The organism is Streptomyces sp. NPDC058307 (assembly GCF_042880295.1).
In the GTDB taxonomy this organism is placed as follows: Bacteria; Actinomycetota; Actinomycetes; order Streptomycetales; family Streptomycetaceae; genus Streptomyces.
The window spans coordinates 1-42,375 of the sequence record NZ_JBHVYZ010000023.1; the positions used below are offsets into that span (position 1 = coordinate 1).

38 protein-coding genes are annotated in these 42,375 nt (G+C 71.4%); 20 read left to right on the top strand and 18 right to left on the bottom strand.

Annotation, left to right across the window (positions count from 1 at the left end):
* Both ACFVYN_RS18310 and ACFVYN_RS18315 read right to left on the bottom strand, forming a co-directional pair.
* A partial coding sequence (locus ACFVYN_RS18310; protein WP_389999619.1) for an AAA family ATPase occupies window positions 1–1,712 on the bottom strand: 1,712 nt, incomplete at its 3' end.
* Window positions 1,713–1,800: 88 nt separating this feature from the next.
* Window positions 1,801–2,370: a cupin domain-containing protein gene (locus ACFVYN_RS18315; protein WP_389999370.1), complete on the bottom strand. Its 570-nt coding sequence runs from the start codon at window positions 2,368–2,370 to the stop codon at window positions 1,801–1,803.
* Between the two features lie 286 nt (window positions 2,371–2,656).
* On the opposite strand from ACFVYN_RS18315, the gene ACFVYN_RS18320 reads away from it, so the two are divergent.
* On the top strand, window positions 2,657–3,601 hold the full coding sequence (locus ACFVYN_RS18320; RefSeq protein WP_389999373.1) for a helix-turn-helix domain-containing protein: 945 nt from the start codon (window positions 2,657–2,659) through the stop codon (window positions 3,599–3,601).
* 414 nt (window positions 3,602–4,015) lie between these two features.
* Here ACFVYN_RS18320 and ACFVYN_RS18325 read toward each other — a convergent pair whose 3' ends face one another.
* The gene (locus tag ACFVYN_RS18325; protein WP_389999376.1) at window positions 4,016–4,453 is read right to left on the bottom strand and encodes a MarR family transcriptional regulator; all 438 of its coding nucleotides are present in this window, start codon (window positions 4,451–4,453) and stop codon (window positions 4,016–4,018) included.
* 134 nt (window positions 4,454–4,587) lie between these two features.
* Here ACFVYN_RS18325 and ACFVYN_RS18330 point away from each other — a divergent pair, with 134 nt between their 5' ends.
* The 12 genes from ACFVYN_RS18330 to ACFVYN_RS18385 all read left to right on the top strand — a co-directional run bounded on the left by ACFVYN_RS18330 (window position 4,588) and on the right by ACFVYN_RS18385 (window position 17,080).
* Window positions 4,588–5,448, top strand: coding sequence for an NAD(P)H-binding protein (locus ACFVYN_RS18330; protein ID WP_389999378.1), 861 nt, complete (start codon window positions 4,588–4,590; stop codon window positions 5,446–5,448).
* Between the two features lie 109 nt (window positions 5,449–5,557).
* Complete coding sequence (locus ACFVYN_RS18335) at window positions 5,558–6,037, top strand: anthrone oxygenase family protein (RefSeq protein ID WP_389999381.1); 480 nt, start codon at window positions 5,558–5,560, stop codon at window positions 6,035–6,037.
* 5 nt (window positions 6,038–6,042) lie between these two features.
* Window positions 6,043–6,912 (top strand): alpha/beta fold hydrolase, encoded by an 870-nt coding sequence (locus ACFVYN_RS18340; protein ID WP_389999383.1) that lies wholly within the window; start codon window positions 6,043–6,045, stop codon window positions 6,910–6,912.
* Between the two features lie 218 nt (window positions 6,913–7,130).
* The gene (locus ACFVYN_RS18345; protein ID WP_389999386.1) at window positions 7,131–8,198 is read left to right on the top strand and encodes a chitinase; all 1,068 of its coding nucleotides are present in this window, start codon (window positions 7,131–7,133) and stop codon (window positions 8,196–8,198) included.
* Between the two features lie 222 nt (window positions 8,199–8,420).
* Window positions 8,421–9,719, top strand: coding sequence for an extracellular solute-binding protein (locus tag ACFVYN_RS18350; RefSeq protein WP_389999389.1), 1,299 nt, complete (start codon window positions 8,421–8,423; stop codon window positions 9,717–9,719).
* Entirely contained in the window at window positions 9,719–10,660 is a 942-nt protein-coding gene (locus ACFVYN_RS18355; RefSeq protein WP_389999391.1) for a carbohydrate ABC transporter permease, read from the top strand. Before ACFVYN_RS18350 ends, ACFVYN_RS18355 begins: the two co-directional genes overlap by 1 nt.
* Window positions 10,657–11,478 carry a carbohydrate ABC transporter permease gene (locus tag ACFVYN_RS18360; protein ID WP_389999394.1) on the top strand — a complete coding sequence of 274 codons (822 nt, stop codon included), beginning with the start codon at window positions 10,657–10,659 and terminating at the stop codon, window positions 11,476–11,478. The genes ACFVYN_RS18355 and ACFVYN_RS18360 overlap by 4 nt, the downstream gene beginning before the upstream one ends.
* Entirely contained in the window at window positions 11,475–12,797 is a 1,323-nt protein-coding gene (locus tag ACFVYN_RS18365) for a carboxylesterase family protein (RefSeq protein ID WP_389999397.1), read from the top strand. Before ACFVYN_RS18360 ends, ACFVYN_RS18365 begins: the two co-directional genes overlap by 4 nt.
* A complete protein-coding gene (locus ACFVYN_RS18370; RefSeq protein WP_389999400.1) occupies window positions 12,791–13,936 on the top strand; it encodes an ROK family protein in 1,146 nt (381 codons plus the stop codon). The genes ACFVYN_RS18365 and ACFVYN_RS18370 overlap by 7 nt, the downstream gene beginning before the upstream one ends.
* Before the next feature lie 30 nt (window positions 13,937–13,966).
* Window positions 13,967–15,478, top strand: coding sequence for a GMC oxidoreductase (locus ACFVYN_RS18375; protein WP_389999402.1), 1,512 nt, complete (start codon window positions 13,967–13,969; stop codon window positions 15,476–15,478).
* Window positions 15,479–15,500: 22 nt separating this feature from the next.
* Window positions 15,501–16,112: a nucleoside deaminase gene (locus tag ACFVYN_RS18380; protein WP_389999405.1), complete on the top strand. Its 612-nt coding sequence runs from the start codon at window positions 15,501–15,503 to the stop codon at window positions 16,110–16,112.
* Entirely contained in the window at window positions 16,109–17,080 is a 972-nt protein-coding gene (locus tag ACFVYN_RS18385; RefSeq protein WP_389999407.1) for a sugar phosphate isomerase/epimerase family protein, read from the top strand. The genes ACFVYN_RS18380 and ACFVYN_RS18385 overlap by 4 nt, the downstream gene beginning before the upstream one ends.
* Here the strand turns inward: ACFVYN_RS18385 and ACFVYN_RS18390 are convergent.
* Window positions 17,027–18,325: an MFS transporter gene (locus ACFVYN_RS18390; protein ID WP_389999622.1), complete on the bottom strand. Its 1,299-nt coding sequence runs from the start codon at window positions 18,323–18,325 to the stop codon at window positions 17,027–17,029. The genes ACFVYN_RS18385 and ACFVYN_RS18390 overlap by 54 nt on opposite strands.
* Window positions 18,326–18,481: 156 nt before the next feature.
* Here ACFVYN_RS18390 and ACFVYN_RS18395 point away from each other — a divergent pair, with 156 nt between their 5' ends.
* Both ACFVYN_RS18395 and ACFVYN_RS18400 read left to right on the top strand, forming a co-directional pair.
* Window positions 18,482–20,536: a phosphocholine-specific phospholipase C gene (locus ACFVYN_RS18395; RefSeq protein ID WP_389999410.1), complete on the top strand. Its 2,055-nt coding sequence runs from the start codon at window positions 18,482–18,484 to the stop codon at window positions 20,534–20,536.
* Between the two features lie 63 nt (window positions 20,537–20,599).
* Window positions 20,600–21,472: a phospholipid scramblase-related protein gene (locus tag ACFVYN_RS18400; RefSeq protein ID WP_389999412.1), complete on the top strand. Its 873-nt coding sequence runs from the start codon at window positions 20,600–20,602 to the stop codon at window positions 21,470–21,472.
* 49 nt (window positions 21,473–21,521) lie between these two features.
* On the opposite strand, the gene ACFVYN_RS18405 is transcribed toward ACFVYN_RS18400, so the two are convergent.
* Both ACFVYN_RS18405 and ACFVYN_RS18410 read right to left on the bottom strand, forming a co-directional pair.
* Window positions 21,522–22,451, bottom strand: coding sequence for a hypothetical protein (locus tag ACFVYN_RS18405; RefSeq protein ID WP_389999414.1), 930 nt, complete (start codon window positions 22,449–22,451; stop codon window positions 21,522–21,524).
* Entirely contained in the window at window positions 22,448–23,260 is an 813-nt protein-coding gene (locus tag ACFVYN_RS18410; RefSeq protein WP_389999417.1) for a phosphatase PAP2 family protein, read from the bottom strand. The genes ACFVYN_RS18405 and ACFVYN_RS18410 overlap by 4 nt, the downstream gene beginning before the upstream one ends.
* A gap of 230 nt (window positions 23,261–23,490) precedes the next feature.
* Between ACFVYN_RS18410 and ACFVYN_RS18415 the strand changes: the two genes are divergently transcribed.
* On the top strand, window positions 23,491–24,105 hold the full coding sequence (locus ACFVYN_RS18415; protein ID WP_389999419.1) for a TetR/AcrR family transcriptional regulator: 615 nt from the start codon (window positions 23,491–23,493) through the stop codon (window positions 24,103–24,105).
* A 150-nt stretch (window positions 24,106–24,255) separates the two neighbouring features.
* Here the strand turns inward: ACFVYN_RS18415 and ACFVYN_RS18420 are convergent, their stop codons facing one another.
* Complete coding sequence (locus ACFVYN_RS18420) at window positions 24,256–25,272, bottom strand: DUF2510 domain-containing protein (protein ID WP_389999421.1); 1,017 nt, start codon at window positions 25,270–25,272, stop codon at window positions 24,256–24,258.
* Between the two features lie 678 nt (window positions 25,273–25,950).
* Between ACFVYN_RS18420 and ACFVYN_RS18425 the strand changes: the two genes are divergently transcribed.
* On the top strand, window positions 25,951–28,620 hold the full coding sequence (locus tag ACFVYN_RS18425; RefSeq protein WP_389999424.1) for an ATP-binding protein: 2,670 nt from the start codon (window positions 25,951–25,953) through the stop codon (window positions 28,618–28,620).
* 18 nt (window positions 28,621–28,638) lie between these two features.
* On the opposite strand, the gene ACFVYN_RS18430 is transcribed toward ACFVYN_RS18425, so the two are convergent.
* Genes ACFVYN_RS18430 through ACFVYN_RS18465 form a run of 8 tightly spaced genes read right to left on the bottom strand, consistent with a single transcriptional unit; the run spans window position 28,639 to window position 35,945 of the window.
* Window positions 28,639–29,418, bottom strand: a complete 780-nt coding sequence (locus ACFVYN_RS18430) for an SDR family NAD(P)-dependent oxidoreductase (protein WP_389999426.1) — start codon at window positions 29,416–29,418, stop codon at window positions 28,639–28,641.
* Window positions 29,419–29,467: 49 nt separating this feature from the next.
* Window positions 29,468–30,589: a 3-oxoadipate enol-lactonase gene (gene pcaD, locus ACFVYN_RS18435; protein WP_389999429.1), complete on the bottom strand. Its 1,122-nt coding sequence runs from the start codon at window positions 30,587–30,589 to the stop codon at window positions 29,468–29,470.
* On the bottom strand, window positions 30,586–31,917 hold the full coding sequence (gene pcaB / locus ACFVYN_RS18440) for a 3-carboxy-cis,cis-muconate cycloisomerase (RefSeq protein WP_389999432.1): 1,332 nt from the start codon (window positions 31,915–31,917) through the stop codon (window positions 30,586–30,588). The genes pcaD and pcaB overlap by 4 nt, the downstream gene beginning before the upstream one ends.
* The gene (gene pcaG / locus ACFVYN_RS18445) at window positions 31,914–32,519 is read right to left on the bottom strand and encodes a protocatechuate 3,4-dioxygenase subunit alpha (RefSeq protein WP_389999435.1); all 606 of its coding nucleotides are present in this window, start codon (window positions 32,517–32,519) and stop codon (window positions 31,914–31,916) included. Before pcaG ends, pcaB begins: the two co-directional genes overlap by 4 nt.
* A 6-nt stretch (window positions 32,520–32,525) precedes the next feature.
* Window positions 32,526–33,299, bottom strand: a complete 774-nt coding sequence (gene pcaH, locus ACFVYN_RS18450) for a protocatechuate 3,4-dioxygenase subunit beta (RefSeq protein ID WP_389999438.1) — start codon at window positions 33,297–33,299, stop codon at window positions 32,526–32,528.
* Window positions 33,300–33,319: 20 nt separating this feature from the next.
* Window positions 33,320–34,522: a thiolase family protein gene (locus tag ACFVYN_RS18455; protein ID WP_389999441.1), complete on the bottom strand. Its 1,203-nt coding sequence runs from the start codon at window positions 34,520–34,522 to the stop codon at window positions 33,320–33,322.
* Window positions 34,519–35,163: a CoA transferase subunit B gene (locus ACFVYN_RS18460; RefSeq protein WP_389999444.1), complete on the bottom strand. Its 645-nt coding sequence runs from the start codon at window positions 35,161–35,163 to the stop codon at window positions 34,519–34,521. Before ACFVYN_RS18460 ends, ACFVYN_RS18455 begins: the two co-directional genes overlap by 4 nt.
* On the bottom strand, window positions 35,163–35,945 hold the full coding sequence (locus ACFVYN_RS18465; protein ID WP_389999447.1) for a CoA transferase subunit A: 783 nt from the start codon (window positions 35,943–35,945) through the stop codon (window positions 35,163–35,165). The genes ACFVYN_RS18460 and ACFVYN_RS18465 overlap by 1 nt, the downstream gene beginning before the upstream one ends.
* Before the next feature lie 169 nt (window positions 35,946–36,114).
* On the opposite strand from ACFVYN_RS18465, the gene ACFVYN_RS18470 reads away from it, so the two are divergent.
* Window positions 36,115–36,579 carry a MarR family winged helix-turn-helix transcriptional regulator gene (locus ACFVYN_RS18470; protein ID WP_389999450.1) on the top strand — a complete coding sequence of 155 codons (465 nt, stop codon included), beginning with the start codon at window positions 36,115–36,117 and terminating at the stop codon, window positions 36,577–36,579.
* A 16-nt stretch (window positions 36,580–36,595) separates the two neighbouring features.
* Here the strand turns inward: ACFVYN_RS18470 and ACFVYN_RS18475 are convergent, their stop codons facing one another.
* Window positions 36,596–37,612 carry a DUF3048 domain-containing protein gene (locus tag ACFVYN_RS18475; protein WP_389999453.1) on the bottom strand — a complete coding sequence of 339 codons (1,017 nt, stop codon included), beginning with the start codon at window positions 37,610–37,612 and terminating at the stop codon, window positions 36,596–36,598.
* 195 nt (window positions 37,613–37,807) lie between these two features.
* Here ACFVYN_RS18475 and ACFVYN_RS18480 point away from each other — a divergent pair, with 195 nt between their 5' ends.
* The gene (locus ACFVYN_RS18480) at window positions 37,808–38,998 is read left to right on the top strand and encodes a zinc-dependent alcohol dehydrogenase (RefSeq protein WP_389999456.1); all 1,191 of its coding nucleotides are present in this window, start codon (window positions 37,808–37,810) and stop codon (window positions 38,996–38,998) included.
* Between the two features lie 9 nt (window positions 38,999–39,007).
* On the opposite strand, the gene ACFVYN_RS18485 is transcribed toward ACFVYN_RS18480, so the two are convergent.
* A complete protein-coding gene (locus ACFVYN_RS18485) occupies window positions 39,008–40,069 on the bottom strand; it encodes an ATP-dependent DNA ligase (protein WP_389999459.1) in 1,062 nt (353 codons plus the stop codon).
* A 65-nt stretch (window positions 40,070–40,134) separates the two neighbouring features.
* Here ACFVYN_RS18485 and ligD point away from each other — a divergent pair, with 65 nt between their 5' ends.
* Window positions 40,135–41,160 (top strand): non-homologous end-joining DNA ligase, encoded by a 1,026-nt coding sequence (gene ligD, locus ACFVYN_RS18490; RefSeq protein WP_389999461.1) that lies wholly within the window; start codon window positions 40,135–40,137, stop codon window positions 41,158–41,160.
* Here ligD and ACFVYN_RS18495 read toward each other — a convergent pair.
* Window positions 41,147–42,375: family 16 glycoside hydrolase (locus ACFVYN_RS18495; RefSeq protein WP_389999464.1), on the bottom strand; the 1,229-nt coding region annotated here is incomplete at its 5' end. The two genes, ligD and ACFVYN_RS18495, sit on opposite strands and share 14 nt — an antisense overlap.

A 42,375-nucleotide genomic window follows, 5' to 3' on the forward strand; every position in this document is an offset into this window, starting at 1 on the left:
CAGGTGCGCAGCGCCTCCAGTACTCCTTCCTCGAACGCGGCGCGCGGCAGCTGGTCGTCCGGGCCATTCGCGGGGGCGGTTGTGGGCCATGTCGCTACCGGCGTGAGCGTGGTGCGCGCCCGGTACCGCGCCCACTGTTCCATTGTCTGCCGTCGCCAGTCCCGGGCGAAGACGTGCTGTCGCAGGCCGCCGACGTCCACGGCCGCGACCTCCGGCATCCCGGCCTCGGCGAGATAGCGCCCCCACCGCTCGGCGTCTTCGAAGACGGTGAAGGTCACCGCGCGTCCGTGGCTCCTCATCTCGTCGGCGATGGTGCGCCGGCTGGTGAGTTCCATCAGGGGCGAGGGCCGCTGTCGCCCGCCGGGTTGCACCGCGAAGCGACGGATGCCCAGGTGCTCGCCCGGTCCCAGGGGCGCGGCCGCCTCCACGAGGTCCCAGACTGCCGCGATCACCGGGTCCTCGGTGCGGTCCTCGGGCAGCGGTGCGTCCAGCCGCAGGATGGCCATGAACGCAACGGGTGCGGAGAAGCCCGCGTAGCGGTGGACGCGGAAGGCCTCCGGCTGGCGGCGCAGCCAGTGCGCGACAGCGGCCGCCGATGCCGGGCCCTCGGTCTCCTCGGCCATGCGCAGCACGGCGGGCACGTCTTCGGGCCTCAGCGGAGTGTCCTCGATGTGGGGATGCTTCCGGTGGTCGTACAGGTTGTCCGGACGGTCGTGGTCGCGGAAGAGGAACATCCACTCCGCGACGCGTAAGAGCGCGTCGTCGGCGGTGGCGCCGCGTACGGCCCGCAGGCCGGCGAGCGAGACGTGGGCGCGGATGTCGTCGTAGCGCTCGGGGTCCCGCCAGCGCAGGTCGGCCTCGAGGGTCGCCCGCACCGCGTCGTGCGGGTGCAGCCCCTCGGGTGTTGCCTCGATGTACGGGAGCTGGCGCAGCCAGGAGAACACCATGTCGGTGTCCTCGTCGCCCAGCACTGCGCGCAGCAGAGACTCTCGGGTGACGTAGGCCTGCGCGACGACTTCCAGGGCGCGCCGGTGGACGGCGCTGGGCAGGTCACCCACCAGTCTCTCGACCAGCGTTGTCAGCACGTCACCGGTGGGCTCCCACAGTGCGCCGGGCGCGGCCGGGGGCAGGGAGGCGGCCAGGGAGAGGGCGAGCGGGCTGCCTCCGGCGAAGGCGACGAAGGCGCCGCGCTGCTCGGCGGGGACACCCCGGACGGCGAGCAGGGCGTCGGACTGGGCGGGATCGAGCGCCCGTACGGGCAGTGCGGTGAACAGTTGCGCCCACCCGGGATCCAGCGACCATTCGGCGTCGGGAGCGGTCCTGCCGGCCACCATCACGATCGCATGATCGGCGAGCCGCGGCAGGAAGCACTCGCGCAGCCACGTCTCGAGGGGCTGGCACTGCTCGAAGGTGTCGATGAGCAGCACCGTGCCGGGTTCGGCACACGCCGGGGCGGCGGCCTCCTCCAGCCGGCGCGGATCGGCTTCGAGGAACCGTCCGTCCACGTGTACCACGCGTCGGCCGGCGAGTTCCGCCTGCCGGGCGGCATACCGCATCAGCGAGGACTTGCCGATGCCGCCGGGGCCGTGCAAGTAGGCGACGAGCGGAGCGTCCGGCGCCCCCGACAGCATCCCATCGAGCACCGCCCGCTCCTGCTCCCTGCCCACCAGCGCACCGGCTCGAGCCGCGGCCAGCCGGTCCCCCAGTCCCACCGCTTGCAATCTGCGCTCCTCGGAGATAGCAGTAACAGTCAGTCTGTCAGCGGTCGCGCCGCCGGAGCGCTCACCGCGATCACACCACTCAGCACGGCCGCACCCGTGACCGGAGCGGTTCCTGGACCGGCCGGGGACTCCGGTCACGTCGAACTCTCGGAGGCAGGCCGTGCCTGCTCGCCGTCCCCGTGGGCTGGAGGAACTCGCTTCGGTAGGTCGAGGCCGGCTCGGCCGCACGGCGGCGACGCTCCATGACCTCGCCCTCGGACAGCTGCGGCGGCGGCGCGTCCTTGCCCGCGACGACATCGCCGATACGCAGGAAGTACTCGTCCTGGCCTGCCGGGGTGCACATGCGCAGCATGCGGGCCGGCGCACCCGAGACGTTGCGGAAGTTGTGCGGCGCGTTGGCCGGAACAGTGACCGTGGCCCCGGCCCCCACGGTGTACTTCTCGCCGCGGAAGGCGAACTGGATCTCGCCCTCGAGGATCCGAGGGCCGGTACTGCCTGATCGACATGCCCGCACCGGCACGACTTCGAGGGTCTGCTCGCCGGTGACCGGCATGGCGTACGTGGTGCCGACCAGTGAGACGTATGTGGTGCCGGGGTCGTCCGGGTCGGCCACGGTCAAGGACCGCGATGGATCGTCATCGGGAATCATCGCGGTCGTCTCCTCGAAGGTCGGTCAGGTGGGGATCAGTGGCCGACGGGACCACGACTTCGCCACCGGGCGGCGCCCCCGCGGCGACGCCGCCCGCACGGCGGCAGTCCGGTCTGCGGCACTCGCGGGCAGAAGATCGTCAACGGTCGGGACGTAGGCAAGAGTAGGAACACGTGTACGTAGAAAGCGTGTACTTTTGCGACACCGGATGGGATCCAGACGACATCTTCATCGGCGCGGAGGGCGGATGAGCAGGAGACTTCGTACACTCGGACCGAGCGGCAGGGTGGGCACGTTCACTGCCGACGCCGACTCCACAGGCCCCGGTCGGCGTACGTGGGAGTCGTTCGTCGACACCTGGAACGCCCGTATGGGAGACCTGTACCCCCTGCCGGAGTTCAGCTCGTCCACGCTCGACGGCTTCCAGGGAGCCATGCGCTCGGTGACGCTGCAGGACACCGCCGTCAACGAACTCTGGGGCTCATCGACCCTGCGTACCCAGGCAGTCGGTACACATGAACACGACCACATCAGGCTGTACGTAGTGCTCCGAGGTGCGATGACCCTGCGGGACCCGCACGACCAGGGCGGTGACGCCCACATCTCGACCGGCACCTACTTCACGCACCACGTCGTGACGGAGAACCACTTCCACACCACGCCCGAGATCGGCACCCGCATCTTCATCTTCCCCGGTGACGCGCTGCGGTCTCTGGTCTCCGGGAAACCACGCGCCGGGCAGGCCACCTCCCCCGCGGCGCAGGTCCTCATGGCACACACCACCATGATCCAGCGGACCGTGAGTGACCTCGGCCCGGCGGCCGCGCACGCTTCCCGCAACGCCCTGCTGGAACTCGCCAAAGGGTTGATCCTCGACCACTTCGACGACCGCGAGCCCACTTTCACCCCGGCACTGGCCCAAGCGGCCAAGGACCTGGCCGATGCCCGGCTCACCGACGCGGAGCTGTCGCCGGCCACGGTCGCCGCACACCTCCACGTCTCCGTGCGCACCCTGCAGCGGGCCTTCGCGGGTCTGGACGAGTCGTTCAGCGCGTACATCCGTCGCCGACGCCTGGAGGAAGCGGCCCAGGCACTCACCGCCCCCGGATCACGCCTCACCGTCTCCGAGGCCGCCGCGCGCTGGCACTTCACCGACAGCAGCCACTTCATCCGCGCATTCAAGAAGCAGTACCAAGCGACACCGGCGCAGTACGCACGCCGACCGACCTGACGACTCGGCCTCCCTCGGCCCCGTTCCGGTTCACCGGCGACCGCGGCCAACCGGCGTCCTGCCGTGTCCTGATCCGCCCCTGTCTCCGACGCCCGTCGAGTCCCTGCGCTCCGCCCTTGCGGCGGCGGGACACGGCCGCGACAGGCTCCAGGGATGGACCGGTGGCGACGTGGTACGGCCATCACGCCGCCATACCGCCCCGGCCCCGGTTGCCCTGCGCAGTTCGGGGAAGCGCAGCGTGAGGTCGAAGCGGTGGACCATGAGCATGAACAGCGCGCGGAGTCCGTGCCGTAGCGGTTGTGCGCTTACGCCCGCTTCCAGCGTCGGCCTGAGCTGCCTCTCCGGCGAGCGCGACTGTCCGCCGGACGCACGTCGAGCGGCCACTCGACGACCCCAATGCCGCGAGGAAGAACATCAGTTGCCGGCGGCCAGTTCCTCGGCCGCCTCCCGCCCGGCGTCGGCTGTACGGCGGAGGAAGTCGGCGAGGCGTTCCAGGTCGGCGTCGTCGTAGTCGGCGCAGATCCGTTCCACCGAGGAGTTCATCCCGGCGAAGAGCTCCAGCAGTTCTGCGTTGCGGTCGCGCAGGGCTCGGACCAGGAAGGCTCGGCGGTCCGCCGGGTCACGGTCGCGGGTCACCCAGCCGGCACGTTCGAGCCGGTCGAGAACCCCGGTCGTCGTTGCCGCGTGCAGCCCGGCTCGTCGGGCCAGCGCGGTCGGGCTCAGCGGACCGTGGGTGTTGATGAGGTCGAGGCAGTCCAGGTCGATGTCTTTGAGTCCGAGGCGCGTGCCGACCCGGCGGTTGAGCAGAGTCAGCTCGGCGCCCAGCTCGCGCAGGCCCTGCTTGATCTCCACCGTGGCTCGCCGTCGGCGGCGGGCAGCATCGCCAGGTGTTACGGGAACCATAATGTACGCCTCTCAAATCAATATGCTACGGTTCTCGTATATTACGGCACTCGAATGAGGGGCCGGGGTGAGGGGGCATCGACATGTTCGTGGTGATCGGAGCGACCGGGAGCGTCGGACGGGAAGCGGTGCGCCTCTTGCTCGGGGGCGGCGAGAAGGTGGTGGCGGTCAGCCGGGATCCAGCCGTCGTTGTGCCCGATGGTGCACAGCTGGTGACCGGGGATCCGTCCAGGCCGGACAGTCTCACGGCAGTGCCGGACGGTGTGGAGGGGGTGCTGCTCAGCCCACGCGCTGTCGGCGGAGCCGCCGCTGAGCTGCTGGCGCTGGCCGCGGCACGGGGCGCGCGGCGGGTGGTCGCCCTGTCGGCCTCGACCGTGGAGCACCCCGCCGGCCACCGGCGGTTCGCCGACGAGTTCAGGGCGGTGGAGGAAGCGGTCAGGCGCTCCGGTCTGCAGTGGACGTTCCTGCGGTGCGCCGACTTCGCCGCCAACGCTCTGGCCTGGGCTCCGCAGATCCGCGCGACCGGCGTCGTGCGGGGCGCCTACGGCGACGCGGCGACCTCGCCGATCCATCAGCGCGACGTGGCGCAGGTGGCCGTACGCGTACTCGCCGACAGTGAGCGCGCCGTGCACGCGGGCCGCGCCTACCTGCTCACCGGCCCGCAGTCACTCGACCAGCGGGACAAGGTCCGTCTCATCGGCGAAGCCATCGGCCGGGACCTGTCCTTCCAGGAACTCGCCCCCGCACAGGTCCGCCAGGCCATGCTCGCCCAGGGCCTGGCCGAGGACATCCCCGACCGGCTTCTCGGATCCCTGGCCGACTACGCGAACAAGCCGGGCCCGTCCACGGACACCGTGGAACAGCTCCTGGGCCGCCCGGCACTCACCTTCGCGGCATGGGCAGCCGAGAACAGTGCCGTCTTCGCGTCCCCGGTCCGCTCATGAGCCCGCGGCGCCGGCGAAACGGAAAGAGCGTGCCGGACAGTCCGGTTGCCAGGACGGCGCGAGGGGCCGGCCTGTTGTTCACGGGCGTCTTCACGGGCTTCTCGTCGCCGTGCTCGTCCTCGAACTGTCCCTGCGGGGCTTCGACTCCCACGTCTACACCCAGGTCCGTCAGGTCGAACTCGATGCGCTGGACAAGCTCGCGGTCCTCACGCTCCTGCCCGCACTGATCGCCACGGCAGTGCTCGTCGCCTTCACGTCCAGGCAGGAAGGACGCACCTCCTGGTGGACGCTGACGGCTCTGACCCTGCTGGTCGGGATCCTCGCCCTGACCCTCGTGACCAATATGCCCATCAACGCCGACCAGCTTGGCTGGAGCGTGCAGGCGCCGCCCGCGGACTGGGCGGCCGTACGTGATCGCTGGCAGATCGCCCACGGCGTCCGGACCGGCGCGGCCGTTCTCGCGTTCGCAGCCCTGATCGCCGACGCGACGAGAACACCGCGCGGCACCCATCGGGAGACACCCGCTTCACCGCCCCGCGAACTCCCGGCCGGACCCGAGGATTCCCCGCACCGACGGACAGGAAGGTGAGCGGCATGAGGGAGATCGAACTGTCCCCGGGAACAATCGAATACGAGGACACCGGCGGCGATGGCCCTACCCTCGTGCTCCTGCACGGATGGATGATGGATGCCTCGCTGTGGGACGGGCCGATCGCCGACCTGTCCGCCGACCACCGGTGCATAGCACCGACCCTGCCGTTCGGCGCGCACCGCCGCCCGATGTCCGCCGACGCCGACCTGTCGCTGCCCGGCATCGCACAGCTGGTCACGGAGTTCCTCGACCGCCTCGATCTCCACGACGTCACACTCGTCGGCAACGACACCGGCGGAGCACTCGTCCAACTCCTCATGTGCGACGGGGCCGCACGTGTGGGACGGGCCGTGCTCGTCTCGTGCGACGCGTTCGACAACTTCCCACCGGGCCTGACAGGCAAGACGCTCGCGCTCGCCGGCAAGCTCCCGCCCCGCATGTTCGCACTGTTCATGCAGCAGATGAGGCTGCGGCCGCTCCGGCGCCTGCCGTTCGCCTTCGGATGGCTGACCCTGCGCGGAGACGCCGCCACAGCCCGGTGGACGAAGCCGGTCATGAAACAGCCCGGGATCAGCCGCGATGCCGTACGAACGCTTCGAGCCGCGGCGGCAGACACCGAAGTCCTGCTCGGCGCGGCCGAACGCCTGCCGAGTTTCGAGCGGCCCGCCCTGGTGGTCTGGGCGAGCGGGGACCGCGTGATGCCACCCGAGCACGGTCGGCGCCTCGCCGAACTCCTGCCTCACTCGCGGCTCGTCGACATCGCAGACAGCCACACCCTCGTCCCCCTGGACCAGCCGACAGAACTCGCACGTCACATCCGGGAGTTCACCCACTCCTCAGACGCACCCCGGGACGGAACCTCAGCCGCGTAAGCCGTCGGCGTAAGCCGGGGCTCTGTGTGTCAACGCCCTGCCTCTGACTGCCTCTGAGCGACCAGGAGAAGGGCGCACCCCTGCCGGGACGGGCTCGGCAAGCTAACTGTAAAGAACCTTGACAGTTGTGTGGTCTAGTCCAATTATGGGCACGGTTCCTCTTCCCGCGGTTCGGCCATTCCGCTGTCCCCGCATGCCCTTTCCCCCTGGGAGCGTCAGTGAGACGACCTGGTCACCTTCGTGCGTTGCTGTCCTGCCTGAGCGTCAGCGCGCTGTCCGCAGGGCTCGTCGGACTCGGGGGAGGAGGCGCGCTCGCCGCGCCGCCCTCGCCTTCCCCGTCGTCCTCACCCGCGGCTTTCGGCAAGCCCCTGCCGGCCCGTGTGGCCGCGCCCTACTTCGAGTCGTGGACCGGCCAGAGCCCGGCCGCCCTCGCCGCAGCCTCCGGCAACAAGTACCTCACGCTGGCCTTCCTCCAGACGGCCACGGCGGGTTCGTGCACCGCCTACTGGAACGGCGCGACGGACCAGCCGATCTCCAAGGCGACCTTCGGCCGTGACATCGCGCGCATCCAGGCGCGCGGCGGCGACGTCATCCCCTCCTTCGGCGGCTGGTCCGCGGACACCACCGGCACCGAACTGGCCGACAGCTGCACCAGCGTCGACGCCATCGCCGGGGTGTTCAAGAGCCTCGTCACCACATACGGCATCAGCCGCATCGACCTCGACGTCGAGGGCGACTCGATCAACAACGCCGCCGGGATCGACCGCCGCAACAAGGCGATCGCGGAGGTCCAGCGCTGGGCCGAGCGCACCGGCCGCACCGTGCGGTTCTCCTACACCCTCCCGACCTCCACGAAGGGCCTCGAGGCCAACGGTCTCGCCGTGCTCCAGAACGCCGTCGACAACGGCGCGCGCGTGGACGTCGTCAACCTCATGACGTTCGACTACTACGACGGCGCCACGCACGACATGGCGGTCGACACCCAGACGGCCGCCGAGGGGCTGCACGGCCAGCTCGCCGCCCTCTACCCGCACAAGAGCTCCGCGAAGCTGTGGAGCATGATCGGGGTCATCGAGATGCCCGGCATCGACGACTACGGCCCCGAGGAGACCTTCACCGTCGAGGACGCGGTCGCGGTGGAGCAGTGGGCCGAGGCCAAGAAGATCAACACCCTCTCCTTCTGGGCACTCCAGCGCGACAACGGCGGCTGCCCGGGCACCGGCGGCTCCGACTCCTGCTCCGGCATCGCCCAGGACACCGGGGCATCCCGCGCCCCCTACCTCTAGTACAGGAGGGGTGGTGGAATGTCGCGGGACCCCCCTTACGACGTGGCCGGGGGGCGGGGGACGGATGCGCACCGGGCCCTCGCCACACCGATTTCGCTACAAGTTCCGAAATTATTCGGGGCGAGGACCGCCACGTGGCCGAAACACGCGGTTCATAGCGTCGGGACACACCACGCCACCGCCCTCAGTACTCGTGAGGAATCTCGTGTCACAGGAGTCCCCGTGCCCAACTTCTCCCGTCGCACCGCCCTGCGGCTGACCGCCGGAATGGCCCTCGGCGCCGCGCTTCCCCTGGCCGGCTGCGGGCGCCAGGACGACGCGGCCGCCGCTTCCGGCGCCAAGAAGGTCGACGCGTCCCCGGCCACCGGCACCGTGAACGTCTGGGCCGCCCAGGGCGACGCCGACGTGCTCGGCACGGTCGTCAAGCCGTTCAAGTCCGCCAACCCCGGCCTGGTCGTGAAGACCACGCTGATCCCGAACGCGGAGTACTACACCAAGCTCCAGGCGGCGATCGCGGCGGGCAAGGGACCGGACGTCGCCCAGTTCTTCCCCGAGTCGCAGGCGCAGTTCCTCGACCCGTCGACCCTGCGGCCCGTGCCGGACGGCCTGGTGGATCCGGGCAGCTTCTTCAAGAGCCTCTGGGACGCCGGCGTCGTGGACGACGTGGCCTACACGGTCCCCTGGTACGCGTACACCTACGCGCTCGTCTACCGATCGGATCTGGCCAAGAAGGCGGGCGTCCAGGCGCCCACCACCTGGGCCGGCATGGAGCCCTTCCTCAAGGCCCTCCAGGGCGCCGGCGCGGCCCACGCGCTCGGGGCCGACATCGGGTGGGACATCTTCAACGGCCAGGACGTCGCCATGTACGCCTGGCAGGCCGGAGGCTCCCTCGTCACCTCCGCCGGCAAGTGGAACCTGAACACGCCCCAGATGGTCGACGCCCTCGACTACAACGCGTCCTTCTTCACCGCCGGGACCGCCGACCCCGGCGGCCCGACCTTCCTCGACGCGCAGCCGTACTTCGTCTCGGGCAAGACAGCGAGCATGATCACCGGGCCCTGGGTCATCGGCCAGCTCGACACCGCCGCCAAGAAGAGCGGCTGGACGGCCTCCCACGTCGCCACCGCCCCGCTGCCCGCCGGAGCGTCGAGCAGCGTCTCCTTCTCCGCGGGCGGCACCTGGGGCGTCCTCGCCGACAGCGCGAACACCGACGCCGCCTGGAAGCTCGTCCGGCACCTGGCGAAGCCCAGCACACAGGTCGCGCAGTACAAGGCGTACGGCTCGCTGCCGGCTGTCATCTCCGCCTGGGACGATCCGGCGATCAAGGATCAGCCGCTGCTGGCCGCCTTCTTCACCCAGCTCAAGAACACCCGCGCGTTCCCCCAGGTCAGGAACTGGCAGCAGGTCGCGACCCGGCTGGGCAAGGAGGTGGAGGCCGTCGCCAAGGGCAAGGAGACCGCGGCGAAGGCGGCCGCGAACATCCAGGCCTACGCCGAGAGCGTCGGCACGGGCGCGCGGTGATGACCACGACGCTCGTACCGGCCGCCAAGAGGGCCACGGCCGTACCGAAGCCCGCGGCGCACAAGGCGTCCCGCGCCCGCCGCACCGCCGTCGCCTGGCTCTTCCTCGCTCCCTTCGGCGTCGTCTTCCTGGTCTACACGGCCATCCCCACGGTCGCCGCGCTCGCCTTGAGCCTCACCGACATCCGCGGTGCCGACCTGCGCACCCCGTTCGCCGTCGACTTCACCGGTGTCGACAACTACCTCCGGCTGTTCCAGGACGACACCTTCATCCGGGACATCCTCAACACCGCCCTGTTCGTGGCCGTGGGCGTCCCCCTGACGATGGGCATCGGCTTCACCCTGGCCCTCGCCCTGAACTCCGGCATCCGACGCCTGCGCGGTGTCCTGCGCACCGTCTTCTTCGCGCCCGTCGTCACCAACGTCGTGGCCGTCGCACTGATCTGGCAGTACGCCTTCCACATCGACGGCACCGTCAACAAGCTGCTCGGCGCGGTCGGATTCGCCGGACCGAACTGGCTGGACGACCCCCACCTGGCCATGCCGGTCGTCATCCTGCTCGGCGTCTGGCGCAACTTCGGCATCGCGATGGTGCTGTTCCTCGCCGGCCTCCAGGCCGTGCCCCAGGACGTCTACGAGGCCGCCGCCCTCGACGGCGCCGGGCGGTGGCGCCAACTCCGGCACATCACCCTGCCGTTGCTGCTGCCCACCACGCTCATGGTGTCCGTCCTGCTGACCGTGTTCTACCTCCAGGTCTTCGACGAGCCCTACCTGCTCACCGGCGGCGGCCCGCTCGGCACCACCGAGTCGGTCGCGCTGTACACCTACCGCCAGTTCGGGGCGGGCGAGTTCGGGATGTCCTCCGCGGCGTCCTTCGTGACGCTCGCGCTGGTGACCGTGGTGAGCGTCGTCCAGTTCCGGCTGCTGAGGTCCCGCACATGAACCGTGCCGCCCGCCCCGTGCTGTACGCCGCCCTCCTGTTGTGCGCCCTGCTCACCATGCTGCCCTTCGCGTGGGGCGTGAGCGGCTCGCTGCGCAGCCTCGACGAGATCCGCTCCGACCCCGGCGCGCTGCTCCCGCATCACCTCACCTTCGGCAACTTCACGCGGCTGTTCGAGACCCAGGGCTTCGGCCGGTTCCTGGTCAACAGCGTGGTCGTCGCGCTGATCGTGGTGGCCGGGAACATCGTGGCCGCGTCGGCCGCCGGATACGCGCTCGCCAAGCTCGACTTCGCGGGCCGGCGGCTCGCGTTCGGCGCGGTCATGGCGGCGATGATGGTGCCGTTCACCGCGGTGTTCGTCACCCAGTTCGTGATCACCGTGGACCTGGGCCTCGCGGACACCCTCGCCGGAATCGCCCTGCCCGGCGCGGCACTTCCCCTGTCGGTCTTCATCGTGCGCCAGTACGCCCTGTCGGTCCCCGACGAACTCCTCGAAGCGGCCCGCATCGACGGCGCGGGCGAGTTCCGGATCTTCTTCAGGATCTTCCTGCCGCTCGCCGGTCCCGCCGTCGCCACGATCACGATCATGTCGTTCCTCACCTCCTGGAACAACTTCATCTGGCCGCTGGTCGTCGCCCAGAGCATGGACACCTACACCCTCCCGGTCGGCCTCGCCGCCACCAGCCAGGCCGCCGCCCACGTCACCGACTACGGCCTGCTGCTCGCCGGAGCGATCGTGGTGATGCTGCCGGTCCTCGTGCTCTTCCTCTTCCTGCAGCGGTACTTCGTGCAGGGCATCGCGGGAACGGGGCTGCGATGAGCGCGCCGGTCACCGTCCGGACGCCTGCGGGCACGGTCGTCGGCCGTCAACACCCGGGCGTACGGCGCTTCCTGGGCATCCCTTACGCCGAAGCGCCCACCGGCCCAGGGAGGTTCGCCGCGCCGCTCCCACGCGAGCGCTTCACGCGGCCGTACGACGCCTCCCGCCCCGGCGCCACCGCGCAGCGCGTGCCGCTGTTCGCCACGACCACCATCCCGGAACCGTCGGTGCCGGGCGACGACATACTGAACGTCTCCGTCACGGCCCCCGACGCGGTCGGCTGCCCGGTGCTCGTGTGGATCCACGGCGGCGGCTTTCTCGCGGGCAGCCCGGCGAGCCCCTGGTACGACGGCCGCGCCTTCGCCCGCGACGGCGTCGTCACCGTCACGGTCGGCTACCGGCTCGGCGTCGACGGATTCGCGGTACTGGACGACGTCCCCACCAACCTCGGGCTGCGGGACGTGCTCCTCGCGCTCGACTGGGTGCGGGAGAACATCGCCGCCTTCGGGGGCGACCCGGACCGGATCACCGTCGCGGGCCAGTCGGCCGGGGGAGCGATGGTGCTCGCACTGCTGTCGTCACCCGCCGGGCGCGGCCGGTTCCAGCGGGCGGTGAGTCTGTCCGGAGGCCTGTTCGAGGTCGAAGCGCCCCGGGCCCGGGACCTCCTCGCACGGCTCGGCGAGCACCTGGGCGTGCCGCCCACCCGGGCCGGATTCGCCCTGTGCGCACCGGAGTTGGTGCAGCGGGGCGTGCTCGATCTGCGCGGGGACGACGGCACCCTCGTGCTCGGCCCGGTCGTCGGCGACGACATCCTGCCGGTGCCGCTCGCCGAGGGGCTGGCCGTGCGCGGACAGGACGTCCCGCTGCTGCTCGGCGCCACGGGCGACGAGTTCGACGGCTACGAAGACGGTGACGGCGAGCGCGGCTCGCGCGCGGCCGGCACCCGGATCACGGACACCCTGTTCCGCTCCGCCTGCCCCCGTACCGCGGCCGCGCGCCGCGCGGCTCGCGCCGGTACCTGGCTGTACTCCTTCGAATGGCCCTCCCCGGCCCTCGGCGGCGCCGTCCACTGCGTCGACCTCCCCTTCTTCTTCGACGTGCTCGACGCTCCCGGCGTCCCCGAGGCGCTCGGCCCGAACCCGCCCGCGGAGCTGGCCGCCCGGATGCACACCGACCTCGTCGGCTTCGTCCGCGGCGAGAACCCGGCCTGGGGGAGGGCGACCGGGCGACTCGGCGACCCGGCCCGTGCATACGGCCGACCGCTCGTGGCCGACACCCGGGGCCTGTACGACCCGGTGACGGGAGGGGACGCGTGCTGACGGCAGGGATGAACCAGAGCGCCGTACGACGGGTCAACACCTCAGTGATCCTGCGGGCGTTGGCGGTCTCGGCCGGACCGAGGAAACTCACCGAACTCGCCGCACAGACCGGCCTGTCCCGCCGCACGATCGAGCTGATCCTGGACTCGCTCGTCGAGGCGGGCTGGGTCGCCGAACTCGACCGGATGCCGCACAGCGGCTGCGCCGGACGCCCGGCCCGCCGCTACGAACTGCGCGCCGAACACGCCCTGTTGGCGGCCGTACGCGTCACGACCGTCGATGCCTGGGCCGTCGTCGCCGATGTCCGCGGCCACATCCTCGGCCGGGCACACCGGCCGCTGCGCGCCTACAAGGACCCGCACACCACCCTCGACGACGCCGCCGAACTGGTCCTGCGTGCCCTCGACGACGCCGGCGGATCGGTGGACCGGCTGCGCGCCGGGGCCATCGCGGGCGGCGGCGCCATCGACGACGAAGGAGTCGTACGGCGCCTGGTGCACACCACCCGCTGGGAGGGCGTGCACCTGCCCGAGGAGCTGGGCCGTCGCCTCCCTGTGCCCTGGTTCGCCGACAACGACACCAACCTCGGTGCACTGGCGGAGCGTTGGCGGGGAGTCGCCGCCGATCACGACAACGTCGTCTGGGCGATGCTCGGGAACCGGACCGGCCTCGGCATCCTCATCCGGGGGGCCGTGCACCGCGGACTCGACGGCGCCGCGGGCGAGATCGTCGAGGCCCCCTCGATGCCGGCCGGCTCGGTCGAGGACTGGCCCGTAGCCGCCCTGACCTCACCTGTGCCCGCCCAACGCGCCCTGGCCCTGGCCCGGTTCGAGGCAGCCCGCAACGGTGACGCCGCCGCGCTCGCCGAGGTCGACGAGTTCGTGGAGAACATCGCGTCCATCCTCATCACCCTGTCCTGGACGGTCGCCCCCTCGCTGATCGTTCTCGGCGGCGGTCTGGAGGACGCGGCCGATGTCCTGCTGCCGCGGGTGCGGGCAGCGCTGCGGGCCGCACGCACCCCCGCCGTCGAACTGCGCGCCACCGCGCTCGGCCAGGACGCCCCGCTCGTCGGCGCGGTGAAACTCGCCCTGGACCGCATGGACACCGAACTCTTCGGACCCCTCGCCCCGGTCGACTGACCCCCACAACCCACTTACCCGGAGCTTCAGTTGACCCACACCCCCCGCACCGATGTCCTCGTCGTGGGCAGCGGCATCATGGGAGCCCTCGTGGCCCGCCTCCTGCGCGAGAGCGATCCGGCCCTGCACATCACCATGGCCGACGGCGGCCCCCCGATCGGCGGCACGCCTGGACGGCATCTGCACGACCTCGACGACCCCGACCTGTGGTCCCGCTACAACGAGAAGGTCGCCACCGGCATCCAGGGCATGTACACGGGAGCGGAGGTGGTCCGCGAGGTCGCGGGCAGCCTCCCCGACCTCACCCCCGGCATGTTCCACGCGCTCGCCTTCGGCGAGGACGCGGAGGCGATGCCGCAGGCCGCGCTCGCCTGGAACGCGGGCGGCATGGGCGTCCACTGGACCGCCGCGACCCCGTGGCCCGCCGGGGACGAGGTCTTCGACTTCGGCGACCCCGACGCCTGGGCGGCGGATCTCGACACCGCACGCCGCCTGCTCGCCGTCACCCCCGCGCCGATCGGTCCGACCAAGGTCGGCGAACTCGTCCTCGACGTCCTGCGCCGACGCTACGGCGGTCTCGCCCCGGCCGACCGGGCCCCGCAGCCCATGCCGATGGCCGTGACCCCCACACCCTCGGGCCCCATGCCGCGCACCGCACCCGGGACGATCCTCCCCGCGCTCGCGGCGGGCGGTGATCCGGCCTTCACCCTGCTCACCGGCACACTGGTGACCGCACTCACCGAGGGCGACGGCGGCCGGGTCACCGGGGCCCGCCTGCGCCGCGTCGCCGACGGCACCGAGTCCGAACTCCGCGCCGGCACCGTGGTGGTGTGCGCCGACGCCCTGCGCACCCCGCAACTCCTGTTCGCCTCCGGCATCCGCCCCGAGGCCCTTGGCCGCCACCTCAACGAACACGCCTTCGTCACCGCCCGCGTCCTGCTCGACCTCGACCGGTTCGGCCTCGACCCCGACGCCCTGCCCCTGCCCCGCCCCGGCGAGTTCAGCACGGACTCGCTGTGGCTGCCGTGCAACGGAGTCGCCCAGCCCTTCCACGGCCAGATCATGAACCGCACCTACGTCGACGTGGCCGGCCGGCCCCTCGCGCACTCCGTCGGCCTGTCGCTCTACGTGCCCATCGAGTCGCGCCCGCAGAACCGGCTCATGTTCTCGGCGAGCGAGACCGACCTGGCCGGCCTGCCCCGCATCCGCGTCGAGTTCGACTACTCCGAGACCGACCGCACCCTGATCCGCCGCGCGCTGGACGAAGTGCGGTCCGTGGCCGAGGAGTTCGGCCCCTTCGATCCGGCGACCGAGTCCGCTGTGCTTCCGCCGGGCTCGTCCCTGCATCTCACCGGCACCGTCCGGGCAGGCGTCACCGACGACGGCACCAGCGTGTGCGACCCGGACGGCAGGGTGTGGGGCTTCGACAACCTGTTTCTGGCGGGCAACGGAGTCGTGCCCACGGCGATGGCCGCCAACGTCACCCTGACCGGCGCCGTCACCGCGGTACGGGCCGCCCGTGCCGTCACCGCACGCACCTGAACCATCCGAGAGGAACAGCACAGTGATCGACATCGCCAAGGAATACCGCGTGGCCCTGCCCGCCTGGATCGACGACGAACTCGCCGACGTGCCCGCCACCGCCCCCTCCCGCGAGGACCGGATGCGGCTCGTGCACCGCCTCGCCGACCGCAACTGGCGCGAGGGCAACGGCGGCCCGTTCGCGGCGCTGGTCGCCGAGCGCGACTCCGGCCGGATCGTCTCCGTCGGCGTGAACGTCGTCCTGTCCACCGGGGTGTCCAGCGCGCACGCCGAGGTCGTCGCGCTCGGCCTCGCCCAGACGGCGACCGGCAGCTGGGACCTCGGCGGCGAGGGCCTGCCCTCACACGAACTGGTCGTCAACTGGCGCCCCTGCGTGCAGTGTTACGGCGCCACCATGTGGTCCGGGGTACGCGGCCTGGTGGTCGCAGGCCAGGGCCCGGAGCTGGAGGAGATCACCACGTTCGACGAGGGCCCGCTCGGCGCGGACTGGGCCGAGCAGTTCGAGACACGGGGCATCGAGGTCGTCGGGGACGTCCTGCGGGACGAGGCGCTCGCCGTGTTCCGCAACTACCGCAAGGCCATTGACGAGTCCGACGAGGTCGTCGTCTACAACGCGCGCGGGGGAACGGAATGAGCCCTCGTTTCGCGACGGACGTCATCACCTTCTACCACCCCGGCTTCTGGGACCTCGACTCCGCCGACGCGGTCCGCTCCTGGGCCGCGGACCATCCGGACCGCTTCTGGCAGCGGGTGATGGACACCCTCGCCGAGACCGAAGTGACCGGCATCGAGCTGACGTTCGCACCCGGGGACGCGGACTCGGCGGTGCGGGCCTTCGGCAGCGCGGAGGCGTTCCGCCGCGAACTGTCCGCGCGCGGTCTGGCCGTGGTCAGCGCCTTCGTCGCCGACGGCGACGCCCCCGACTGGCGGCACGGCGACGACCTCCCCGCGATCGTCGCCGACGCCGAGCGCCGCGCCGCCTTCCTCGCCGAGGTGGGTGCCGAGGTCCTCGTCACCGGACTGCCGATGAGGACGACGTACGGCACGCGGCCGCCCTTCTTCGTCGACGCCGCCTACATGACGCGCATGGCCGACATCGCGCACGCGGTGGGGGAGGCGGTGTCCCGGTACGGGGTGCGGCTGGCCTTCCACACCGAGTCCCACAGCACCCTCTGGTACGAGCGGGACATCGACCTGTTCATGGCCCTGACCGACCCGCGCTATGTGTGGCTGTGCCCCGACTCCTGCCACATCGCCCTGGGCGGCGGCGACCCGGTCGCGGTGGCCCGCCGCCACGCCCCGCGCACCGCCCTGGCCCACTGGAAGGACGCGGTCGCCCCGATCGACGTCCACCTGACGATCGACGACACGGTGTACGCCCGACAGCAGCCGTACATGACGGAGTTGGGCACGGGGATCGTCGACTGGGAGGGCTGGGCGGACGCCATGTCCGGTACGCCCGGCGCGGACACGGTCCTGATCGAACTGGACGAGGCCGCCGATCCCGTGGCCGCGCTGAGGGCGGGGACAGCGGTGGCGAAGCAGGTGCTAGCGGCGCAGCTCGGCGTGGGCGGTCTCCGGGAGCCGCAGATAGACCAGTGACGAGCCGAGGCACAGGACGGCCACGTACCACGGGAACAGTCCCGCGTGCCCCAACTCCTTGAACAGCGTGCCCACATACGGTGCCGTCCCGCCGAACAACGCCACCGTCAGGGAGTACGGGAACCCGATCCCGGCCGCCCGCACCCGCGCCGGGAACACCTCCGCGTTCACCGCCGCACTGATCGACGTGAACCCGGTCAGCAACACCATCCCCGCGCACTGCACGAGCAGCAGCACCACGAAGGAGTCCCGCAGCGCATGCAGCAGCGGCACGCTCAGCAGCGCGAAACCGATCCCGAAGAAGAGCAGCAGCGGCCGCCGCCCGAAGCGGTCCGACAGCAGCCCGCCCAGCGGCTGGAGCACCCCGAAGAAGGCGAGCGAGATCGTCCCCGCGAGCAGTGCGTCCGAGGTGTCGACGCCGGCGTTGAGTTCGGCGTACGTCGGCAGATACGACGTCCACGTGTAGTACGCGATGGTGCCGCCCATCGTGATCCCGCAGATCAGCAGGGACTCGCGCGGATGGCGCCGCAACCCGTCCAGCAGCCCGGGACGCGGCGCCCGCCGCTGCTCCTCGCTGCGTGTCTCCTGCGCGCCCTGCCGGATCCAGAACCCGACCAGGGACAGCACCGCCCCGAGCACGAACGGCACCCGCCAGCCCCAGGCATCCATCCGCCCCTCGCTCACGGTGTCCACCAGCAGCGTGGCGATCCCGGACGCGAGGAGCTGTCCGGCCGTCGTCGACACGTACTGGAAGCTGGAGAACAGCCCCCGCCGGCCGGGCCCCGCCGACTCGACGAGGAACGTCGTGGAAGCTGCGAACTCCCCGCCCACGGACAGCCCTTGGAGCAGTCGCGCGAGCACCAGCACGACCGGGGCGAGGACGCCGACGGCCGCGTACGTGGGTGTCAGCCCGACCAGCAGACTGCTGCCGCCCATCAGCAGGATCGTGACCGTCAGCGCGGCCCGCCGCCCGTGCCGGTCCGCGATCGCCCCCATCAGCAGCCCGCCGACCGGCCGCATGAAGAACCCCACCGCGAACACCGCGAACGTCGAAAGCAGCGGCACCAGCGAGTCGTCCGCGCCTTTGGGGAAGACCGCGGCTGCGATATAAGTCGCCAGGAACGTGTAGGCGTACCAGTCGTACCACTCGACGGCATTGCCCACGGAGGCGGCGAGCAACTGGCGTACGGGCCGTTTCGTGGGCGGCGCGTCCGGACGTGGCGTCTCTGTCATGAGCGCGACCATCCCCCGATCGAGGCCCGTCACACCTCCTGTACTCGCGACTTTCACATCAGCGACACCGGACCCTTCCCTGACGTTTGGTGCACTTGGAACACTCGCTGCGCGCACCTTCCGTCACCTTCGGGCCATCGATGCGCAGGATTGAGAGGTCCCTCACTCATGTCCGACGTCAACCGGCGCAGATTCCTGCAACTCGCGGGCGCCACCACCGCCTTCACCGCCCTGTCGAACAGCATCCAGCGCGCCGCCGCGCTCCCGGCCCACCACCGCACGGGGACGATCGACGACGTCGAGCACGTCGTCGTCCTCATGCAGGAGAACCGGTCCTTCGACCACTACTTCGGCTCGCTCAGGGGCGTACGCGGCTTCGGCGACCCCCGCCCGGTCACGCTGGAGAACGGCAAGTCGGTCTGGCACCAGACGGACGCCAACGGCAAGGAGATCCTGCCGTTCCGCCCCGAAGCCGACGACCTGGGCCTGCAGTTCATTCAGGACCTCCCGCACGGCTGGAACGACGGACACGCCGCCTTCAACGGGGGCAAGTACGACAAATGGGTCCCGAACAAGGGGTCCACGACCATGGCGTACCTGACCCGCGAGGACATCCCGTTCCACTACGCCCTCGCCGACTCCTTCACCGTCTGCGACGCCTACCACTGCTCGTTCATCGGCTCGACCGACCCGAACCGCTACTACATGTGGACGGGTTACACGGGCAACGACGGCCAGGGCGGCGGACCGGTCCTCGGCAACGACGAGGTCGGCTACGGCTGGACCACCTACCCCGAGCGCCTGGAGAAGGCCGGCGTCTCCTGGAAGGTCTACCAGGACGTCGGCGACGGCCTCGACGCGGCCGGCAGCTGGGGCTGGATCCCGGACGCCTACCGCGGCAACTACGGCGACAACTCGCTCCTCTACTTCAACCAGTACCGCAGCGCCAAGCCCGGCGACCCGCTGTACGACAAGGCCCGCACCGGCACCGACTACACCAAGGGCGAGGGCTACTTCGACCAGCTGAAGGCCGACGTCAAGGCCGGAAAGCTGCCCCAGGTCTCCTGGATCGTCGCCCCCGAGGCATTCACCGAGCACCCCAACTGGCCCGCGAACTACGGCGCCTGGTACATCGCCCAGGTCCTGGACGCGCTCACCTCCGACCCGAAGGTGTGGGCGAAGACCGCCCTGTTCATCACCTACGACGAGAACGACGGCTTCTTCGACCACGTGGTCCCCGCCTTCCCCGCGGGTTCCGCTGCGCAGGGCAAGTCCACCGTCGACCCCTCTCTCGACTTGTTCAAGGGCGACGCCAACCACCCGGCCGGTCCCTACGGACTCGGCCAGCGCGTGCCCATGCTCGTCGTCTCGCCCTGGAGCAAAGGCGGTTACGTCTGCTCCGAGACGCTCGACCACACCTCGATCATCCGCTTCATGGAGAGGCGCTTCGGCGTCCACGAGCCCCACATCTCTCCCTGGCGGCGCGCGGTCTGCGGCGATCTGACCTCGGCGTTCGACTTCTCCCGCAAGGACACCAAGCCGGTCGCCCTCCCGGACACCGACGGCTACGAGCCGCCGGACCGCGAGCGCCACCCCGACTACGTGCCCGTTCCGCCCGCCGTCGGTGCCCTGCCGAAGCAGGAGCGCGGCCTGCGCCCCGCCCGCCCCCTCAAGTACGCCCCGCGCGTGGACGGTTCGGTCGACGCGAGGAACGGCAGGTTCACGCTCACCTTCGCCTCCGGCGCCAAGGCCGGTGCCGCCTTCCTGGTGACCTCCGGCAACCGCGCCGACGGGCCCTGGAGTTATACGACCGAGGCCGGAAAGGCCGTCTCGGACACCTGGAACTCGGCGTACTCCAAGGGGTTCTACGACCTGACCGTGCACGGCCCGGCCGGTTTCCTGCGCGCCTTCAAGGGGCCGAACAACAGCGCTGGTCCCGAGGTCACCGCCCGCCACACCGGCGACGACGTCGAGCTCACCTTCACCAACAAGGGCTCCGGCACGGCCCGTCTGAAGGCCGTGAGCGGCTACGGCGACCCCGCGAGGACCTTCACCGTGCGGGCCGGAGCCACCGTCCGGCACACCTTCCGCCTCGCCAGGAGCCGTCGCTGGTACGACCTCACGGTCACGTCCGACGCCGACCCGGCGTTCCTGAGGCGATTCGCCGGACATGTCGAGAACGGGCGTACCGGAGTGAGCGATCCCGCCGTCATCACCCGGTAAAGCCGTCGCAGGAGCGGTCGTTCACCTGACCGGATCGCAGTGGTCCCGGGGTACTGTGCCCCGGTGACCACGCATTCGAACACACCTGCAGGCTGGTACCCCGATCCGCACGGGGCGGCCCAGACGCTCCGGTACTGGGACGGCGCGCAGTGGACCCAGCACACCCACCAGGACCAGCAGGGGGCGGGGCAGGGCGCCGCTCAGGCCGTGCAGGCCCCGCCGGCCCCGCCCGTCCAGCAGGCACCGCAGATGCCCCAGCAGTCGGCCGGCCCCGACGCGCGCGTGCAGCGTCAGGTGCAGCAGCAGGCCGGGGTCAGCGGGGGCGGTGCGGGCGGCGGCACGCTGTTCACCGAGCCGGTGCTCGTGGTCAACCAGAAGGCCAAGCTGATCGAGCTGACCAACGAGTACAAGGTCATGGACCAGAACGGCAACCAGCTCGGTTCCGTCACCCAGGTCGGGCAGAGCGCCTTGCGGAAGATCATCCGGTTCTTCTACAGCATCGACCAGTTCATGAAGATCAAGCTGGAGATCCGCGACGCCCACGGGCAGCCGCTGATGCTGCTGACCCGGCCGGGGAAGATCTTCAAGTCGCGGGTGATCGTGGAGCGTCCGGACGGTTCGCCGGTCGGTGAGATCGTCCAGCAGAACATGATCGGGAAGATCAACTTCGCGCTGATGGTGAACGGGCAGCAGGTCGGCGCGATCAAGGCGGAGAACTGGCGGGCCTGGAACTTCGCGATCGTCGACCACACGGAGAACGAGGTGGCCCGGATCACGAAGACGTGGGAGGGGCTCGCCAAGACGATGTTCACGACCGCGGACAACTATGTGCTGCAGATCCACTACCAGCTGCCCGAGCCGCTGTTGAGCCTGGTCGTCGCCACGGCGTTGACCGTGGACACGGCTCTGAAGCAGGACGCGCGCGGGTTCGGCTGACCGATTCGGGCGCGGCGCCGTCGTGGTTGCTCGCGCAGTTCCCCGCGCCCTAAAGGGGCGCTGTCAGGTGCCCCGGCTCCGAAGGGCGGGGCACCTTCACGTCCCGCAGAGACGGTTCCAGGGCCAGTACGGCCGCCACCGGGTGCTCCTCCTCCGCCGGGACCGGGCCCGTCCGGGTCAGCAGCACCACACCCCATGCCGCCAGGCCCGCTCCCGCCAGCGCGAGCAGTACGCCCGCCGCGCCGCCCCGCAGGCCCTCGCCCAGCAGGGAGAGGCCGATCACCGCGGCGGCCAGCGGGTTGGCCAGGGTCACCACCGCCAACGGGGCGCCCAGGCCGTCACGGTAGGCGGTCTGGGAGAGCAGGAGCCCGCCCGCGGCGAAGGCCGCGACCAGCAGGGCCACGCCGATCACCTGGACGCTGAGGAGCGACCCGGAACGGTCGGTCGCGGCCACCGTCACGGTCTGGGTGAGCGCGGAGGCCACGCCCGAGGCGAGACCGGACGCCGACGCGTGCCGCATGCCGGGCCGGGCGCCGGGCCGGGCCAGGAGTCCGATCAGCGCCGCCGTCACGGCGGCCACCGCCACCGCCTCGGAGGTGCTCAGCACCCTCCCGGGCGCGGAACCCGACGCCACCACGAGGATCGCGGCGAGACCGGCCAGGGTGTACGCGGTGCCCCGCCACTCCGTCGCGCTGACCCGGCGCCCCGCTATCCGCGCGCCCAGCGGCACCGCGGCGACCAGGGTGAGGGCGCCGAGCGGCTGGACCACGGTCAGGGGGCCGTACTTGAGGGCGACGACGTGCAGCAGCGCGGCCGCCGCGTTGAGGGCGACCGATCCCCACCAGGCGCCCGAGCTCAGCATCCGCAGCACACCCGAGCCGGGGCTGCGGGAGGCCAGGCGCTCCTGGGCGACGGCGGCGGCAGCGTAGGCGACGGAGGAGAGCAGGGAGAGGGCCAGGGCGAGCAGAGTGGCGTTCATCGGGCCGCTCCGACCAGGACGTTCTTCTTGGGCTTCTTGTGTTCGGCCGGGGCGAGCTTCTCCTGCGCGCGACCCGCGGTCGTGGCCGTCGGTTGGGGCACGCGGATGACGGCGAGGGCGATGCCGAGCAACGCCGTGGCCACCATCGCGTCCATCCAGTAGTGGTTCGCCGTCCCGACGATGACCACCAGGGTCACCAGCGGATGCAGCAGCCACAGCCGGCGCAGGCGCGAGCGGGTCGCCACGATCAGGCCGATCGCCACCATCAGCGCCCACCCGAAGTGCAACGAGGGCATCGCGGCGAACTGGTTGGAGAGGGTGTCGGTCTGCGGCGGGCCGTACACCGAGGGGCCGTAGACCTTCGCGGTGTCGACCAGACCGGCCGCCGCGAGCATCCGCGGCGGGGCCAGCGGGAAGACGAGGTGCGGCACCAGAGCGGCGCCGGTGAGCGCGGCCAGGACGCGGCGGGCCCAGACGTAGTGGGCGGGGCGCTTCAGGTACAGCCAGACCAGGAAGGCGACCGTGGCCGGGAAGTGGACGGTCGCGTAATAGGTGTTCGCGAGGTGCGCGAGGGTGTCGCCGTGCAGCAGCAGCGACTGCACCGAGCCCTCCGAGGGCAGGTGCAGTGCCCGCTCCCAGTCCCACACACGGCCGGCGTTGCGGAAGGCCTCGGGGGTGTGGCCCGTTACCAGTTGCCGGCCGACCTTGTAGACGAGGAAGAGTCCTACGACGAGCAGGAGCTCACGGACGAGCGGCGGCCGCGCTGTGGCGCCGGGCTCCGCTTCTGAAGGCTCGGTGCGGGCATTCATTCCCCCGGCCCTTTCGCTGGTGGTGCAGGTGGTGAATCCGAACAAGGTGGTGACCCGTTCCGATTCCAAAAACTCATCGGTACGACATCGTACCGATACGCCAGTGTACCGATACGGTCGGGTACCGGTACACTGGCGTATCGATTGACATACGACACACTGGAATCCGGGAATGAAACGCGACGGCCGTGCAGCAGGCCGGCCGACGGAGCGAGTGAAGGGGAGAGCTGATGACGTCGCAGGCCGCGGACGGACCGGAGACGGTCGCCGCCTCGCGCCGCTCCAAGATCACGCCCGAGCGTGAGCAGGAGTTCTTCGACGCCGTGCTCGAACAGGTCCGCGAATGCGGATACGAAGCCGTGACCATGGAGGGCATCGCCGCCAGCACCCGCTGCAGCAAGTCCACCCTCTACCGGCAGTGGAAGACCAAGCCCCAGTTCGTGGTGGCCGCCCTGCGCTCCCGCCGCAGGGCTAAGTTCGACGGGATCGACACCGGATCGCTCGCCGACGACCTGCGCGAGGCCGCCCGGGCCGCGGCCCGGTGGTCGATGCACGACACCAAGCTGCACCAGGCGCTCGGCCACGCCGTCACCCAGGACGAGGAACTCGCGCAGGCCCTGCGTGAGGCGCTGGTCGAACCGGAGATCGCCGCGCTGAGGAACATCCTCCAGCGCGGGGTCGACCGGGGTGAGATCGCCGCCGGACACCCGGCGCTGGAATACATCCCGTGTCAGATGTTCGGTGTCATCCGCGCCCGGCCCGTCGTCGACGGGCAGTACGCCGACCAGGACTACCTGGTCCGCTTCGTCGAGGCCGCCGTACTGCCGACACTCGGCCTGAGCTGAGACCCGGGCCGCCGTCCACGGGATGACCGGACGGTGGCCTGCTCGCGCCGCACCGTGGGGACGGGGGCGGCGCGCACCCCCCGGCCGGGTGGGGTTCCTCTCGAGCAAAGAGGCGCCCCTCCCGGCCGACCGGTGTCCGGGGGGCGGCCGTCAGACGCCCTGGCCGCTGCCGCCGCCCGTCGAGACCTTGATTCCCTTGGTGATGTCGTCGATCACGCTCTGGCCCTCCGCGACGTCGACACCGAAGCGCACCACGACGATCTGCTGGGGGTTCGCCGGGGACGGGAAGGCCAGCGACTCGACATAGCCGTCGGAGCCCTTGCTGGTGACCGCCTTCCAGCGGACCAGATAGCCCTTCTGCCCGGCCACGGTCACCGCCTTGGAGGCGAGGACGTCGTGCGAGGTGATCGAACCGTAGGTCTTGCCGCCGTAGGACTGCTCGGCGTTCGCCTCGATGTCGGCCTTCGCGACCGCCTCGGCCGTACTGCCCTTGGTGCGCAGTGCCAGCGCGGGCGCCGAGTAGGCACCGCCCTTCGTGCACTTCTCGGAGGTGTCGCCGGGGCAGGCGTAGGAGTCGTTCGAGGTCACGGAGGCGCCGACCTGGATCTCCTGGCCGTACCAGTCGTCCGGGATGGGCAGGCTGATCCCGTCGATCGAGTCGGTCACCGAACCGCTCTCGATCTTCGGCGCCTCGGACCCCTGCGGGGAGGGCGACGCGCCCCCGGAACCTCCGCCGCCGCCGGAGCCGCCGGGCCCTCCGTTGCCGCCGAAGGGCCCGCCCTGGCCCCCCGTGCCGCCGGGTCCGCCCTGGCCGCCCGGCCCCTGCGAGGCGGCCGAGTCACCGTTGCCGCTGCCGCTGTCGGCCAGCAGGTACACACCCACGCCTATGCTCGCCAGGACCGCGACCGCGACCGCCACCGCCACGGCTATGCCCACGCGGCCGCGCCGCGATCCGGCCGGTGGCTGGGCGGGATACGGCGGAAAGGCCGGGTACTGGCCGCTGTCCCCGGGGCTCGCGACCTGTTCCGGGGGACCCCATGCGGCGGCCGATCCGGCGGGCCGGGTCCGCTCCGTCCACGCCTTGCCGTCCCACCAGCGCTCGGTGGCGGGACCGTCACTTGTCTGCCCGGGATCGGGGTACCACCCGGGGGGAGTCTCCTGCGTCATGCCCCCACCGTATGAGCACTCGGTGAAAGAGGGATGAGAGGGGACCCGCCGATTCCGGACGACCCGCCGGAAACGCCCCGTGCGGCGCGTGCGCGGGCGCGTATGCCGGGCGCCTGTGGTCGCCGGTTCGGCGCCGGGATGGCCGTGCGCGGTCAGGAACAGCTCCTTGCCCGCCGCTGAACCCGTGGGCCGCCGTGCCGATCACCGCGCACCCGGTCCCGGTGTCGAAGGCGGTCGCGTCGTGCGGCCGGCGATGCCGCCGAGGTTCGGCGCGACCGGGGTGGCCGAGCATGCCGCGCGGCCCAGCAGGCCGCCTCGCGGTCCAGGTGGGCTGCCCGAGCCGGAGGGCGCCGCGCCAGGCCGCCCGCGGTCCACCGGCAGACCCTCTGCCCGTGCGGGGCGATCAACTCGGCCTGGCGGCAGCGAGGTTCACGGGTGGCCCTGCGGCGGCCGTCGCGAACCGTGCCTCCCCGGCGACTCGACCTCCTTGCCGCCCTCGGCTCACGGCTGACTGTCGGTCAGGTCCGCCGACGGCAGGTCACGGGCAGGGCGCGTCGCCTGCTCGTACCGCAGGTCACCCGTCAAGGCAACAGGTACCCCGACCGCCCTCCGCTTCCGCACCCGGACGGCTACGCTCGGGATCTGTAGGTCGTTCGGGCGACTTGGGGAGGTAGCGGGATGACGGAGGTACGGCCCATTGCGGCCGCCCCGGCCTCGCTGTGGGAGCGTGACGAGGAACTCGCCGCCGTCGAAAGGGTGATTGACTCCCTGTGCGCGGACCGCACGTCCTCGGGCAGCGTGCTCGTGATCCGCGGCGAGGCGGGCTTCGGCAAGACCGCCCTGCTCGCCGAGACCCGCCGTATCGCCGAGGCACGCGGCTGCACGGTCTGGTCCGCGCGTGGCGGCGAGACCCTCAGGTCGGTCCCCTTCAACGTCGTACGACAACTGCTGCAGCCCGCCCTCCTGTCGCTGATGCCCGAGGAGGCCCGCGAGTACCTCGGCGACTGGTACGACATCGCAGGGCCCGCCCTCGGCATCGCGGACCCGGGGGAGCGGCAGGCCGACCCGCAGGGCGTGTGCGACGGCCTGGTCGCCGCGGTGCGCCGGCTGGCCCGCCGGGACTGGCCGCTCGTGCTGATGGTCGACGACGCCCACTGGGCCGACCAGGAGACCCTGCGCTGGCTCGCCGCCTTCGTCGAGCGCCTGGACGACCTGTCCGTCCTGGTCGTGGTGGCCCGCCGCCCCGGTGAGGCCGCCGGCGAGCGCGCCCGCCTCCTGGAGACGGTGGCCTCCGCCGCGGGCCGCCCCGCCACCCACCTCAGCGCCCTGACCCCGGAGGCCACCGCCGGCCTCACCCGCGCCACCCTGGGTGAGCACGCCGACGCCCCGTTCTGCCGCGAGGTGTGGGCCGTCACCGGCGGCAACCCGTACGAGACCGTCGAACTCCTCGCCAAGGTCCGCGACAGCGAGATCGAGCCCAGCGAGGGCTCGGCGAACGAACTGCGCGAACTGAACCGCTCGGCCCGCGGCGGCGGACTCGTCGCCCGCCTGGAGGAACTCGGCATCGACGCCACCCGGTTCGCGTGGGCGGCCGCGATCCTCGGCACCGACATCTCCGTCTCCCTGGTGGCCAGGCTCGCCACCCTGAAGCCGGACGAGGCCGCGCGCTGCGCCGAACTCCTGCGCAACGCCCGCATTCTGACCGACTCCGTCACGGAGGACGACGAGCTGGAGTTCGTGCACCCGCTGATCGCCACCGCCGTCTACGAGTCCATCCCCGACGCCCTGCGCAAGGCCATGCACGGCATCGCCGCCCAACTGGTCACCGACTCCGGGCTCGGCGCCGCGGCTGCCTCCCGGCACCTGCTCCAGGTCCACCCGGACGACGACGAGGAACTCGTCGAGCAGCTGCGCGAGGCCGCCCGCGAACACCTCCTCGTCGGCGCCCCGGACGCCGCCCGCCGCTGCCTGGAGCGCGCCCTTCTGGAGCCCCCGCCGCCCGAGGTCCACGCGCGCGTGCTCTTCGAACTCGGCTGCGCCACCCTCCTGACCGCCCCGGCCAAGACCATCGGCCACCTCCAGACCGCGCTCGCCATGCCGGGCCTGGAGGGCACCGCGCGGGTGGACGCCGTCGTCCGCCTGTCCCAGGCGCTCATGCACAACAACCAGCTGGAGGAGGCGGTCCGCACGGTCGAGGCGGAGGCCGCCCGGCACGCGGAAGGCCCTGCCCGGCTGCGCCTCCAGGCCGTGCAGTACACCTGGGAGGGGCTCTACCCGGGCGAGGCCACCTCCCCGGCGCGCTCCGAGCGGCTCGCCGCCCTGGCCGCCACCTGCACCGGCCGGGACAACTCCGAGCGGGCCCTGCTCATCCTGCGCGGCTTCGACGCGATGGCCCACGGCGAGAGCGCCGAGGAGATCGCCGAAGTGTGCGACCGCGCCCTCGTCAACGGCCGCCTCGCGCCCGGACTCGGCTGGACCGACACCGAGTGGGGCCTCGAACTGCCGCTGATGCTGGCCAGCGCCTACGCCTTCACGGACCGGCTCGACCGCGCAGAGGCCCTGTACACCGACGCCCTGCGCACCTACGAAACGGCCGGCTGGAGCGGCGGCCACCTCGCGCTCGCCCATGCCTACGTCGGCCTGGGCCACCGTAGGCGCGGGCGGCTCAGGGAGGCGGAGACGTCCCTGCGCGAGTCACTGCGGCTCGCCGAGCGGGTGGGGCGAGGACTGCCCCTGTACTGGTCGGCGACCTGCAACCTCGTCGACACGCTGCTCGCGCGCGGGCATGTCGAGGAGGCGTGGGCGATCGCCGAGCAGTACGGGTTCGCGCCGCCGTATCCGTCCACGATCGTGCTGCCCGATCCGCGGTCCGTGCGGGGGCGGCTGCTGCTGGCCGTCGGCAGGACCAAGGACGGGATCAACGAACTGGAGGCGGCGGAGAAGGCGGCGGCGGTCCGGGGGCACCACAATCCGGTGCTGGTGCCGTGGGCCGTCGATCTCGCCCGCGCCCTCGCCGTCGAGGACCCGGTGCGGGCCGCCCAGTTGGCCACAGAGGTGCGCCGGTACGCCGAGCGGCTCGGTACGGACACGGCGATCGGTGAGGCGCTCAGGTGCGCGGCGGCGCTGGAGACCGGGCAGCGGGCGGTACGGCTCGCCGCGCAGGCGGTCGCCTACCTGGAGGCGTCGCCCTGTCAGTACGAGCATGCGGCGGCACGGGTGGAGTACGGGATCGCGGCACGGTCCGTGGCGGAGCTCAACCGGGGCGTGGCACTGGCGCGTTCGTGCGGGGCGGACGGTCTGGTGGCGCAGGCCAGGGAGGTGCTGGAGACGGGTCGGGGACTGCGGTGACCTGGCCTGCGGGCTGCTTCAGGGCACCAGTAGCTGCTCGGTGACGGCCGACAGGCGCTTCTGCACCTCCCTGTCGTACGTCCCCTCGTGTGCCCGAGCCGGATTCGTCCCGTCGAAGAAGCGGCCCGTGCCCAGGTCCTCGGTAGCCAGGGCCAGGACTCCCGGAGCCCCGTCCGCCACCGTCGACCACGGGGCCACCCCGCCCTCTCGGACCATCGCGGTGTCCATGAACGTGGCCGGGTGGAGGACGTTCACCGCGATCCCCGTGTCCGCCAACTCCTCGGCCAGGGCGAAGGTATGGGCCGCCAGGGCGAACTTGCTCCGGCAGTACGCGGCGAAGCCGCTGTAGCCGCGGCTGAACTCGACGTCGTCGAAGTCGACCGGCTCCTGGCCGACCGACCCGACGTTGACGATCCGCGCCGGCCGCGTCGGCAACAGTGCTCTGGTCAGCGTGACCGGCGCCAAGTAGTTCACCGCCAGCCGCAGTTCATGCCCGTCCGCGCTCACCTCGCGCCCCGAGCCGGGCGAACCCGCGCCCACACCCGCGTTGTTGATCAGGACGTCCAGCCCGGGGTGGGCCTCGGCGACCCGCGCGCCCAGCTCGCGCACCTGGGCCAGGGAGGCGAGGTCGGCCACGAAGCCCTCGGCCGCCCCCTCGGACCGCAGCTCCTCCACCAGAGTCCCGGTACGGCCCGGGTCCCGGCCGTGGGCGAGGACGGTGTGGCCGGCGCGGACCAGTTCGAAGGCGACATAACGGCCGAGACCGGAGGTGGCACCGGTGATCAGAATGGTCGACATGCCCCTACCGTAGGCACATCCGCACCGTCGGCGCCTGTCCCTGCCGGGGTCACCCTTCCGTCTCCTCCGCCAGCACCCGCTGCGCCGTGGCGAACGCCGAGTTCGCCGCCGGCACCCCACAGTAGACGGCCGTCTGGAGCAGTACGGCCCCGATCTCGTCCGGCGTGAGGCCGTTGCGCCGCGCCGCGCGGACATGCATGGCCAGCTCGTCGTAGTGGCCGTGCGCGACCAGCGCCGTCAGGGTGATCATGCTGCGCTCGCGGCGGCTGAGCGTCGGGTCGGTCCAGACCTCGCCCCACGCGTAGCGGGAGATGAAGTCCTGGAAGCGGGCGGTGAACGGGGTCTGCCGGGCCTGCGCCCGGTCCACGTGCGCGTCCCCGAGCACCTCGCGCCGCACCTCCATGCCGCGCTTGGCGCCCCCGCCGAGGTGCGCGCGCAGCGCGGTGAGGACGGCCTCCGGGCACTGCGCCGGAGCCAGGTGCGAGGCCCCCGGGAGTTCGACGAGCGTGGCGCGCGGCACCGCGTCGGCGATCTCCCGCAGATGGGGCGGCGGGGTCGCCGGGTCCTGGCGGCCGGCGATCAGCAGGGTCGGCGCGGAGATCCCGGCCAGCCGGTCGCGCAGGTCGAAGGAGGCCAGGGCGTCACAGCAGGCGGCGTAGGCCGACGGATCGGCCTCGGCGTGGTCGCGGACCAGTTCCGGCACGCTGAAGTCACCAGCGAACCAACGGGAGTTCGCGCTCTCCAGCAGCCACTGGAGCCCCTCCCGGCGGACCCGCTCGGCCCGCTCCTCCCAGGGGCCGCGCCCGTTGAAGTGGGCACTGGAACAGATCACGGCGAGCGACTGGACGCGTTCCGGGTGATGCACGGCCAGGTGCAGACCGACCGCGCCGCCCAGGGACACCCCCGCGTACCCGAACCGCTCGATGCCGAGGGAGTCGGCGAGCGCCAGCACCAGGTCGGCCAGATCACCCACGGTGGCGCCGGGACCGATCAGGCCCGGCGCCGAACCGCCGTGTCCGGGCAGGTCCCAGCGGACCACCCGGTGGCTGATGGACAGCTCGGGCGCCACCTTGTCCCACAGGGCGTACGAGGTCCCGAGCGAGGGCCCGAGCAGCAGCGGGGGAGCGGAAGCGGGGCCCTCGGCGCGGTGGTTGAGCAGCTTCTCGGTCAACGTCGCTCCAGAGCACGGTCGGTGAGGGTACCGGCGGAGCCGGTGTAGCGGGCGGGGTCGGTGAGCTCGTCGAGGTCCAGGTCCTTCAACTCGGGCTCGCGGGCAAGGAGTTCACCGAGCGAGAGACCCTCTGCGTACGCCCGCTCGGCGAGTTCCGTCAGCAGTGCCTTGGCGCGGGCGCGGCCCAGCACGGGGGCCAGCTCGGCCGACAGCCGCTCGGAGGCGATCAACCCGTGGGTGAGGTCCAGGTGTTCCCGCATGGTGTCCGCGTGGACCCGCAGTCCCTCGGTCAGTTCGGCGGTGTCCCGCGCGGCTCCGCCGACCAGCCGCAGCAGGTCCCTGAGCGGCTCCCACTCGGCGTGCCAGGCTCCGGCAGGCCGCTCGTCCTCGGCGGCCAGCGAGCCGTACAGCGTGGCCGCGAGCTGCGGGGCCCGCCGGGCGGCCGCGGCGATCAGCGTGGACCGTACGGGATTCGCCTTGTGCGGCATGGCCGAGGAGCCGCCGCCGCTGCCCTCCGCGACCTCGGCGATCTCGGTACGCCCGAGCACGAGGACATCCGCGGCGATCTTGCCCAGCGCGCCGGCGGTGAAGGCGAGACATCCGGCGAGGTCGGCGATCGGGGTGCGCAGGGTGTGCCAGGGGAGCAGCGGCGCCCGGAGTCCGAGCTCCGCGGCGAAGGCCGCCGTGAGGGCCTGGGTGTCGTCGGTGCCGTAGGCCGTGAAGGCCGCCAGGGTCCCGGCGGCACCGCCGAGCTGGGTGGGGAGGGATTCCCGTACGGCCGCGATCCGGTCACGCGCGTCCAGCACCAGGGACCGCCAGCCGGCGGCCTTCAGCCCGAACGTCGTCGGTACGGCGTGCTGGGTGAGCGTCCGCCCCGGCATCGCGGTGTCCCGGTGCTCGGCGGCCAGCCGGGCCAGGGCCTGCTGGGCGCGGTGGAGGTCCGCCAGCACAAGGTCGAGGGTGCGCGCCGCGACCAGCATCGTCGCCGTGTCCAGGATGTCCTGGCTGGTCGCGCCCCGGTGCACATACGGGCCGTACTCCTCGCCGACCGCCTCGGTGAGGTCGGCGACCAGCGGGATGACCGGGTTGCCGCCGCCGCGCGCACGGTCGGCGAGGGACCGTACGTCGAAGCGGCCTGCGTGGGCCGCCTCGGTCACCGCGTCGGCCGCGCCGTCCGGGGCGAGCCCCAGCCGGGCCTGTACCCGCGTCAGCGCGGCCTCCGCGTCCAGCAGCGCCTGGAGGTAGGCGCCGTCGGCGGTCGCGGAGGCGGCGGGGGAGCCTGCCCACCCGGGGGCGAGCAGACTGGTGTCGGGATCGGGAGAAGTCACTGGTACTCCAGGAAGACCGTCTCGCCTTCGCCCTGAAGGCGGATGTCGAAACGGTAGGTGCCATCGCCCTGCCGGCGTGCGATCAGCGTGTCGCGCCGCTCGGCCGGGACCCGGGCCAGCAGGGGGTCGGCGGCGAGGGCCGCCTCGTCGTCCGGCAGGTAGATCCGGGTGTACAGGTGCACCAGCAGCCCGCGCGCGAAGACGCACACGCTGATGTACGGGGCGCTCCGCCCGCGCGCGCCCGGCCGCAGGGTCCGCGCGGTCCAGTGGCCGTTGGCGTCGGTCTGGATGCGGCCCCAGCCGGTGAACTCGACGCCGTTGCGGCCCAGGTAGCCACCGGTCGCGGGGTCGCGCCGGATCGAGCCGTCGACCTGCGGGACGTTGCCGTCAGGGTCGGCGCCCCACAGCTCCACGAAGGCGTCGGGCAGCGGGTTGCCCGCGCCGTCGGTGATGTAGCCCTGGAGGGTGATGGTGTCCGGGTGGCCGACGGGCGCGATGTCGCCGCCGCCGGGGAAGGGCAGGGCATGGCCGTAGAAGGGGCCGACCGTGTGCGACGGCGTCGGCAGCACGGTCTCCGGACGGCTGGTGTCGATCTTCGTCATGGCTGGTCAGCGTCCTTCTTCGAGCCAGGTGGCCTGCGGTCCGTCGAGCACGATGTCCCAGTGGTAGCCCATCGAGAACTCCGGCACGGACAGGCTGTGGTCGTACGTGGCGACGAGCCGCTGGCGGGCCGCGTCGTCCGTGACCGACTGGATGATCGGGTCGTAGGGGAACAGCGGGTCGCTCGGGAAGTACATCTGCGTCACCAGCCGCTGGGTGAACGCCGTGCCGAAGATCGAGAAGTGGATGTGGGCCGGCCGCCAGGCGTTGACGTGCTGGCGCCACGGGTAGGGGCCCGGCTGGACGGTGGTGAAGCGGTAGCAGCCGCTGTCGTCGGTCAGGGTGCGGCCGACGCCGGTGAAGTTCGGGTCCAGCGGGGCGGCGTGCTGCTCGCGCTGGTGGGCGTAGCGGCCGGCCGAGTTCGCCTGCCAGATCTCCACCAGCTGCCCGCGCAGCGGACGGCCGTTGCGGTCCAGGAGCCGGCCCTCGACGGTGATCCGCTCACCGATCGGCTCCCCGGTGTGCTGCCGGGTCAGGTCGTTGTCGATCTCGGTGATGTCCCGCTCCCCGAAGGCGGGCGAGTGCAGCTCCACCAGCTCCGGGTCCTTGGACACGTCGATGCCGATCGGCGGCTGCTTCGGGTGCCGCAGCACCGAGGAACGGTAGGGCGCGTAGTCGCGGCGCGGCTGGTGCTCGACGGGAGCGCCGTCGGCGAGCCGCTTCTCGTACGCGGCGTGCTCGGCGGCGATTTCCCGGTCGATGTCGTGCTGGGTGAGAGTCATGACGATTCCCCTGCGTTCCATTAACGTTCGAGGACGAGAGCGAGGCCCTGGCCGACGCCGATGCACAGGGTGGCGACGCCGACTCCGCTGCCCCTGCGGGCGAGTTGATGGGCGACCGTGCCGGCCAGACGCGCGCCGGAGGCACCCAGCGGGTGGCCCAGCGCGATCGCCCCGCCCTGCGGGTTGAGGATCGCCGGGTCGAACTCGGGCCACTCGGCGACACAGCCCAGCACCTGGGCGGCGAAGGCCTCGTTCAGCTCCAGTACTGACAGATCGTCAAATCCCTTGCCTGTCTTGGCGAGTGCCCGGTTGACCGCTTCGACGGGGGCGAGCCCGAAGTAGTGCGGGTCGAGCGCGTTGACCCCGGTCGCGGAGATCCGGGCCAGCGGCTCGCGACCGGTCGCCGCGAGGCCCTCGTCGTCGACGAGCAGCAGTGCGGCGGCACCGTCGTTCAGAGGTGACGCGTTGCCCGCGGTGACCGTGCCGCCGTCCGTGCGGAACGACGGCTTGAGCTTCGCCATCGCCTCCAGGGACGCGTCCGGGCGTACGCATTCGTCGGCGCCGAAGACGACCGGCTGGCCCTTGCGCTGCGGGATCGACACCGGCGCGAGCTCGGCGTCGAACAACCCTGCCGTCTGTGCCCTGGCCGCCTTCTGGTGCGAGGCCAGGGCGAACTCGTCCTGCTGCTCGCGGCTGATCTTGTGCTTGTCGGCGATCAGTTCGGCCGACTCGCCGAGCGGAATCGTCCACTGCGGCTGCATCCTGGGGTTGACCATGCGCCAGCCCAGCGTGGTCGAGTACAGCTCGGCGTGCCCGGCCGGGAACGGCTTGTCGGACTTGGGCAGCACGTAGGGCGCCCGGGTCATCGACTCCACGCCACCCGCCACGGCGATGGAGGCGTCCCCGACGGCGATGGCGCGGGCCGCCTGGATCACGGCTTCCAGACCCGAGGCGCACAGCCGGTTGACGGTCACGCCGGGCACGCTGGTCGGCAGGCCCGCCAGCAGCGCGGCCATGCGGCCGACGTTGCGGTTCTCCTCGCCCGCGCCGTTGGCGTTGCCGAAGTAGACGTCCTCGATCCGGGCCGGGTCCAGGTCGGGCGTACGGCCGAGCAGTTCACGGATCGCGTGGGCGCCCAGGTCGTCCGGGCGTACCGAGGAGAGAGCTCCGTTGTAGCGGCCGACCGGAGTGCGGACCGCGTCGACGATGTAGACGTTCTTCACTGCAGGCCCTCCGCGACGGTCAGCTTGGCGTCGGTCTTGGCGGTGATCTCCTCGACGCCCACCCCGGGCGCCGTCTCGACCAGCACCAGGCCGTCCTCGGTGACGTCCAGGACGCCGAGGTCGGTGATGATCCGGTTCACGCAACGCTTGCCGGTCAGCGGCAGCGCGCAGCGGGTGAGGATCTTGGGCGAGCCGTCCTTGGCGGTGTGCGTCATCACCACGATGACCGTGCGGGCGCCGTGGACCAGGTCCATCGCCCCGCCGATCCCGGTGATCAGCTTGCCCGGGATGGCCCAGTTGGCCAGGTCGCCGGTCTCGGACACCTGCATGGCGCCCAGCACGGCCACGTCGATGTGCCCGCCCCGGATCATCCCGAAGGACAGCGCCGAGTCGAAGAAGGACGCCCCCGGCAGCACGGTGACGGTCTCCTTGCCCGCGTTGATCAGATCCGGGTCGACCTGGTCCTCGGTGGGGTAGGGGCCGGTGCCCAGGATGCCGTTCTCGGACTCGAGGATCACCTCGACGTCCTCGGGGAGGTAGTTCGGGATCAGCGTCGGCAGTCCGATGCCGAGGTTGACGTACTGGCCGTCCTGGAGTTCGCGCGCGGCCCGCGCGGCCATCTGTTCCCGTGTCCAGGCCATCAGCCGCTCACCGTCCCTCGTGCCGCGGGCGCGGAAACCGTCCGTTGCTCGATCCGCTTGTCCGTCGCCTGCTCCGGGGTCAGCGCGACGACCCGCTGCACGAAGATCCCCGGCAGATGCACCGCGTCCGGATCGATCTCGCCTGGCTCCACGAGTTCCTCCACTTCGGCGATCGTGATCTTGCCGGCCATCGCCGCGAGGGGGTTGAAGTTCCGGGTGGACCTGTTGAAGACGAGGTTGCCGTGCCGGTCGCCTCTCGCCGCCCTCACCAGTGCGAAGTCGGTGCGGATCCCGCGCTCCAGGACGTACTCGGTGCCGTCGAACTCGCGGACCTCCTTCGGCGGGGAGGCCACCGCGACGCCGCCGGAGCCGTCGTAGCGCCAGGGCAGTCCGCCGTCGGCGACCTGGGTGCCCACGCCGGCCGGCGTGAAGAACGCGGGGATGCCGGCGCCGCCCGCCCGCATTCGCTCGGCGAGCGTGCCCTGCGGGATCATCTCGACCTCCAGTTCACCGGCCAGGTACTGGCGGGCGAACTCCTTGTTCGCGCCGATGAAGGAGCCGGTCACGCGGGCGATCCGTCCGGCGGCGAGCAGGACCGCGAGGCCCGACTCCATCGCCCCGCAGTTGTTGGAGACCACCGACAGCGAGCCGGTGCCCTGCTCGTACAGGGCCTGGATGAGCACGTTCGGCACACCGCTCAGCCCGAAACCGCCCACCGCGAGCGACGCGCCCTCCGGCACATCGGCCACCGCCTCCCGGGCCGTGGCGACCACCTTGTCCATCCGAGCCCCATCTCTGCAAGTGCTCAGTGCACTGAGTATTTCGGCGAGGTTTCTCTCAAGCTGCCACTGTGGCAGCCTGGCGTCAAGGCTCACTACTCTTCAGTGCACCAACCAAAGCCCCAACCAAAGCACCGACCGAAACGCCCACCAACCTGACTCGGGAGCGCACATGGCCGCGGTGGATCTCACCACCCACCCCGGGCACCTCGCCCGGCGGCTCCAGCAGGCGCACTACCTGCTGTGGAACACGATGGTCTCCGAGGAGATCACCTCGCCCCAGTTCGCGGTCCTGAACGCGCTCGTCGCCGAGCCCGGGCTGGACCAGCGCACGGTGGGGGAGCGGGTGGGGCTGGACCGGTCCACCATCGCCGAGGTGATCAGCCGGCTCGGCCGGCGCGGACTGCTCGACAAGGTCCGCGACCCGCAGGACGGCCGCCGCTTCCTGCTGCGCCTGACCGAGGACGGGGTGCGCACCCACCGCAAGCTGACCGTGCGCACCGCCCGGATGAACCAGGTCTTCCTGGCCCCGCTCTCCGTCGAGGAGCAGGGCCGCTTCTTCGACCTGATCCGCCGGGTCGCGGACGCGGCGGAGGGGCTCCGCAATCCCGCGGAACCCCTCCTCACCCAGCGCTGACCCTCACCCGGCGCTGTCAGGACGTCTTCGCGAAGACGACCCACACCTGGCCCTCGGCGAAGTTCACCGGGGAGCCGTCCCTCGTGGTGAACTCCGTGCCGTCCGTGGCCTTCGCCCGCTTCCAGTTCACGTCGTAGGCGCGGCCGTCGCGCAGCACCCTGGCCTTGCCCGAGCCCACCGTCACCGTGTACGGCGTGTAGTTGCCGAGGAAGTCGTGGAAGGCGGACTTGCGGACCTTCACGTACTGCACGACGACCGTGGCCGGGGCCAGCCGCTTCCCGTCGGCCGTCACGTCCGGGGCGCCGTCCACCGAGACCAGCCAGCGCTCCCTGCTCTGCGACCAGGTGAAGGAGAAGCGAGCGGCCGGGAAGCGAACCGTCTCCGAGGTGTGCTTCGTGCCGCCGGCGGGAGCGGGGCCGTAGTGGAAGCCGTTTGTCAGCGCGGCGGCGCCCGGTGTGGCGGGCACCAGGCGCTTCGGATGCAGGAAGAGGTTGTGCGGGGACACCCGGTCGGCGCCGCGGAAGTAGGCGCCGGACGCCTTCTCGGGGGTCCGGGGGAGCAGCGGCGCCCGGTTGATCAGGGGCATCAGCTTGCTCTGGGCGCCGGAGAAGGCGAGCGTCGGGTGGTCGAACTGCCGCAGCAGCTCCAGGTCCGACTCACGGGCGCTGCGCACGGGGCCGACGGCCTTCGGCAGCTTCGTCGCGTACACCGCCATGAGGCGGCTGAGCCCGCCCTCGACCTGCTCGGCGTAGACGACGTCGGCGGAGTCGATGCCGGTCTGCGGGCGCGCCGCCGACACGTTGTCGATCTTCACGGCGAGTACGGAGGGACCGTGGGCCTCCTTGCTCGGTTCCGATGTGTTCGGTGGTGACGTGCTCGGTCGATCCGTGCGGAACTGTCCGCGTCCGTCGTCGGCCGGGCCCCGGTGTGTGCCGTGTCCCGTGCAGCCCGCGACGAAGAGGCCCGTGACGGTCAGCAGTGCCGCCGCCGTACGGGCGCGCCGCGTGCGCGCCCCTTGCTCCCTACCCACCATGCCCACCGTGCCCGCCCGTCTCGTGTCTTTGATTGTGCGCTTATAAGTTCATTGATGGCCATACCCGTCTGTTTCTGATTCGTCGCGTCGACTAGGCCGATCGGCCCTGGATCGCGGTTCGGCAGGAGTCCGCCCGGGTACCCGGGGCGCCTTACCCAGGACCGACACACGACGTGACGGAGGGAGAGCCGGGCGATGAAGGCTGTGACCTGGCAGGGCAAGCGGGACGTACGGGTGGAGGAAGTGCCCGATCCGAAGATCAAGGAACCGACGGACGCGATCATCAGGATCACCTCGTCCGGGTTGTGCGGCTCCGACCTGCATCTCTACGAGGTGCTCACCCCGTTCATGACGCCGGGCGACATCCTCGGCCACGAACCCATGGGCATCGTCGAGGAGGTCGGCGCCGGGGTGCCCGACCTCTCGGTCGGCGACCGGGTCGTCGTGCCCTTCCAGATCGCCTGCGGCAAGTGCTGGATGTGCATGACCGGGCTGCCGACCCAGTGCGAGACCACCCAGGTGACCAGCGAGGGCATGGGTGCCGCCCTGTTCGGCTACACCCGTCTGTACGGCGCCGTACCGGGCGCCCAGGCCGAGTACCTGCGCGTTCCGCAGGCCCAGTTCGGACCCATCAAGGTCCCCGAGGGCCCGCCGGACGACCGCTTCGTCTACCTCTCCGACGTGCTGCCCACCGCCTGGCAGGCCGTCGCCTACGCGGACGTCCCCGAGGGCGGCAGCGTGGCCGTGCTCGGACTCGGGCCCATCGGCGACATGGCCTGCCGGGTCGCCCAGGTGCGCGGCGCCGGGCGCGTCTTCGGCGTGGACCTCGTGTCCGAACGGCTGCGTCGAGCACGCGCACGGGGCGTGGAGACGTACGACCTCAGGAGCTTCGACAGCGAGAAGGAGCTCGTCCAGGCGATCCGCGACGAGACCGACGGACGCGGCCCGGACGCCGTGATCGACGCCGTCGGCACCGAGGCCCATGGCAGCGCGGTCGCCCGCCTTGCCCAGAACGCCTCGGCCCTCCTGCCGAGGAAGATCAGCGGGCCGTTCGCCGAGCGCTTCAGCGTCGACCGGCTCGCCGCCCTGCACACCGCCATCGAACTGGTGCGCCGCGGCGGCACGCTCTCCCTCACCGGCGTCTACGGCGGCATGGCCGACCCGCTGCCCATGCTCACGATGTTCGACAAGCAGATCCAGATCCGGATGGGCCAGGCGAACGTACGGCGCTGGTGCGACGAGATCATCCCGTACCTGACCGACGAGGACCCGCTCGGCGTCGGCGACTTCGCGACCCATCACGTGCCGCTGTCGGACGCCCCGCACGCCTACGAGATGTTCCAGAAGAAGCAGGAGGGCGCGGTCAAGGTGCTGATGCGGCCCTGACCCCGCGGCTCAGCCCAGGATCTCGTCGAGGTCGTAGCGCACCGGCTCCTCCAACTGCGCGTAGGTGCAGCTCTCCGGGGTCCGGTCGGGCCGCCAGCGGCGGAAGCGGGCGGTGTGGCGGAACCGTGCGCCGTTCTCCATGTGGTCGTACGCCACCTCCGCCACCCGCTCCGGTCTGAGCGGCACCCAGGAGAGGTCCTTCTTGCCCGACCAACGGCTCGGCGCCCCGGGCAGCCGGGCGCTCTCGTGGGCGGCCTCCTCGGCCCAGGCCGCCCACGGGTGCCCGGACACGTCCTCCATCCGCAACGGCTCCAGCTCCTCGATCAGCTCGGCGCGCCGCTTCATGGGGAAGGCCGCGGACACGCCGACGTGCTGGAGCGTGCCCCGGTCGTCGTGGAGGCCGAGCAGCAGGGAGCCGACGACCGGGCCGCTCTTGTGCAGCCGGTAACCCGCGACCACCACGTCCGCGGTGCGCTCGTGCTTGATCTTGTACATGGCGCGCTCGTCCTGCAGATAGCGCAGGGTGAGCGGCTTGGCGATGACACCGTCCAGGCCCGCGCCCTCGTACTGCTCGAACCACTGCCGGGCCACCTCGATGTCCGTGGTGGCCGGTGCGAGGTGCACCGGGGCCGTGACCCCGGCAAAAGCCGCCGTGAGCAGCTTCCTGCGGTCGGTCAGCGGGACGTTCAGCAGAGATTCGTCCTGGAGTGCCAGCAGGTCGAAGGCCACGAAGGACGCCGGAGTCCGCTCGGCGAGTGTCCGCACCCGGGAGGCCGCCGGATGGATGCGCTCGGTCAGCGCGTCGAAGTCCAGCCGGCCGTCCCGCGCGATCACGATCTCGCCGTCCATCACGCACCGCTCGGGCAGCCGCGCCGCGAGTGCCTCCACCAGCTCGGGAAAGTACCTGGTCAGCGTCTTTCCGGTGCGGCTGCCCAGCTCGACCTCCGCCCTGTCCCGAAAGACGATGGCGCGGAACCCGTCCCACTTCGCCTCGTAGTGCATGTCCGGCGGGATCTTCGCCACGGACTTGGCGAGCATGGGCTTCACGGGGGGCATCACGGGCAGATCCATGGTCCGATTCTGCCCGCGCATGCTCCGAAATGCCTGATATGCCGGGCTCGCTTACCGTGGCTCGCATGGGTGACGCGGTGGAACTGGAGGCGGGCGGCCGGACCGTACGGCTGTCCAGCCCGGACAAGATCTTCTTCCCGGAGCGCGGGTTCACCAAGCTGGACCTCGCCCGCTACTACCAGGCCGTCGCCCCCGGCATCCTGCGCGCCCTGCGCGACCGCCCCACCACCCTGGAGCGCTACCCGGACGGCGTGACCGGCGAGAACTTCTTCCAGAAGCGGGCGCCCAAGAACATGCCCGACTGGATTCCGACCGCCCACATCACCTTCCCCAGCGGCCGCAGCGCCGATGAGATGTGCCCGACCGAGGAGGCCGCCGTCCTGTGGGCCGCCCAGTACGGCACCCTCACCTTCCACCCCTGGCCGGTCCGCCGCGACGACGTCGACCGCCCCGACGAACTGCGCATCGACCTCGACCCGCAGCCCGGCACGGACTACGACGACGCCGTCCGCGCGGCGCATGAACTGCGGTCGGTGCTGGAGGAGTTCGGTGGTCTGCGCGGCTGGCCCAAGACCTCCGGCGGCCGCGGTCTGCACGTCTTCGTGCCGATCGAACCGCGCTGGACCTTCACCCAGGTGCGGCGGGCCGCGATCGCGGTCGGGCGCGAGATGGAACGTCGGATGCCGGACCACGTGACCATCAAGTGGTGGAAGGAGGAGCGGGGGAAGCGCATCTTCATCGACTACAACCAGACGGCCCGCGACCGTACGATCGCCTCCGCCTACTCGGTACGGCCCCGCCCGCACGCCCCCGTCTCCGCACCCCTGCGCTGGGAGGAGGTGGGCGAGGCGCACCCGCAGGACTTCGACATCGCGACCATGCCCGCGCGCTACGCCGAACTCGGCGACGTGCACGCGGACATGGACGATCACGCCTTCTCGCTGGACGCCCTCCTGGACCTGGCCCGCCGTGACGAGCACGACCACGGGCTCGGTGACCTGCCGTACCCGCCCGAGTATCCGAAGATGCCGGGGGAGCCCAAGCGGGTACAGCCGAGCCGCGCCAAGAAGCCTGGTTCTACAGCTCCTTGATCCGGATGTCCCGGTACGAGACCACGTCCGTCGTGCTGTGCACCTGGAGGCCGATGTAGCCGGAGGAGAACCGCCGCCCGTCCGTGCCCGGGTCGTCCGAGCGGGCCGGGTAGAAGTCCTGACCGCCGATGTTGTCGAACTCGTTGATCAGCACGCCGTTGCGGTAGACCGAGTAGTGCTGGTCGACCACCCGGATCTCGTAGTCGTTCCAGGTGCCCTTCTGGGTGACGCCGGCACCGGCGAGCCCCACCCGGTCGAAGCCGTAGATCGACCCGGTCTTGTACATGTCGCCGTCCGGCCGGTCGAGCACCTGCACCTCGTGGCCGTACTTGATGGCGACCCACTCGGGGCGGGACTCCTCCGGGTGGTCGTGGACCCACGGGAACCGCACGAACACACCGGAGTTGGCGTTCCCGGTGCCCGGGGCGTCGTCGCGCCACTGGAGCTTGAGCGAGAAGTCGCCGTACTTGCGCTCCGGGAACCAGAGCATGCCGAGACCGTCCTTCGTGGTGCCGGACGTGATGGACCCGTCGCCGTTCGGTGCGAACGAACCGCCGCCCACCTGCTGCCACTTGGCGAAGGAGGCCGCGCTGCCGTCGAGGATCGTGCGGTAGCCCTCGGTCTGCCCCGGCCTGCCGATCCCGGACTCACGGGCCGCCGCGTCGATCGCGTCGTACTCGCGCTCGTCGACGACCCCGTCCCTGAAGAGCTTGTCCAGAACGGTCTTCACATGCTTGAGGAACAACGCCTGGGACGTCCACTCCTTCTCGTCCTCGATCAACTCGTTGATCCGGCACCGGCTGTTGGTGATCCGGTTCGGCATCCCTGAGTCGACCGTGCCGACGATCACCGTCAACCGCTCGTCGAACTCCGCGCAGTTGGGCGCCGGGACCTGACCGGCGACCACCGTGAAGGTCACCGTGCGCGCGGCCGAGGTGTTGCCCGCCTTGTCCGTCGCCCGGTACGCCAGGGTGTGGGTGCCCGCCCGGTCGACGATCACCGGAGCGGTGTACGCGAGATACGGTCCGGCGTCGATCGAGTACTCGACGCCCGCGACTCCCGAACCGCCCTCGTCCGTGGCGCTCACGGTCACCTTGGCGTTGCCCACGTACGCCCCGTCGGAGTTCCGCGTGCCGTCCACGGTCACACCGGTCACCGGCGGGGTGGTGTCGTGCGGGGCCGTCGCGACCACCGTGAACCGGACGCTCTTCTCCG

What these genes read in the sequence shown, in the direction of transcription:
- ACFVYN_RS18315 (WP_389999370.1), bottom strand. Translation starts at nt 2,370, where the DNA reads ATGATTCCCGATGACGATCCATCGCGGTCCTTGACCGTGGCCGACCCG.
- ACFVYN_RS18330 (WP_389999378.1), top strand. Translation starts at nt 4,588, where the DNA reads ATGTTCGTGGTGATCGGAGCGACCGGGAGCGTCGGACGGGAAGCGGTG.
- ACFVYN_RS18340 (WP_389999383.1), top strand. Translation starts at nt 6,043, where the DNA reads ATGAGGGAGATCGAACTGTCCCCGGGAACAATCGAATACGAGGACACC.
- ACFVYN_RS18355 (WP_389999391.1), top strand. Translation starts at nt 9,719, where the DNA reads ATGACCACGACGCTCGTACCGGCCGCCAAGAGGGCCACGGCCGTACCG.
- ACFVYN_RS18360 (WP_389999394.1), top strand. Translation starts at nt 10,657, where the DNA reads ATGAACCGTGCCGCCCGCCCCGTGCTGTACGCCGCCCTCCTGTTGTGC.
- ACFVYN_RS18365 (WP_389999397.1), top strand. Translation starts at nt 11,475, where the DNA reads ATGAGCGCGCCGGTCACCGTCCGGACGCCTGCGGGCACGGTCGTCGGC.
- ACFVYN_RS18385 (WP_389999407.1), top strand. Translation starts at nt 16,109, where the DNA reads ATGAGCCCTCGTTTCGCGACGGACGTCATCACCTTCTACCACCCCGGC.
- ACFVYN_RS18390 (WP_389999622.1), bottom strand. Translation starts at nt 18,325, where the DNA reads ATGGTCGCGCTCATGACAGAGACGCCACGTCCGGACGCGCCGCCCACG.
- ACFVYN_RS18395 (WP_389999410.1), top strand. Translation starts at nt 18,482, where the DNA reads ATGTCCGACGTCAACCGGCGCAGATTCCTGCAACTCGCGGGCGCCACC.
- ACFVYN_RS18405 (WP_389999414.1), bottom strand. Translation starts at nt 22,451, where the DNA reads ATGAACGCCACTCTGCTCGCCCTGGCCCTCTCCCTGCTCTCCTCCGTC.
- ACFVYN_RS18410 (WP_389999417.1), bottom strand. Translation starts at nt 23,260, where the DNA reads ATGAATGCCCGCACCGAGCCTTCAGAAGCGGAGCCCGGCGCCACAGCG.
- ACFVYN_RS18415 (WP_389999419.1), top strand. Translation starts at nt 23,491, where the DNA reads ATGACGTCGCAGGCCGCGGACGGACCGGAGACGGTCGCCGCCTCGCGC.
- ACFVYN_RS18420 (WP_389999421.1), bottom strand. Translation starts at nt 25,272, where the DNA reads ATGACGCAGGAGACTCCCCCCGGGTGGTACCCCGATCCCGGGCAGACA.
- ACFVYN_RS18425 (WP_389999424.1), top strand. Translation starts at nt 25,951, where the DNA reads ATGACGGAGGTACGGCCCATTGCGGCCGCCCCGGCCTCGCTGTGGGAG.
- ACFVYN_RS18430 (WP_389999426.1), bottom strand. Translation starts at nt 29,418, where the DNA reads ATGTCGACCATTCTGATCACCGGTGCCACCTCCGGTCTCGGCCGTTAT.
- pcaG (WP_389999435.1), bottom strand. Translation starts at nt 32,519, where the DNA reads ATGACGAAGATCGACACCAGCCGTCCGGAGACCGTGCTGCCGACGCCG.
- pcaH (WP_389999438.1), bottom strand. Translation starts at nt 33,299, where the DNA reads ATGACTCTCACCCAGCACGACATCGACCGGGAAATCGCCGCCGAGCAC.
- ACFVYN_RS18460 (WP_389999444.1), bottom strand. Translation starts at nt 35,163, where the DNA reads ATGGCCTGGACACGGGAACAGATGGCCGCGCGGGCCGCGCGCGAACTC.
- ACFVYN_RS18465 (WP_389999447.1), bottom strand. Translation starts at nt 35,945, where the DNA reads ATGGACAAGGTGGTCGCCACGGCCCGGGAGGCGGTGGCCGATGTGCCG.
- ACFVYN_RS18470 (WP_389999450.1), top strand. Translation starts at nt 36,115, where the DNA reads ATGGCCGCGGTGGATCTCACCACCCACCCCGGGCACCTCGCCCGGCGG.
- ACFVYN_RS18475 (WP_389999453.1), bottom strand. Translation starts at nt 37,612, where the DNA reads ATGGTGGGTAGGGAGCAAGGGGCGCGCACGCGGCGCGCCCGTACGGCG.
- ACFVYN_RS18480 (WP_389999456.1), top strand. Translation starts at nt 37,808, where the DNA reads ATGAAGGCTGTGACCTGGCAGGGCAAGCGGGACGTACGGGTGGAGGAA.
- ACFVYN_RS18485 (WP_389999459.1), bottom strand. Translation starts at nt 40,069, where the DNA reads ATGGATCTGCCCGTGATGCCCCCCGTGAAGCCCATGCTCGCCAAGTCC.
- ligD (WP_389999461.1), top strand. Translation starts at nt 40,135, where the DNA reads ATGGGTGACGCGGTGGAACTGGAGGCGGGCGGCCGGACCGTACGGCTG.